Here is a 57,671-nt window from a genome sequence, read left to right on the forward strand (position 1 = left end):
TTAATATGACGCTAAACGTAACTCTCAGCGCCGGAATAACATGCTTTTTAAATTCTAGACACGCTCTTCAAGGCCAAACTTCTTAAAAAAGTCTGATAAATCGAGTGTCGCCAAGTCTTTGAATTCACCCGCATCGTAGAAGCGACCTTTACATGTTGGGCAACTCTCGAACCAGATATGAGGTTGTTGAGGATCGACTAAACGCAGTAACTTGTTATTTGGACAAACAGGACAGCTAATACGATCTACTGCATTAAATGCCTTACCTACCTCTTCGTCACCATCATCGATAACATCTGCTAAAGGTTTCATTGATTCAACTTCACATCGGTCAATCCATAAACCTTTGCAGTCTACGCATCTTTCGACATCACCAAATGGTGTCTGCAGTTGCTCAAAATCGGAGCTACATTTTGGACATTCCATCTTCTTACCTTGCATATCAAATTTTCCTTATGTTATTTCTTCGAGAACAATTCAGTATTTCACCACTGAATAACTCTCTCTGTTTCATATGGATAACACAATACCATCATATCTCGATTATTTTCAGTAACTTAAATCACCCATCTTTTGACTTGGTCACAAAATGTGGATTATTTAGGTAAGGAGATACTCTTAGGGATAGTCAGTTGAGCGGTATCTAGTTAAGAGTAAATAAAATGCAAAAAGCCCGCGATCCTTCTCAGGAGCGCGGGCTTAAGAATTGGTATCTATTGTAATGATCCGTGTTAAGCAGCTTCGAATGCGAGGGCCTTCTTCTCTACTTGGCGGAAAATCAGTGTTAGTAGTCCATTTACGCCTAGGTAGAATGCGCCTGCGATGCCAAACACAGTGAGTGTGTCGTAGGTTTGGCCGTTGATACGCTGTGCGTAGCCCATTAAGTCCATAATAGTAATGGTACTCGCGAGTGAGGTGCCCTTAAACACCAAAATCACTTCGTTTGAGTAAGCTGGAACCGCGCGGCGCAGTGCGTAAGGGAGTAAAACCTTAAGCGTTGCCACTTTGTCCATACCTAATGCTCTACAAGCTTCCCATTGCCCTGCTGGAATCGCGTTGAATGCGCCCTTAAATAGCAGTGTGCTGTATGCCGCAGTGTTCAGAGCGAGAGCCAACATTGCACAGAACCATGGCTGACTTAGCCAAGTCCACATAAAGCTTTCACGAATCCAATCAAACTGACCCGGGCCGTAATACACCAAGAAAATTTGAACTAAAAGTGGCGTACCAGTAAATAAGGTGATGATGCCACGAGTCAGCCAATGAAAAGCTGGCAGCCTTAACACCAAAGTAACGGTCATCAATAGCGATAAGATACAGCCAACAAGCAGCGATGCGCCTGTCAGTTGAATACTGGTCACTAGACCTTCAAGCATTTGGGAGAAGTACTGTTCATTCATGCCATCGCTCCTTTCGCGCCTAAACCTTGGATTGAGTATTTCGCATCAATCACTTTTACGGCTCTTTGCGTCACCAAGGTGATCACTAAGTAAATCGCTGCTGCGGTTGCGTACCATGTAAATGCTTCGTGTGTTGCCGCTGAAGTTAGCTGTGCTTGTTTCAATAGATCAGTCACACCGATTAGTGATACCAACGCCGTGTCTTTTAGAAGAACTAGCCACTGGTTAGTTAAACCCGGCAGTGCGTGTCTTACCGCTTGTGGGAGAACAATCTTGAAGAAAGCGTGCGATTGAGGAATACCCAGTGCGCTTGCGGCTTCTCTCTGCCCTTTGCTCACGGCTTTTAATGCACCACGCAAAGTCTGTGACGCGTAAGAAGCGAAAATAAGTGACAGTGCAACAACACCAGATAAAAACGGGCTCACTTCAACGAAATCGCCAGTGATCATAAACAGCACTTGAGTCGAGCCAAAGTAGATAAATAGCACTACTAAGATCTCTGGCAAACCACGAACCATGGTTACAAACGCCGTGGTTGGCCATTTAATTGCGATACGTCGAGACATCTCTCCACTCGCAAACAGTACTGCTAAAACTAATCCGACTAATAGGCTTACAAAGGCAAGCTGAATGGTCATCCAGCTTGCTTCGACGAGCCCTAGAGAGTAACCCGTTAATTCCATATTACTTACCGAAGTACTTGTTGAAGATCTCGTCGTATTCGCCGTTCGCTTTCACTGCTGCTAGCGCTACGTTTAGTTGGTCAACTAGCTCTTGGTTGCTCTTGTTTACTGCGATACCAAAGCCATTGCCGAAGTATTCTTGGTTAGTTACTTGGTCACCAACGTACGTTAGGTTGTCTTGCTTTTTGAACCATTCAGCCACAACCGCTGTGTCGCCAAATACTGAATCGATACGACCGTTCTTCATGTCGATGAACGCATCTTGGTAGCTTGAGTAAGGTACTGCAGTTACGCCAGTCATCTGCTCTAGTAGGTAGCTTTGGTGCGTTGAACCGTTTTGAACACCAACACGCTTGCCTTCTAGCGCTGCTTGGTCTGCGACTTTACCTTCGATAGAAATGAAGGCTGCAGAGTTGTCATAGTATGCGTTAGAGAAGTTCACCTGCTTTAGACGAGCATCAGTAATATCCATCGCCGAAATTGCCGCGTCGTAACGCTTGAATTTAAGCGCAGGGATCAGGCTATCAAATGCTTGGTTGTGGAAAGTACACTTCGCTTTCATCTCTTCACATAACGCATTCGCTAGGTCAACGTCGAAACCTTGGATTTGGTTATTTTCATCCATGAACTCGAATGGTGCGTAAGTCGCCTCCATTGCAAATTTGATCTCTTGTTGTGCTGCTGCGTTGAAAGAAGCAAGGCCGATAAGTGAAGCTAGTAGAATCTTTTTCATGTTGTTACTCCGAATACTGCGTAATTACGGCCTGTGGCCATTCTTATAATTGGATTGTTTTAATCTATGTTGTGTTTTAGCTAAATCTGGCTTTTGGGGTAGATTTAGTGAGTAAGATATTCAGCAAACTCAGGTGTCTGAGGATTGATAAACGCATCGCTCGTGCCGTGCTCTACGATGTACCCTTTTTCCAGGTAAAGAACATGGCTAGCAATCTTTTTCGCAAAGTCGACTTCATGAGTGACTACCACTTGAGTGATGCCGGTTCCGCTTAACTCTTTAATAATGCTGACAACTTGGTTGGTGATTTCAGGGTCGAGCGCTGCAGTTGGTTCATCAAACAGCAGCACGTCTGGCTTCATCATCAAGGCACGTGCAATCGCGACACGTTGTTGTTGACCACCTGAAAGTTTTAACGGCCATGCGTCGGCTTTGTCCGCTAGTTGCAGTGTTTCTAGTACTTTCTTCGCTTGAGCAATCGCCTCTTGCTTGTCCATTCCTGCAACTTTGAGTGGCGCTTCAATCAGGTTTTCAATCACCGTCATGTGTGGCCAAAGGTTGTATTGTTGGAAAACCATTCCAACTTTACGACGAAGTTGCAGCCCCTGTTTCTCTGGGATTGAGCTTGAAAAATCAAACGACTCACTAGCAATCTCTAGTTGGCCATCATCTGCAATTTCCAACAGGTTTAATACACGAAGCAACGAGCTTTTACCCGCGCCACTTGGGCCAAGTAAAACCAGTGTTTCACCGCTTTCGCAATTGAACGAAATATCGTGAAGAACTTGGGTGTCGCCGTACGATTTATTGATGCTCTTTACTTGAATACTCATGCCAAAATACTGCATTAATTGTCATTTGTTGGTTATTCTATTCACTAAGACTTTTTATGCAAGAAAAATGTATAAAAATTTACTTTGTTGAATTTTTGTAACAAACATTGCGCAAAATGTAGACTATTTATCTGGTCGTATAAATTTCGAATCTATCTCATTGAATTAAAAGTAAGGTGCTCAAATTAGCAAACGTTTGAACGCAGTTTTATAAAACAAGGCTTTGATAATGACGTTCTCTTTACGTTCAGAAAAATAGAGATATTCGATGAATAAGTATTGGAGGAATCAACTCGAAAAGAGTTATGAGTAACCACTTAATCAGGTGTGAGATGGTTTAAAATAAACGCGGTGAGTCATATAGTTATGAGAAGTAGTAATCCCCAAGATCAGCTTGTATCGCACATTACAACCAGCGATAACGTGCTTTAATGGGTTATCAATCAATACTAAGGTAGTCTAATGTCCGACCCTGCTTCTACGCTTGAAGAGCAAACCACACCGCCACCGGAACAAACAAAAAAGAGCTTAAAGATCTTGCTTGAGCTATTTCAGTTCATTAAGCCATACCGAGGAAAAGTGGCCATTGCGCTGATAGCTTTGATTTTTACCGCAAGTCTTACGCTTACTGTCGGTCATGGTGTGCGTATTCTTATCGACCAAGGCTTTACCCAACGTTCAACCGATGAGCTGGGGAACGCGATTCAATTTATGTTGGTGATCATTGGTTTGATCTCTGTCGGGACCTTCTTCCGCTTCTATCTGGTTTCATCGGTTGGTGAGCGTGTCAGTGCCGATATACGCTTAGCAGTGTTCAAGCATGTGGTCTCGCTGCACCCGAGCTATTTTGAAACCAACGGCAGTGGTGACATTATGTCGCGTATCACTACTGACACTACCCTGCTACAGAGCATTATTGGCTCATCGTTTTCAATGGCGATGCGCAGCGCGTTGATGTGTATTGGCGCAGTGATCATGCTGTTTGCGACCAATATCAAACTCACCCTAATCGTATTGGCCTCTGTTCCCTTTGTTCTGGTACCTATTTTGGTTTATGGACGACGCGTAAGAGCTCTTTCACGCCAGAGCCAAGATTCAATGGCCGACGTCGGCTCTTATGCTGGCGAGGCAATTGAGCACATCAAAACCGTCCAAAGCTATAGTCACGAGCAACAAGAGATAGCCTCATTTGGTAAGGAAGTAGAGAAAGCTTACGAAATTGGTCGTCAACGCGTTAAACAGCGTGCGATTCTAATCTCTGGCGTGATTTTGATTGTGTTCAGTGCTATCTCAGGAATGCTTTGGGTTGGTGGTAGTGATGTGATCAATGGCACTATGTCGGCAGGTGATTTGGGCGCATTTGTGTTTTACGCAATCATGGTCGCCTCATCGCTTGGCACCATCTCAGAGGTGATGGGTGAACTTCAACGTGCAGCAGGTGCAACTGAAAGGCTGATAGAGATTTTGCATGTTGAGAGTCATATTGTTGCGCCTGTTAGTCATCCTCAAACAACCAAAGGATTAGCGGCGGAAGTGGCTTTCAATGATGTCACCTTTAGCTACCCTTCTCGCCCAGATGATCCAGCTACGACGGCTCTCACGATGACAGCGGAAGAAGGAAAAGTATTGGCGCTCGTTGGACCTTCCGGTGCCGGTAAAACAACCTTGTTCGAACTACTACAACGATTCTACGACCCACAAGTTGGCAGCGTTACACTTGGTGGCGTGCCTCTTCATCAGTTTGACCCTAATGAGCTACGTTCACAAATGGCATTAGTACCACAACAACCTGCATTATTTAGCCACGATGTGTTCCACAATATTCGTTACGGGAATCCTAGTGCGACCGATGAAGAAGTTATTGCAGCCGCGAAGAAAGCCCATGCTCACGACTTTATTATGTCGCTACCTGAAGGCTACAACAGCTTTTTAGGTGAGCGCGGTGTCCGCTTATCTGGAGGACAACGCCAACGTATCGCGATAGCTCGTGCGATCCTAAAGGATCCGAATATTTTATTATTAGACGAGGCCACCAGCGCACTTGATAGTGAAAGTGAGCACCATGTTCAGCAAGCTCTTGAAGAACTTATGAAAGGTCGAACTACACTCATCATCGCCCACCGACTTTCTACCATCAAGCACACCGATCAAATTGCCGTGCTTGACCAAGGTAAGCTAGTCGATCTGGGCAATCACGACTCGCTCATGCAGAGCTGCGAACTTTATCAGAGACTGGTGGAGTTACAGTTTAAACACGTCCGCGGATAGCTCAGGGCTTGATGAGTATTTGCTCATCGGTCACAAGTCACAGCTCGCCATTTTCAATGTTGCAGCAATGTTAAAATGGCGATAGTGTTTTTATTCCAATAACTCATGATTTCTCAAAGATCATTCTAACCACAATAAGAGAGTCTGCATGGAAGCACTATTATCTGAATACCCTGTAATCACTGAAATCCCCGTGGCTTGGGGAGAGATGGACGCACTCAATCACGTGAACAACGCGGTCTACTTTCGCTATTTTGAAACCGCTCGCTTAGACTTTTTCAAGCACGTTGAACTGATGGAAGAGATGGCTGTAACCAAAGTTGGTCCAGTACTCGGTGATACTTACTGTAAGTATTTCCGCCCAGTCACCTACCCTGACACATTATTAGTCGGTTCAAAAGTGACAGAAGTTCAAGACGACCGTTTCACAATGGAATACGCTATCGTCAGTAAGGCGCAGCAGAAAGTCACCACCATCGGCACAGCCACTATCGTTATGTTTGACTTTGCATCCAATCAAAAAGCACTACTCTCTGTCCGACTGCTCAATGAAATTCAGAAGATGAGCACACTTAAAAGCCCATGCTTTAAGCAAGAAACAGTCGCTGAATAACTAGATACATTTCAAAGGATTAACAAAGGCTACTCGATTGAGTGGCCTTTGTTTTTATATGGAGTTCAGTTAGCTAACAAGGCTTTATGGACATCAAGCCAATGATTGATGTGCGCAGCAACTTGCTCAGGCTGCTCCATTGTTGATAGGTGTCCACAGTTAGGAATCACGTGCAGCGACACATTCTCGATATGTTTTGCCATCAGTAAATGATTATCAATAGGACACAACAGGTCATCTTTGCCGGTAATCACTAACGTCGGTATTTTGATGTCCCCTAGCAATGGTCTTGAATCTGGTCGTGTTGCTAAGGCGTGAGCATGTGCTTCAAATCGATTAATACCGACATCGATCGCCATTTGAGAGATTTGCTCCGTAAGTTGCTGGTTGTGCAATTGGCTTGGATGAATTAGCACAGGCATCAGTACATCAGGAGTGATTGATTCAAACTCACCAGCTTTTGCTTTGTCGACTAACGCATAACGCTTTTCCGACACCTCTGGCTTTTCGTCAGCGGAGTTAGTATCCATAAGGATTAACCCTTTCACCCTTGTTGGCGCTTGACGTAATACTTCAAATGCCAAGATACCACCCATTGATAAGCCGCCAAGCATAAAGGTGTCTGGGGCATCCTCTAACACTTTACTCGCTAAAGCCTGCATGGATGTTTCTGCCGCTAAGTCACTTGTAAAAGGAGCCACCCAATCGGGCAGCTCTCTATTGACCTCTCTAAACAAGGCTTCATCACATAACAAACCAGGCAACCATAATAGTGGTACTTCTGGTTTCATCATTAACTATCCTGCAATGTTTGCGGTTGGTCAGAGCCAAGAACCACATAGGTGAAACTAGTGCCGCGAAGGTTTTCAAGGCTATAAGATGACCCAACTGGCACACTGAATACATCACCCGTCGTCAGCACTAACTGAGCTTGTTCACCATCTTGAACTAAATTGAGTAAAGTATCCCCTTCAAAGTTAATCAGCACCTGTTTTTCATCACGCTGATGAACCGGAATACTCGCACCTTCCGTCAACTCATACGCCATAATACTCACGTCATCGACACTCTTCACTTGGAAGTCGTACTCTGCCTCTGGATGACCAGTCAGTGCGTATTGTTTAACGTTAGGGTTAGAAAAATCACCCGTGATCTCACGATAATCTTTCTTCAACGCAACAAAAGGCATCATCTGTTCTGCTGTATAGCTATCGAATTGAGACAACTCCTGCTCTGTGAGCAATGGCATCAGTTCGGATTCATTTGGCGCAGCGTCGCCATCAATGGTATCTACCAGCGTACCGTCTGCTTTTAGGTATAAACCGTAACCTTGGCTGTCTTTAATTACCCTAGGATGCCAAACCACACCACCGCCCGAGTTATCACCACCTAACACAGAGTACATAAAGCCGTAATCACGCCCTACAACCTCAAACCCACGGAACAGGTTAGTAGGAATCGAGATAACATCGCCGTGCGACAATATCGCTTCGTGTTCACCTTCGTTGCCCCAGTAGAATCTAAACTGACCTTTGAAGACCACGAATAGCTCAGCAGTGTGATGAGAATGCAGAGAGTTCTTAATGCCTGGAGGCTGACCCGCAGCACCAATGTTAAAGCCTGCTGTTTCACGGATATGAACATGTTGACGGCTGCTTTCAGCCACACCAGCACCGATGATACAGAAGTTGTCTTTTAGGTCGCTTCCCGGAGTACGTGCATCAATGAAAGCACTCGTGCCTGGGATAAGCTCCATGTAACGAACGAGATTGTTATTTATTGTATTTTGTAGGGTCATTCTAAATTCCTTCTTACCTAACCTAGCGGTCTTCCACCATCGACTGCGATGGTGTTACCGGTTGAAAATGTCAGTAGCTCTGCAGCTGCATAAACGGCGTTGGCAACTTCTTCGTCACTCGCTAATCGTTTAAGCGGTGTTGACTGCTCTTGTGCATTGCGCCATTCATCATCTAGCCCTTTAACAAATTCGGTATCCACTAAGCCAGGAGCAACAGCGAGTACTCGGATATCTGGAGATAAAGCACGGCCTAATGAACGAGTCATGTTTTCAACCGCTGATTTACTCGCACAATACGCCACGTTACTACCCATTGCCGTTTGTGCTGCGATCGAAGTGATGTTCACTACGCAACCCTTAGCGCTGCGAAGTAAAGGTTCAAACGCTCTAACCATCGCAAATGGAGCTCGAACATTGACGCGGAAGATCTTGTCTATCAGTTCATCATTCAAAGACGCTAAATCATTGTGCGCGACAAACTTTGTCATACCAGCACAGTTCACCAGCAAATCTAATGAATCCGACGACTCTTTAACTTGGTCTGCTAATGCGCCAATCGCAGAGCTGTCTTCAACATTCAGTTGATACATGGCATGACCTGAACCTTGTAAGCCGTCCAAGATCTGTTGTGCGGCAACCTCATTACTGTTGTAGGTAAAGACAACGCGATAGCCAGATTGCGCTAATTTGTGACATATGGCGGCACCGATGCCGCCACTGCCGCCTGTAACTAAGGCGAGTTTTGTCATGTTATGCCTCTACCGATTTTTCTTTGTAACGGCGTACACGAATGTCTGCTTGCTCTTTGTGGCCAGCGAAACCTTCTAGTGCACATAGACGTGAACAGTACTCACCTACTTTTAGCGAAGCCGCTTCAGTTACGCGCTGGTAAGTACATGTTTTAATGAATTTACCAACCCACAGACCACCGGTGTAGCGTGCTGCTTTGTTTGTTGGCAGTGTATGGTTAGTACCAATACACTTATCGCCGTAAGAAACGTTTGTCTCACGACCTAAGAACAATGCGCCGTAGTTAGTCATGTTGTCTAAGAAGTACTTAGGATCTTTTGTCATTACTTGTACGTGTTCAGAAGCAATGTCATCTGCTACTTCAACCATTTCTTCGTAGCTATCACACACAATAACCTGACCGTAATTTTCCCAAGCTTTACCAGCCACTTCAGCAGTAGGAAGAATCGTTAGCTGACGCTCAATCTCTTTTACTGTCTCTTCTGCAAAAGTCTCGCTATTGGTTAGCAGTACTGCTGGAGAGTTGTAACCGTGCTCAGCTTGACCAAGTAAGTCTGCAGCAGCTAATTCAGGGTCACATCCCTCTTCGTCTGCAATCACAAGCGTCTCTGTTGGGCCAGCGAACAAGTCGATACCAACACGACCAAACAGCTGACGTTTTGCCTCTGCAACAAATGCGTTACCAGGGCCAACGATCATATCTACTGGAGCAATCGTTTCTGTACCAAGTGCCATCGCCCCTACCGCTTGTACGCCACCAAAACAGTAAATCTCATCCGCACCCGCCATCGCCATTGCCGCAACAATCGCCACATTTGGTTGACCGTTAAAAGGAGGAGCACAAGCAATCACACGCTTCACGCCAGCCACTTTTGCAGTAAGAACACTCATGTGCGCTGATGCAACCAATGGATACTTACCACCTGGGATGTAACAACCAACACTGTTTACTGGCACGTTTTTGTGGCCCAGTACAACACCTGGCATGGTTTCAACTTCTACGTCGTGCATTGAATCACGTTGGATCTGAGCGAAGTTGCGAACCTGTGTTTGTGCAAATTCAATGTCGTGCTTGGTTGATTCGTCCAATGCATCTACACATGCCTGAATTTGGTCATCTGTTAAGCGAAACTGCTCCGGAGACCAGTTATCAAATTTTTCTGAAAGCTCACGTACTGCACTGTCACCTTTCTTTTCGATGTCAGAAAGAATGTTCTCAACCGTTTGACGTACTTGCGCGTTGTTTGATGCTGATGCTTCTTCAGTGATGCCGTGTTTTAGAATGCGAGCCATGCTTAATTCTCCTTGTGGCGTATGCCTAGTGTTTGCTTATGTGTAGTTTTAACAGAGTTTACTTTTTGTTTTTGCATGCTTTTGGATACGAATGCAAAACAAACATAAACATTTTTTTAACACTTGGCAAATTCATTTCTAAAGTCGAAAAATCAAATACAACTTATTGTTTTAAAGCTGAAAATTATTTTAATACGGCCAGATACGGTACCTATCAGATTAAAACACAATCAAAATATGTTGCATTGGTCACATTGTTTTTACTCTTTTTTTACAACAACACATGTTAAGTTTTGCATACCTTTGCAAAAGCGAACAAAAAGTAATGGAGAATAAAAGTAATGGATAACTTTAAGAACACACTAAACAACACTGAGCTACTTGGGACCTTCGTTAAAACGCCACACCCACACATCATCGAGGTGCTTGCGTTGGCAGAACTCCCTTTCATTGTGCTAGATGCGGAACACGCCCCTTTTGATCGTTCGACACTGGATAGCTGCATTCTTGCTGCGCGCGCTAATCAACTCCCTTGCGTGGTTCGAGTTCAAGATAGCCAGCCATCGACCATTTTGAATGCGTTAGATTGCGGAGCGACAGGAATCCAGGTCCCACACGTATGCAGCGCCGAGCAAGCAGAAAAATTAGTGAAGATGTCCCATTACGGTGAAGGTGGTCGAGGCTACGCAGGCTCAAGCCGCGCAGCAAAATACGCAACCAAACCGATGGCCAACCACCTTAAAGATAGCCAGAACAACACAGTTGTCATTGCACAAATTGAAGACCCAGAAGGTGTGGTAAACGCTGAATCGATAGCAAAAGTGGAAGGCATTGATGCCCTGTTTATTGGACAAGTCGATTTGGCCGTGTCTTACGGAGCTGAAAGTGTGAATGATGCATGCGTGCGAGAAGCGAGCATCAAAATAATCAAAGCAGCTCAGCAAGTTAATAAGCCTGTTGGTATGTTTGTCGCAAATGCCCAAGCGGCTCGTCACTGGAAAGAGCTTGGCGTTAACTTCTTTTGCGTCGGATCTGAACACAAAATGATCATTGATGGCTTTCGAAATGAGCAAGCCGTCATGAAATCATAATTTTTGTTTGTGATTTCAAATGTTACACGTATTGTAATTATCAAACCTTGCTCATTAGGGCCTGTTGACCCATACAAGGTGGCGCTTGGATTTATCGCGATATAAGGAGATTCACCATAAAAGCGAAAGTTACCTCTATTGATGTTGCCAAAATGCTTGGCGTTTCTCAGTCTACCGTGTCTCGGGCATTTAGCCCTACAGCGAGCATTAGTGAGAAGAAACGTAAAATGGTTATGGATGCCGCGACCAAGCTTGGCTACACGCCCAATGCGATCGCTCGCAGCCTTATTTCCAATCGTTCAGGGTTAGTCGCTATCGCGCTTGATAGTGAATCAAACCCAATGTACGACTTACAATCTCGTGCGCTCGCAATGGAAATTCAAAAGCGTGGTGGGCAAGTTGTGCTTTGCCCCATCGACAAAGACGACTTAGACCTTGCCATTTCACGTGCAATTGAATATCAGGTTGATGGCTTGATCATTGCCACCAGCCGTCTCACCTCTCGTGCGTTTGCACAATGTGAAAAATTTGGTGTTCACCTAAGCCTAATTAACCGCTATACGGAAGGCATTAACGCCAACAGCGCTGGTCTAGATAACCAAAAAGCCGGCATGCAAGCTGCGAATTATTTGCTTGATAAAGGCTACAAACAGCTGGCTTACATCAGTGGCGATGCAGGCTCAATGACCAGTGACAAACGTTGGTTAGGCTTCTCTGAAACCGCAAAAACGCGTGAAGCCGCTTCACCTATCTTCATCAATGCGAAATACAGTTTTGAAGCGGGATTAGAGGCAGCCAAAGAGTTAATGGAGCATACCTCTAAGCCAGATGCTGTGTTCTGTGCCAATGATATCCTAGCTATGGGTGTTATGGATGGTTTGAGAAAGCTCGGATGTCATATCCCTCAAGACTTTGCAGTCATGGGCGTGGATGATATCCCTATGGCAGCTTGGCCAAGCTATGATCTTACCACCATCGCCCAGCCTATCGATAAAATTGTGAAAAGTGCCGTCGAAGATTTAATGCAACGAATTAACGACAACGAAGACGCGAAAGGCGAGTACCTACTTGAACCCGGCATCATCATTGAGCGCGGTAGTACTTCACTTAGTTCATAGACTCTTTCTCGTTCACACGAGATCATCTTACAAACCTGTACAATTTAACTGCCAAATTTAGACTAAAAGCCCTAATCTCAAGTTAGGGCTTTTTCAATCCAACCATTCCCAAACTTATCGTTGCATGCGAATCCATTTTTCATTAAACAAATCCAAACAAAAAATTAACAACCTAAGTAAAGTTCCATCGTATAAGAATCATTACTCTAAATTTTCTCTCGTCATGGCTTCGATATGACAGATCGCCACAGCACGTTCTCTGATTCTATAACTATTTCTCCATCACATTAATTATCATTTAAATACAATGACTTAAAGATATTTTTGCTTTATTAAAAGCCAATCATGTGGTTTATATACACTCGATAAATAGTGAATCACCACTCAATCACCTCAAAGATAACCGTATTTGTGGATTTGTTAAAAAACAGATCTAACCCACAATAAAGAAACATATGCAAAACACCTCATTGACACAATGGCAACAAAAGGCAATATTGGATACGTAACCAAAACTAATTCAATAACGAAACTTTTGACGCATCGGGAGGCGATTAATGGCTATGGTTGGCTTTGATTCTAAATGGCAAGATTTTCCAGACTACATATTAGGTATCACTAAAGAAATTTGGGAAGGTCGAGGCCTGAGTACCCTTCATGAGTATTACTCTCCTGACATTATCGTCCGTACACCACTCTCCATCACCAAGGGAAATGAACAGGTTATTAGCGCGACCATGGGGACACTTTCAGAGTTCCCAAACCGTACCCTGCTAGGTGAAGATGTTATTTGGTCAGGTACACCTGAACAAGGCATGCTTTCATCACATCGAATCATTTCAACAGCCACTCATACGAATGATGGCGTATTTGGTAAAGCTACCAACAAAGCTCTTAAGTTTCGAATTATCGCAGACTGCCATGCCATCAATAACCAAATCGATGACGAATGGATGATCCGAGACATCGCTGCGATTGCAAACCAACTGGGTATGACGTCAGAAGAGTACGCCCGTCAACAAATTGAAATGGAAGGTGGCGTTGATAAAAGCCCGTACCCTTTCACTCCTAAAGTCGACATTCAAGGCCCTTACCTTGGCGTGGGTAACGACGATGAGTACGGTCAGCGTTATGAAGACATACTGCGCCGTGTAATGAGTGCTGAGTTCTCAGTCATACCAAAAGAATACGACCGAGCTTGTATCGGTGAATACACAGGTGGACAAACTGCGCTTTCTCATAATGAAATCGACCAATTTTGGATGTCACTCCGCTCTTCCTTTCCGAACGCTGAGTTCAAGATTCATCACCGTATTGGTCGCAATGACGAAATGATGTCACCACGCGCTGCGATTCGCTGGTCGCTACAAGGCAAGCATGAAGGCTACGGTATGTTTGGAAAGCCTACAGGAAAAGACGTTTATATCATGGGCATCAGCCATGCAGAGTTTGGGCCTTGGGGTCTACGCAGAGAATTTACACTACTTGATGAAAGTGCAGTCTGGAAACAGATTCTAATCCAAATCGGTTAACTATATAAGGAAGTAACATGTTTAACAGCTTGATTGAAAATTTCTACAACACGTATTTTAACGCTCACTCCTCAGAGCGTACTCAAGTCGCTCACGAGATGCTAAACGCAGACGTTAAATGGTGCGTCGCTCACCCAATTAATGACGTATCTGGTGTCGATGCGACCGAGCAAGCATTCTTATTGCCTCTAGTAACCTCGTTGCCTGATGTTGAACGACGTCCATCAATTGTTATGCAAGGTGAATACGAGGGCCGTACTTGGATTAACTCTACCGGTTATTTTGTCGGTACATTTGCCCAGCCGTTATTTGGCATTCCAGCAACAGGAAAAACGCTCTACTTGCGCTACACCGAAATGGTTTGTATCCAAGAAGGTCAAATTGTCGAATCCTACCTAATACCAGATTTTATTGATGCCATGAACCAAGTGGGTGTTAATCCGTTACGAGCGAGCCTAGGCCATGCTGGATTAGTCCCTGCCCCAGCGACTCAAGATGGCATCTATACAGGTAGCGTCGACACAGAAGAGAGTGAGAAGAGCCAGAAGTTAGTGCTAGATATGTTGGCTTGCTTGGGCCGATTTGACGGAAAGCGTCTTGATTCAATGGATCTAGAAAACTACTGGCATGACGATTTTATGTGGTACGGGCCTGCTGCAATTGGTACGACACGTGGAATCCAAGGTTTCCGAGACCACCATCAAGGACCGTTTGTATTTGCGTTCCCTGATCGAAGTGTCGATATCGAGCTCAATATTTTGTCCAAAAATGACTACGTATCCACAGGCGGTTGGCCTCACATGCACGGTACACACACTGGCAGTAGTGGCTGGCTGGGGTTAGCGCCTACAGGCAAACACATAGAGCTCCGCGTTATGGATATCTGGCGTCGAGAAGGTGAATTGCTCAAAGAGAACTGGGTCGCTATCGATATCGCACACATGTTAAAACAGCTCGGTTACGATCTGTTTGCACAAATGGATGAACAATTAAAAGGACGTGCGCATGTATGAGTTTGGAGCTTTAAACTGGACTATTCTGGGCACTTATATCGTCCTAACTTTAGTTATGGGTGCGATCATTGGTAAGCGTGTCGCTTCCGCCAACCAATTCGCACTCGGCGATAGAAACATCCCTTGGTGGGCGATCGGTATTTCCGTGGTGTGTACCTACGTCAGTGCTATGTCCTTCTTGGGTGGGCCTGCTTGGTCTTATAAAGAAGGCTTGTCGGTGATCGCTATCCACTTGAACTACCCTCTGGTGATCTTCTTTATCGTTGCTGTGTTTATGCCGTTTTTCTACAACAACGGTCTCACTTCGATTTATGAGTACCAAGAGCGACGCTTTGGTAAAGCCTCACGCATCACTCTGTCTTTGATATTCTTAGTCAAACAGGCGATAAGCTCAGCTGCGGTATTGTATGCTACTTCTCTAATCCTTGAGTTCATTACTGGTATCGACGTGACTTACTGCATCGTCATTGTTACTGCAATTGCACTGATTTATACCGTAATGGGGGGAATTGCCGCCGTTATTTGGACTGACGTAATCCAAGCAGTCATTTTGTTTCTTGGAGCATTTATCATCATCGAAGCGGTTTGGAATGGCATGCCAGAACCAATGACCGAAGTGATGCAAGATCTCAAGTCACAAGGCATGACCAATGCACTACAAACTAGTTTAGATTTGAGTCAAGTTACCACTGTATGGGCTGGCGTTATCGCAATGACAATGTTCCATACGACTGTGTATGGCGGTAACCAGATGATGGTTCAGCGCTGTATGGCGGCTAAAAATATGGGTGACGCGAAAAAAGCGATGCTAATGATGGGTTACGTTGCTTTCTTCATCTACTTTGTATTCATTCTATTGGGCGTGTTATTTAACGCTTATTACGATGGTAAAGAGTTTGAGAACGGCAATACTATTATCCTTCACTATGCCAGTGAATACGGTATGCCAGGGCTGATGGGAATCATCGCGGCAGCCATTCTTGCAGCAAGCATGTCGAGCCTAGATTCAGCTTTTAACTCTATGGCTACCGTCTCTGTTACTGACTTCTATAAACGCTTCTACAAGAAAAACGAGTCAGAAGAACATTACCTCAAAGCGTCGCGTTTCTTCACGGTTATGTGGGCGTTATGTATCATCATTCCAGCCTTCATGTTTGCAACCAGTACTGGCTCAGTTTTAGAAATCCTGAGTAAAGCGGGTTCCTATTTTGTAGGTGCAAACTTCTGTATGTTCGTGCTTGGTTTCTATTCCAAACATATTACTGAAAAAGGTCTGTTAATTGGTGTCGCTGCAAGCTTCTTGGCGATTTGGTATGTTGCTGTTGCGACAGATATTGCTTGGCCTTGGTACTGTGTTATCGGTGTCTTAGTCAATACTGTTGTCGCTTACGCTGCCAGCTTATTGCTAACCGGAAAACAGACGAAAATGCACCTCTACACCGTAAAAGGTCAACAAGCAGAATATGCGCGTTTGAACAAGCCGATCAAAGAAGATGGTTGGTATGTGGTGCCGGGTAAAATCGATGCACCTTGTTGGGGACTGCTCGTGATGTTTGTATTCTCGCTCGTTCTACTTTGGGGGATTAACGAGTTCATCGAGAATGCACCGATGTTGATTAACTTTATCCGAATCTGCTCTGTTATTGTTGCGGCAAGTGTGATCGGTTACATGATTTACTCATACAAGCGCTCTAAGCCATCAAATGAAGTAGAACAAATCAGCTAAGGTTCTGTTTAAACTCAACCGGCTCCAATGCAAATAGTACTAATGCAAAAGGGCTTAATGCAAAAAGGCTCACTATCACAGTGAGCCTTTTGGTTTCTGGCAAACGCTAACGATGTTTTAAGCGTTATTCTTTACAACCCTTGAACGTACTGGTTGTTGGTTCTGATCTGCACTAAGTGGTTTAAGTTGTCTGTTGCAGCTTGGTCACCTGTTACTAGCGCTTCAAATTGCTTAATCAGCTCTACCTTGTCCGCTTTCTCTTTTGACCCCGAACCGATGTCAGTTAAGTCGATAAAGAACTCGTCAAACAGGTTTGAGAGATCCGCAACCGCATCTTGGTTTAAAAACTGCTCATGGTTGTAAATGCTTGGGTAGCCGCCCTTCTGTTTATCTACCGCAAACGAAGTGCCTTTCACATTGGTAATCGTGGTTGCTTTCTCACAACGCAACATACAACCGTCTTCAATAGCAGGCTTGTTACAACCAACAGTTCTTTGGAAGAAACACTGGCGACTGGTCATCATCAGAATTGGATGATAGATGCTGTAGTAAAGCTTAAAGCCTTCAGGACGACGAACATGGCGCAGTTGGCCTTTGTTCAGCTCGTTTGAAAGGAAAGCACCCGTACAGTTCAATTGCTCTTTCAATGTGTACAGAGCGTGCGAGTTGGTCGTGTTCATGAATGGACCCGCCACCCACTCAATGCCCATCTCATAAGCCTTGTAAGCGATACCTGTGTTGTTGGTAACAATTCGTTTCGGCTTAACGGTTTCAAGAATACGTATTGCTTCAATGTAATCTTTGCCAATCAGTACAGCTGGGAACCAGGGGATCAAGCGTGGGTTCTCAGACAAGATATCAATGTACTTGTTGTTGCGCTTTTTGTAGCTCTCAGGCAGCTTGAAGTAGATGTCCGCATCCGTCACATCACAAAGGTGCAGATCGGCAGTGTCAGCAATCAACATAGACAGGGTCGGCGTCTCGTTTACTTTGCCAAACTTAGGTAAAGCAGGAACATCAACATTCTTAACAACGTCTACAGAACCATTCAGGATAAAGTCAATCTCTTCTTTTAGCTGGGTTAGCTCTTTCAAAGAGACAAATAGACCTTCATTGAACTGCTCAAAATCATAACCTTCAAGTGAGTGAATACCGCTGCGAAGTGATTTGAAGCGTTTCTCTAAAATTTCCTTGGTAAGTGTTTTCTCACCATCTGCAATCAATACAGATTTAGACTTCACTTCAAAGTTCTCTTTGTCAGAAATAACTGAAACCACTAGAGGCTCACCTTCACAGGCACTGAACGAAAGTTTGATTGGTGTTTTGCGGATATCCAGATACTGAATTTTGCTGCGCATCTCATCACCCAACACATCTTTCGCTGCGTGAAGGTCTTTGCTGACATCTTCGATTTGAACAACTGATATCGCATCGTCAGCATTAGGATCAAACTGTTGAACCTGTTTCGCAGCCTGCTCTACCGCGTAGTTTTTACTGTTATCACGCGGGTTATCGATGAACATGTCTTTCGTTAAGTTGCCCTTCAAGAAAGAGTTGGTGAAATCACGGTTAAATACCTTGTGAAGGTTTGAATCGTCACCTATCAGATCGCCACTCTCGATAAAGCTGTCGATCTGCTTACGCCATGTATCGATTACTGTATAAACATAGTGAGCACCCTTGATACGGCCTTCAACTTTCAACGAGTCAACCTGAGCATCGACGAGTTCTGGTAAGTCAAAGTAAGCAGAGTTGTCTTTCAGATTAAGTGGGTAGCGGTTACCTGCATCAGTAATCTCGTATTCATCACGACACGCCTGTGAGCAGCGACCACGGTTACCTGAATTACCGACACTCACTGAGCTTGAGTAACATTGACCAGAAAACGCGATACACAGAGCGCCATGAACAAAGACTTCTGTTAGAACATCGTGGTCATGCGCAACTTGAGTCAACTCTTTAATCTCAGGCAGGTTTAACTCACGTGATAAGTTCACGCGTGACGCACCAATCTTAGCCAAGAACTTGATTTGGCCTTCGTTGTGCGTCGTTAGCTGGGTAGAAGCGTGAACATCGATTGTTGGAAAGTATTTCTTCACCAGATCAAACAGACCCAAGTCTTGGACAATGATGCCATCAACCTTGGTGTTCACAAGCTGGTTTAATAGCTTACTAATGTTCTTAATTTCGCTCTCAAGTAACACGACATTCAGGGTCAGAAAGATCTGACAACCGTACTCATGAGCAAGACGAATAATGCCGTTCAGCTCGTCTAAAGATAAATTCGAGGCGCGGTTACGGGCGTTGAATGTACCCAATCCACAGTAGACCGCATTAGCTCCTGCTACGATAGCTGCTTTAATCGCCTCTACATCGCCACCTGGGGCTAATAACTCAATTTTTCTGCTCATTTTTGAAGTCGCTCACTTACTTATAATTTTTAAGCCGCGTATTCTACCCACATCACCAACCCTTTACCACCGCACAGCAACTTTTAAACCTAATGACAACAAAGACTCTTCATGACTTGCCTATCCTTTACTCACTGCGTCGCTGCCCTTATGCAATGCGTGCTAGGCTAGGAATTCTCCTTGCAAATCAACAAGTCTTAATCCGTGAAATTGTCACTAAGGATAAGCCAGAAGAACTGCTGGAATGCTCACCAAAAGGTACCGTTCCTGTCTTAGTCTTACCCAATGGAAAAGTTATTGAGCAGAGTTGGGATGTGATGATGTGGGCGCTTCAACAAAACGATCCTCAAGATCTTCTTCGTTCGAGTAACCCTTCACTCAGTGAACAAATCCACCAGCTCATTCAACACAATGACAATGAGTTTATTGGTCATTTAGAAAAGTATCGCGCCTCTGTTCGCTATCGAAATGACGACATCGAGCAGCGTAGAAACTTGTGTGAAGTCTTTATCACTGAGCTTGAAGGTAAACTCGCCCAGCACGACTATTTGTTTGGAGATTCACCTAGCTTAGCCGACTTTGCCGTGATGCCTTTCGTTAGCCAGTTTGTAAGAGTAGAAAAGAAATGGTTTGTGCAGTCTGAATACCAGAACGTCGGACGTTGGTTACGAACTCACCTCGAAAGTAAATTCTATACCCAAGTAATGAAACAGTACCCATTGTGGAATGACACCAAACAAGATTGTCTTTTTATATAAGACCAAATTGCAAAAGTGCCGCTCACACCGAGCGGCTCTTTTATTTCATTAAGTTTTACACGATATATCGCTGCTCAAAGATTATTGAATCGCAATTGAAATCTCGACTTCAGTTTCACCTTTGTACAGCTCAAAGTCGGTTGTGTACGTTCGTGTATGTGGGCAATCAGGCTCGTTAAAATACGCCCATACTTCTCCCCACAGATCGATCACCGCTTGTGGCAACTCGCCTTTTGCAGAGAAAGTAAGATATTTCCCAGCCTCAATCTTTGTTTCGACAAGTTGGTCAATGGTGTTATCAGTGAGCGCATTAGTACACGCAATCACATCAAAATCACCTGTAAAATCCGACTCATAATTGGTGTACACACCGTATACTTTTGCTTCTGGGGTCAGCTTAGGAAAAGCTTGGTCGTAAAAGCCTTGCCACAACTCACCAATTTTCGCCTTAGCTGGGTCAACTTCATCGGTATTATTCGTTCTTACCGCAAAGCCATACGCTTTTACTGCCTCTAATGTTTGTTCTTTCACTCTTCTATTCCCTAAGCCATACTAACGTATCAATTGTTAAGCCGAGTCAATTTTAGTCTTGGATCTCTTTATGTCCGCACTTTTCACAAACAACATGGCGAGAAAATTCATCCATCGCAGCGATAAAACCGCCAAGAAACCAGCCTTTGACCAGACCGGAAATAAACTCAAGCCACTTTTGATTTGGTTTACCCGCGAATTCACTCTCCTTTCTCACCAAAACAACAACATGTTGCGTACGCTCACGACAAGATGTGCAGTAGCAATGCTCAATCGAAGTATTCATATGTCACCCCTACAAGGTTTTGAAAAATTTTTGCTTAAAATGGGGGTTATCGACACACACTTCTAATTCAGCAATCCCTGTCAATACAACAAGTTGTTCTTGTCCAGCGATACTTAACTTAATGCATTCATCTTTGTCTTGGTTACGTTGGGTATCTAAAGCAACACCCTCGATCTGTTCTCCAGAGTGTAAAGTGAGCTTAACTGGGTACCTGTGCATACACACAATTTCAATATAATCGTAATCACTGCAACTAATCATAATGCCTCCCAATCTTTCACCACGTTAATGCGGCATACCGTTCTATGCAAACTGTTTATTAACCATCGTTTACTCAAGTCACATTGAAACAGCACATACTTAAAGTACTCGTTGTTTTAATCATAGACCCACCTTTAAACACCGAACTTACTTAATAACGTTCGTTTTATTGCGCTATCTATTCGTTTGATTACACTGAAGTTATTGGACAGTGAATAATATGGAACGTTATGAACTTAAAACCCCTAGCCGCAAGTGCTCTCGTGCTCGTCTCTACAACAGCAAGTGCGGTGAGTTTTATAGACCAAATCGATGGTCACTTAGACATGGGTGAATACCTAGCTGAAAATGCCTATGGCTTTTTACCCGTCCCGATTCTGATTACAGAGCCAGCGGTTGGCTACGGTGGTGGTTTCACCGGTATCTTCCTTCATGAATCAGAAGAGCAGAAAAACACACGCAAAGCACTGGCGGAGAAGTCCCTTGATGGAGGCGCACAACTCTTAACACCTGCGATCACCGCAGTCGGTGGCTTCGCGACAGAGAATGGCACTTGGATGGCATTTATCGGTCACAAGCGAAGCTGGAAAGAGGATTCGATACGCTACCTTGGTGGTTTGGGTTATGGTGATATCAATATGACTTTCTACCGACAAAGCTCATCAGATGCTCTTTCCCCCCTAGCCCCAAATGAAGGTATGGAGCTTGGCTTAAAAGGCATGGGAGGGATACAAAAGCTTCAATTTAGAATCCACGACTCTCCGTGGTTAGTCGGCCTATCTCAACAGTTTTTTGCACCTAAATTGTCACTCAATAACCACCCCAAAGCACAAGAGATCCTAAACAATATTGGGAATACCTCACCGACTTCATCAGGCTTAGGCTTAATCGCTGAGTACGACAGTAAAAACAGCTTTCTAAATCCAACTCAAGGCTATAACTATGTCGCCGAGTATCTATGGTTTGGTGATGGACTTGGCAGTGATTACAACTACCAAACGTTCAATCTAGAAGGACTGAATTATTGGGAACTCAACAAAGAATGGAATCTTGCGTTGCGCGGACAATACAAATCCTTATCAACTGATGAACGCTTTCTATCACCTCAATACTATCCAGACATTCAGCTAAGAGGTATTGCAAGAAACCGTTATCAAGGAGAGCATACCTTTGCGGCAGAGGTGCAAGTAAGCAAACAATGGACGCCGCGTTGGTCAACAGGTGTGTTTACTGGGATTGGTTATGCTGGCGACAGTGACAGCGATATGTTCGACCAAAGCTCACACTCAGCGTATGGCGTTGGTTTCCGATACCTTATCGCAAGACGTTATGGCCTAATATCAGGGATTGATATTGCGTTTAGCGAAGAAGATACCGCACTCTACTTTCAAGTCGGAGCCGGTATCTAGCTATATCACGATTCAATAGACCGGGTGGAAGGAATTAAGCAAAGGTCTTCCAATACTGGTACAAGCCATCGATATCAGAAGAGCACATCAAGGACATTGCACCTTTGATTTGCTCTTCATTCCATTCCCACCACTTCATTTCTAGCAACTGTGCAATTTCAGTTTCACTAAAACGATAGCGGATATGACGAGCTGGGTTAGAGCCGACAATTGAGTATGGCTCAACGTCTTTGGTTACGACAGCACGACTGGCGATAATGGCACCGTCGCCAACCTTTACGCCACTCATGATCATCGCCTCTGTGCCTATCCAGACATCATTACCAATCACGGTGTCTCCAGAACGTTCAAAGCCGTCGAGCGCTCCTTCGAATTTTTCATCATCTTGGTAGAAAAATGGAAATGTACTCACCCACTGATTTTGATGACCTTGGTTGCCCGCCATCATAAAAACGGCACCAGAGCCAATCGAGCAGTAGCTGCCAATGATTAATTTATCGACGTCGTCTCTATCGGGCGTAAGGTAACGGGCACAATCGTCGAAACTGTGATTGTGGTAATAACCAGAATAGTAGCTGTGTTCACCAACAATGATGTTCGGATTAGTCACTTGGTCTTTAAGAGACTTGCCCGCAAAGGGACTTTCAAAATAGTTATTCAAAGGTAGCTTCTACTTAACGGAAGAATAAATTCAAAATCAGCGTTACGAATCATCGCCACAACTGTCACAAGCTTGATAGGTTCTGTCGCCTTCATTGATGACGATAAAAGAGGATACACACTGTTCGCACAACACACGCTTAGGATAGGCGTCTTTTTGTTTCTTGGCGTTAATATCGCCTTCAACAACGTAGATTTTTCTCATGGTAATTCTCGGCAAGATACAAATATTGCCCTTGATTGTTTCAACAGGGTTTCGTATCTAGTTATAGATTCGCACTTAAACTAATAGTCAAATGCTGCGTTGCCTGAATTGTATGCCGAAAATCGAGACAACGCATTGAAAATCAAAATAGAAAGAAAAGATTACTTAGGTTGCCGCTGTTACCCAGTCGATCGCATCGTCATATTCCGTGAACTGTTTGACTTCACCCGCGATAAATAAGCTACCAACTTTGGAAGCGAGCTCTTGCCAGCCCTTATCACCGTATATTGCAACTCTGCCTAGATTGGTTCTAAGCTTGATACCCAGTTTTAAGTCGTCCCATGCGGCGCGGATATCCCAGCCGTTTAGCTCTTTGATATCAGCAACCATTTTAATGTTTTCAGAACCAACGGTTTTCAGTGCCGACTCTAGTTTGGGGGTTAAGGCGAGATAATCTTGGTGGGTCAGATGGCCTGTTGCTTTGAACATCAGGACATATTCGTGGTCGATTCGCTCTACTCCAACGGATATTCCATGGCGATCATTATTCATAATGCATTCCTCTCTCGTTAGTCTTCAAAATCTACCTAATAGCTTACGATATCAGTTGAGTACTTATTGAGAGCCAGTGGCAAAAAAACAGTAATCGGTCGGTTTTTGTTCTCAAATTTACAAGATATTTAAGCGCTTGTATAAGCCAATGTAATTCTTAACTCATTGATATTCAGGCAACGCTGAGTGAACTATCAGGGTAATAGAAAGTTCTTCCTTTAGAACAAATAGATATGAGCATTTTGTTTAATATGAGATCCGCTCGAAGGAATTTTATTGGTGAAATTCTATGCTATTTATAGACCCTAGATAAGAGAGGTGAGCTATGGAATACAAACACATACTCGTCGCGATTGAGCTGTCACAAGACACAAATATCTTAATTGATAGAGCGACATTTTTTGCCAACAAACTCGATGCCGATCTTTCTTTCGTTTATATCGATGGAACACATGGTGAGATATACCCTGAGCTGGTGGATATCAAGCAGCACACTGGCGAACTCCCATTTAATGAAGATGCTGTTAAACAATTAAGAGATTTCGAAGCGTACTCTGAGCACAACATCAAGCACCTGTTTATGGGTACTGGTGATTTGACGGATAAACTGAAAGAGACCGTCGCTGCTAACCAAGTCGACTTTTTGATTTGTGGTCACCACCATGACTTTTGGAGCAAAATCATCTCACACTCCAAACAGCTTATTGATAAGTCACCGGTCGATATTTTAGTGGTGCCAATCGAGTAGTGGTTACGTGATTTAACTTCAAACCCTACCGAGCATCGCGCTTCTGCTTCAATCAAAGTCCCGCTCGGTAGGCTTCCTTCCCCTTTGATTTTTCTAGCTCTTTTAACATGCTTACCTGATCGATCCCCTTTAGCAAACCGTAATTATCGCTAGTTATCTATTCACGAGATCCCAATCAAGAGAACCACAGTGATGAGAAAAATTGGCCTTTACTGTTTTACTAATGACTTACGTTTTACGCACAACGAGCTTTTATCACTGGCGTGTGATCAAGTTGATGAACTCATCGGCGTCGTTATGCCTATCCAAATCTCTCCTTTCGTTCAACATCACTCTGGTGAAGACCAAATTGGGGAACAGAGGCTATTGTTCTGGCAACAATCTATTGAGGATCTCGCAAAACGATTCGAAGCCCAAAATCAAAGCTTATTTAGAATGCACTCCAGCGAAGCAGACGACTTAATTCAGTTGATAGAAACCTGCCAAGTGAACAACATTTATTGTAATCAACATCCCGGCAGTGATGAATCCGAACTAGTACGAGAGGTGCAGGAGTCATTACCCAACACAAAGGCTATCTCTACCAACAACAGCACACTGCTAGACAAAGCTGATCTACCTTTCGATCTAAACAAGCTTCCCAAATCATTTACTCGCTTTCGTAAATTGGTTGAGGCAGATAACAAGCTGTTAAACATCACAGAGCATAGTCCCACACCTGTGCTCCCTAAATTGCCAAATGTGTTGAGAGATAACTTAAACATCGCGCCTAATATCTCTGCCATAAACACCTCAGACACGAATCAGATTACGCACGCATCGAGTCAAACACGCGTGGGACTTTTTGACGGTGGCGAAAATGCCGGGATCGCCCACATAACAGATTACTTCCGACACTCTTATGCTAGCCACTATAAACAGACTCGAAACGCGCTCGATGGTATGAGTCACTCAACCAAGTTCTCACCTTGGTTGGCATTGGGCTGTTTATCACCAAAGACGATTGTCAGCACACTACGCCAATATGAACAACAGTACGGATCAAACGAGTCAACGTACTGGATTCAGTTTGAGCTTCTGTGGCGTGAATATTTCTACTGGCGTGCTAGAGCTGCAGGCAATGCACTATTTACTAACTCACAAGACAGTCACGCTTTAAGTACCAAAGCCCACGATATAAGTACCAAGGACAAAACAGCTTTCAATCGATGGAAAATGGGTAACACCAACTACCCTATTGTCGATGCTTGCATGCGAGAGCTGAATGCCACGGGGTATATATCTAACCGGGGCAGACAACTAGCGGCGAGTTGCCTTATCTACGAGTTGGGTTGTGATTGGCTTTGGGGCGCAGCCTATTTTGAAACTCAACTCGTCGATTACGATGTTGCGTCTAATTGGGGAAATTGGTCTTACATTGCAGGTATGAATGGGCAACAGACTCGCCACTTTGATCTTGAAAAGCAGACGCAAATGTACGACCCGCAACACGAATTTATCCAACGTTGGGCGACCACTAACGAACTGTACCAGATTGCCAAATAGGATTAGAGAATGAAATTCAACACTGTACGCCTAATACTGGGTGATCAACTTAATATTCAGCACTCTTGGTTCTCTAATCGTGACTCCAATGTCTTATACATCATCGCGGAGCTCCATCAGGAAACAGGTTACGTCAATCATCACAGGCAAAAAGTCGCTGCGTTTTTTAGTGCAATGGCGGTTTTCGCTTCAGAGCTCAAAGATGAAGGGCATGAGGTGCTGCACCTGACATTGGATGATACCAAACAGTTTCCATCTCTAAATGAGTTGATAGAGCACTACACAACAGAGTTTGACGCCGAGAAATTCGAGTATCAACGACCTGATGAGTACCGGCTGCTAAGCCAGTTAGCTCAACTCAAACTACCGAAAGCGGTAAAGCACTGTACCTGCACCGAACACTTCTTGCTGCCGTTTGACGAGATTGAGCCGCAGTTTCCAGCAGGTAAGCACATCATGATGGAACATTTCTATCGCCGAATGCGCAAGCGCTTCTCTGTGTTAATGGACGACGGTAAACCTGTGGGTGGCAAGTGGAACTACGATGGCAACAACAGAAACAAACTCAAACCAAAAGATATCGAAGCACTGCCCTCACCTTTGATGTTTGCTAATGACGTGAGCGACATTGTGGAGCGAATGGACAGACACAATGTACAAACCATCGGCGAAATCGATCAAACAAGACTGTTATGGCCGATTAATCGTGCCCAAAGTTTGTCTCTGCTCGCGCACTTTTGCCATACCTGTCTACCGCTGTTCGGTCGCTTTCAAGACGCAATGACCAAAGATCATACTTCTCGTTGGAGCTTGTACCACAGTCGTCTGTCTTTCAGCTTAAACAGCAAACTGATTACGCCCCAAGAAACCATTGATGCGGCACTTGCTGCTTACCACAGTAACGCAAACATCGATATTTCTCAGGTGGAAGGATTCGTGCGTCAAATTCTCGGTTGGCGGGAGTACATTCGCGCGGTTTACTGGGCCAACATGCCGCGCTACAAAACCATCAATCACTTCCAAGCGAATCGTAATCTGCCTCACTATTTTTGGGACAGTGACACCAAAATGCAGTGCATGAAGCAAGCGATCAAGCAGTCACACGAGTTTGCTTATGCTCATCACATTCAAAGACTTATGGTGACCGGTAACTTCAGTCTGATCACTGAACTTAATCCAGACCAAGTGGACGAGTGGTACCTCGGCATATACATCGACGCTATCGAATGGGTAGAAATGCCAAATACACGCGGTATGGCTCTGTTTGCTGATGGTGGAATTGTTGGAACTAAGCCCTATGCGGCGAGTGGCGCTTACATTAATAAGATGAGTGATTACTGTAAGGGTTGTCACTACAACGTGAAGTCGAGAAGTGATGAAGATGCCTGCCCGTTCAACAGTTTGTATTGGCGTTTCATGACTAAGCACCGAGAGCAACTCACTCGCAATCCGCGAATGGGGATGATCTTCCGCTCTTGGGACAACATGGACGAACAAGAGCAAGATAAGACGCTACAACGTGCAGAAAATTACCTCGAACATTTGGAGGATTTGTAATGGAAAACGCTATCAAAACCGTGTTAGTGATTGGAGGTTCTGGCGGTATAGGCAAAGCCGTAGTGAAACAGTTGCAAACAATCGCGCCTACAGCCAACATCCATACGACTTTCTGCAATGGCAAGCCAGACTTCTCTCTCGATAATGTCACATGGCATAAGGTCGACATAACTCAAGAATCAGACGTTCAACAGCTCGCATCTCACTTCAGTTCTTTAGATTGGGTGATCAATTGTGTTGGCATACTTCATACAGCAACTCATAGACCAGAGAAGAGCTTAAGCACCATCGACCCAGAGTTTTTCGTAGAGAACATGAAGACTAATGCGCTTCCGACTCTGCTAATTGCAAAGCATTTTACCTCTCTATTGAAACGCTCACCTGCAGGTAAGCTCGCAACCATTTCAGCTAAGGTTGGCAGCATCAGTGATAACCGTTTGGGTGGTTGGTACAGCTATCGCTCCTCTAAGGCGGCACTCAATATGCTAATTAAGTCCATCTCCATCGAGTGGAGCCGTATTGCCAAGAGAGCAACGATCCTCTCTCTACATCCGGGAACGACCGATACCCCGCTCTCCAAACCATTTCAGACCAACGTTCCTGAAGGCAAACTGTTCGATGCTGATGACGTAGCGCGTCAATTATTGGGTATTATTGATAGATCAACGCCAGAAGAGAGTGGTCGCTTCTTCGCATACAACAGAGAAGAGCTGCCTTGGTAATTTACAGCTTGTGGATGCTGCCTTTGTTTCGGCGGCAACGTTCTGAGCAATATTGCACTTCGTCCCAACATTTTTCCCACTTCTTGCGCCACGCAAATGGACGCAAACACACTGGACAGAGTTTAGTGGGAAGATCGCGTTTCTTTCGCATCGAATTTCTCTAACTTGAGGTTGTTAGAAGCTATACGTTCAACAGTCGCTAAGGGTTTGAAATATTGTTGAAATAACAAAGAAAACAACTGAAAAGAGGCAGATTCACTGCCCCTTTGTACTTGCAAGCTGTTAATTACGAGTTACTAACTGTCACTAGCTACGCGACCTTAAACTCTTTAATCATCTCACTAACACCCAAGCCCGAATGCTTAGTGATTTTAAGCTGGACGGGTACTCGCTCTTTTAGCGCCTCGACGTGACTGATCACACCGATCATCTTGCCAGACGCATTCAAGTTATCGAGCGCATTGAGAGCAATATCTAACGTGTCACTGTCCAGAGTACCAAAGCCTTCATCAAGGAACAGCGAATCAATACTGGTTTTATGGCTCACCAAATCAGACAGCGCTAATGCCAAAGCAAGACTCACCAAGAAGCTTTCACCACCTGAGAGCGTTTTGGTATCACGAACCACATCGCCCTGCCACGTATCCAGCACTTGCAGCTCTAGTCCATCTTCCGCTTTACGTTTTAACTCATAACGACCGTGCAGACGCTGCAACTGCTTATTGGCAAGGTAAACAAGGTTCTCGAGAGTTAACCCCTGTGCGAACTTTCTAAACTTGTCGCCGTTCTTTGAACCAATCAATGAGTTCAATTGCGAGATATCATCAAACGCTTGCTGTTTCTGATCAATCTCTTTGAATAAGTGTTGTTGATTCTCGCGATTCTTCTTATCCATCTCTAGATTTGCGTTAGTCGCACCGATTTGACTGGCCGTCGATTGTTGCTGTTGCTGGCAATCGGAGACTTGTTGCTCCACTTGTTCAATTTCAACCTCTTGCCATTTAGCTGCGTTAGCGTGTTCGAGCAGTTCTTCAACGCTTTGCTTAGCGGCTTTGAGTTTGGCTGAGCTACTGACGATCGCGTTATCCAGCTTCTGTTTAAGAGCAACAAGATCTGCTCGAAGTTGTTCGTCCAATAATGCTTGTTCAAACTCGGTTTCAGACTCAAAAGGACTGGCTGATAGTGCTTGGGTCCATGATTCATTGACCACAGTGAAATCACTCTGTTTCGCAGTAAGCTCTTTCGAGAATGCAGCTTGCTTAGTTTGCCATTCACGCAGAGTTAGCTCGCAACGGTTGAATGCCGCTTTCAGAGTCTCAAGCTCTTTGGTGGCCTCTTCCAATCGATCGTTCATCAATTGCTCTTGCTGTTGAATCTGCTTGTCGCCAAACAGTGCATGACGTCCCTGCTGGACCTTAGTAAGATCATCTGAGGTCTTCATAAGATCTTTCTCGAGCTGTGCTAACTTATTGGTTTGTTCACCTAAGGAAGCTGCCAGAGACTGATGTTTCTCTTGTTGAGCGACCAGCGTTTTATCCAGTTCAGCTTTCTGTTGGTAGTTTGATTGCCACTCTTGCGACGCCGCACTTTTTACTTCAAGCCATTGTTCAATGTTCTCTAGTTCGGGCGCGCTGTTTCCAGTTTCAGTAATACTTTGTTGTAAGCCCTGCCATTGAGATGACTGAGTTTTTTTCAATTGCGCATTTTGCTCTTCGGCATCGACACGTTGCTTCTGCAAATCCGCAACACGAACTGATAACGCTTCAACTTTGTTAAGCGCATCTTTCAACGCTAGCTCCATATTGATGCGCTGTTTCTCTGCCGTTTGGTAATCTGCCTTGGCTTGCATTTGTTGCTGTTGAAGTTGAGTGACTTTATTCAGCTCATGCTCACAACGATCAACAAACATGGCGACGGCATCTTTATCTGCAATCTGCTCTTGCGTAACAACCCACTCCATCAATGGTGCGCTGTTAGCTAATTGTGCATTCGCGTATGAACTACTTGCACCCGTTTGAGTGAACTTCTCTACCAACACAGCCCAAGACTGCTTAGCTTGCTCCGCATCCGAAGTCAGGTTTTTAATTTCACCTTCAAGGTGATTCAAAATTGGTCCCAGAGAATCCAGTTTCTGACGAAGATCCTGTCCCTCTTTTTTAACCAGCGCCAACGCCTCTGATTCTTGGGTTTGCTGCTCAAGCAACGCGCTCACGTCTTGAGATTGTTCAACCGAGTGATCCGTTGAACCACACAATGGACATTCAGAACCTGGCTCTAACATTGCGCGATACTTAGCGAGTTCACCCTCTTGAGCAATCAAGGTCTTCAAACGTTCAAGCGACTGCTCTTTCTCTTTGTAGCGCTCAACCAAGACTTCACGTTGCTTTGTAAGCTCTGAGTTTTCAGATGTCTTGCGTTCCAACTCGATACGCTTAACTTGTGCTTGTTCGGTCGCCGATAAGTAACGACGTTGAACATCAGTTAATGCATGAGTTTGACGGTTCCACGCTTCTAACACGTGTTTCAAGCCATTTAACTGCTCTTCACTGTGTACCTGCTGAGATTGCTCCCATAATACTTTGGCAGCTTGCTCTGCCGTCGCTAACGCAGACAACTCTTGAGTATTCTTTTGTTGGTCTTGAGTCAGTTGCTTAGCTTGCTGATCTTGGGTACTGATTTCATGAGCAAGACGCTCTACTCGCTTTTGCTGTTCCGTTTGCTGTTGTTCAAGTGTTCGGATCTGAGCAACGTTGGTTTGCCACTGGCCTAAATAGCGGTCGAGAGATTTGCTGCTTTCGTTCGTCGATAAGTACTCTGTCAGCGTTTTCTCTCGGACTTTCAACTCTTCAAGTGACTTTTCCGCGTTTAGAATCAAAGACTGTTTCGTCGCTTGTTCCGCTTTAAGCAGTGATTTAGATTGCTTCTGCGTTGCCAACTTTTCGTTGAGCAAAGCAACTTGCTGATCAAGTGGGCGCACTTTTTCGATAGTCGCCACAAGCTCAGTTTGTTCTTTGCGAAGTTGATTTGTGGCTTCTGTTTGCGCATTCAGTGCTGTTTCTGTTTGACGCTTCTCTTGATTGCCAACTTCAAGCTGTTTATTGGCATCTTCCAGTTGAGTACTTAACGACGCTACCTCATGCTGCACGCGATGAAGATCTTTATGCACCGGACGCAGCTTTTCAGCAGGCTCACTTTTCGCTAACTGCTCTAGCTGCTGGCTATTGGTTTCCAACTCCCCTTGAGCCGTTTTCAGTTCGCTTTCACTATTCTCTAGAGATAGTTTGGCTTTGTTGAGTTCTCGCCACCAAGCCAAATGTTCTGACCAACCTTTAAGCTCTTGGTCGAACTGTTTTAATGCGATTTCTAAACTCGCTTTGTTTTGAGAGAGTTCTTCAACTTGTTCAGCGGTTAACAGGTTTACACCTTCGGCTTTCGCTTTAAGCTGGTTTAGCCCTTCTTCACTGGATTTGTAATGCTCATAGATACGCTCTGAGATCAGGCTGTAGATTTCAGTACCCGTCAGCTCTTCTAACAGTTCAGCACGATCATTCGCATTGGCATTTAAGAACGCCGCAAACTCGCCTTGGGAAAGCAGAATAGACTTAGTGAAACGAGAAAAATCGAGACCTGTCGTTGACTCAACCAGTTTGATCTTCTTACTGAGCTGAGTTTCTAACACCTTATTGCTGTCCGCGTCAGCAAACTCGCAAGTGGGTGTTTGGAGTGCGCCATCATGTTTATTGCGAGCTCGTTTCTGATGGAAGTTGGAACGGTAAGTTTTACCCTTCACTTCAAACTCAATCTCGGCAAAACACTCGCCCGTACCACGCGTCATGATCTCGTTATTGCCTTTCGCGATACTCTTTAGACGAGGCGTTCGATGGAACAAGGCCAAACAGATCGCATCCAAAATGGTGGTTTTACCCGCGCCCGTTGGCCCGGTAATAGCGAACAATCCGTTTTCAGCAAAAGGAGATTGTGTGAAATCCAGCTTCCAACGACCTTTGAGTGAGTTTAGGTTCTCAAATTCTAACGATAAGATTTTCATAGCGGTTTACTCACTCTCTCCGTCATTCACTTCTGTCATCACTTGTTTGAACGTCACGGTCATGCGCTCTAAACGTGCTTTTTCTGATTCAGTTTCGAAGTTTTCCAGTGCTATGCGTTTTTCAAACACTTCCATTGGGCTCAGCTCTGACAGCGTTTCTGCCGATTCTTGATTCAAAGTTTGACTACGCTTCTCTCGCGCTCGTCGTAATTGCAGTACCTCTACATTGAGCTCTTGCGTCAGACGTGAAATACGTTCTTGAAGATCAGACAGGTAATCCTGCGTTTGTACTTCTATCGACAGCCATACACTCTGCTCGTCATCGAGACCAATATATTGGTTTAACTGTGTCTCAATGCTTTCAAGATCGCCTTTAATCTCGGCAAGTGGCTGAAAGGTTGGAACATTCAATTGGGAAATCGCGCGTTTCCCTTGTTCAAACTCGACAATACATACCTGTTTGGTTGATTTGAGTTCATCAAAGCTAAGTGGAATTGGAGAGCCGCAGTAACGGATATGATCTTGCTTCGCCACGATTTGTGGTCGATGAATATGACCCAGTGCGATGTAATCGGCTGGTGGAAAGCCATCTGCGGCAAAACCATCTAAATTACCTACATAAATGTCACGAACTGAATCAGACTGTTGCACACCCATAGCGGTTAAGTGCCCCGTTGCGACAATAGGAATTTCGCTCGCATTCTCGTATTTTTCACGCTCCGCAACCGCCGCTTGGTAAACACTTGCGTAGTGCTGCTTAATGGCATCACCCAGCTGTTTCTGTCTCTCGACACCAGAAACACCAGCTTGGCTAGTCAGTACGTCACGTGGGCGAATAAATGGAATTGCGCAAACCAAAGCTTCAACCTCTCCAGATTTACCTTTCAATGGAAGCACTTGTGTTGGGTAGTCGTCATTGGTGTTGGGAATCACATCGGTTCCCATGTACTTGAGCAGTTGCTGTGTCTCTTTAAGTACTGACACAGAGTCATGGTTCCCGCCAAGCAGCACCAGTTGGCAATTTAACTTGCTGCAATCTACGACGAACTTGTTGTACATCTCGCGCGCATAGCTTGGTGGTGTGCTGGTATCGAAAATATCGCCCGCAACGATAATGGCATCAATGCTCTGCTCAACAACTTGTTGAAGTAGCCAATCTAAAAACTGTTGGTGTTCGTTTTTACGACTCTTGTTATAGAAGTTTTGGCCAAGATGCCAATCTGACGTGTGAAGAATTTTCATGGTGTCTCGCTACGGGGATCGAATGTTCTTAATCTATCAAAATCGCTCCGGCATATCTCTTTAATAAGCTTATGAAAAGGCAACTAATCATCGATATCTGACTGTTCGTCCGCAATTTGACCAAAGTACCCCGTCAGTGACGAAATTCGACTCACATTGAGTCACAAAATCAAAATCAGATATTTGAGTTAAAATAATACAAATGTAATTATTAGGTTTTTCCATAATAAGAATAACCAGTATGATGAAATTAAAACCAATCACCGCCGCGGTCATAACCGTACTACTCGCTGGCTGCGGTGGGGGCTCTTCCTCTTCATCTCCGAGTGAGCCCGCCGACCCAAACCACCCAACCGATCCCACTGAAACCATCGCACCCTACAGCATTGCTAAATACCAGAGCATCTTAGATAACTCAGATCTGCAAGTCTCTGATCCGAAAGGTAGTGAAGGTAATAAGACTTCTGAGGTCAAAAATGGAGCATTCGACAACTATCAAAGTGACTACTTCTACGCCGAGGAAGACACCGAATATCTTGTATTCAAAATGTCGAACTACAAGATGCGTTCAGAGGTACGCGAGCTTGAGAACTTTGATGTTAGTGAAAGCGGTGTTAAGCGCACTTTCTACGCAGAAGTTAAGCTACCCGAAATTGACCTCGCTATGGCCCACTCACCCGCTGATCATGATGAAGTCACTTTTCTGCAAATACACAATAAGGGCACCAGTTCTGATGGAACAGGTTACATCCCTCACCCCTTGGTTCGTATTGTTTGGGAGCAAGAGCGAAACGGCTTAACGGGCCACTACTGGGCAGTTCTTAAAAACAACGCGTTAGACTGCAGTTCAGATCCAAATGCCGAAGGATGCAGCGATTCCTATACTCGATATGACTTAGGTGAAGCCGACTTAGATGACTTTACCCGTTTTGAAATTTCAATATTCGAAAACACCTTGTCTATCGAAGTGAACGACGAATCCAAAGCCAATATCGACATCTCTTACTGGTCGCATCTTCTCAGTTACTTTAAAGCTGGTATTTACAACCAGTTTGAAAATGGTGAAGGTGAAGCGAAGTTTAACCAGTTAACCTACGAGAAAGAGAATATTGACACCTCGGCCAAGTGGAATATTGATGACTGGAAGATCACTATCCCGCCAAGTAAAGATGATTGGTACGGCAGTGGCGGTACGAGTGCAGCAGAACTAGAGCCTGAACGCTGTAACTCAAGCAAAGATGTACTATCGAACAGCAGCAACATTTATGACGGCAACATCGATATCTCCTACTTCAACGTGGCTGATGGTCAGATGCACTTTCGGGCTGATATGGGATACGGCACATCGACAGCAAACTCTAATTACATTCGTTCTGAGCTGAGGGAACTTTACGTTAGCACAGATAACCCAGACTGCAGCACCAGTGACGAAGACACCAGTTGGTACCTCAACGATCTTCGTACCAATGCAAAAAACCATACCCTCGAGGCTCAACTTCAAATCAATGAGTATCCAAATCTCGACTTCAGTGAGCAGCGCCCTAAGGTTGTATTGGGACAAATTCATGGCTGGAAGATCAGCCAAGCATTGGTTAAGTTGCTTTGGGAAGGTGAAGATAGACCGATCCGAGTCATCCTCAACGACAGTTTTGAGCGTAATAACCAAGACTGCGCGAGCTGTGAACCGTTTAGCGTAACCTTAGGCCAATACGCTGCTAATGAAGAGTGGCGCTACATTATCCGTGCAACACAAGATGGGCTGTTCCTCGCAACCACAGACACCGATGGCAGTAACCTTGTTTCCCACCAAATTGACTGGGGAGCTAACTACACTGACATGAATGGTGACACCGTCACACTAAGTAGTGATTGGGCGAGCGATGACATCGCGTTTTATTTTAAAGCCGGTATCTACCCTCAATTTAAACCTGATGATAAATACCAAGGCGAGATCTTCGATGTCAGCTTTAGTGAAGTATCAACTGAACATGTGCAGTAACTCTCTATAATCGGTGTGGAGCTTAATAGATTAGCTCCCCACTCTATCGTAAATAAAGCCATAGACTCCGTTAAAGATTCTATGGCTTTTTTATGCGCATACAAAAAAGCCAGCAACAAAGGTTACTGGCTTGATAGCTTCTATCGTTCTTTTTACTAGAGAGCGCTAGTTGGATTAACCTTGGAACTCACCGTATGTTGCGTCTAACTCGTAGAATGTCGCTTGTACGTAATCATCTGGCTCACCGTACATGTTCTGGTTGTAAACACCGGCTTTGAAGTACATGTAGCGACCACCTTCGTCGTAGCCACTGTCACTCATGTCTACCACTTGAACAGCATCTTCTTTGCCTTCACGCATCAGAGTCACTGTCATGATGTTACCCTTCACGTCAATCTCGTAGCTGAACATTTCACCAAGTGCGATACCGTCTTCACCGATTTCACCCGTCATGTCACCGACTAGATTGTAGTAATCTTCTGTGCCCGTCTTAGTTTTTTCGTGAGCAAAGTAAACAGTACCCGTTGCTTGGTTTGGAAGCTTACGGTAGTAAAGGCGGATTGGCTCGTCATCTTTGTCGTGGATTTGACCGATGATGAAACGACCCACTTCGTGAGATTGACCTGTTGTTGTTGCATGGTCGATCTTCAGTGTTGCTTTAAGAGTCCCGTCTACACCACCAGCAGCTTGCTGATCTTCAATTGGAGCAGAGCTGAATACCCAGTTATTCGGGTTCACACCTTTAGTTTTGTGTGACTTCTCACCTGCACGCAGCATCGAACGGAACTCAGTACGAGCGTATTTGGTGTTCTTAGAAGTGCGTGAGCCTTTCACGTAAGTCTTAAACACCATACCGCCATCTTCTGCAGTGTAGAAAATGTCTTCGTTCTGGAAGCCATGTGCTAGATCCCACTCATCAACGTCATCTGCACGGCCATCACCATCGTGGTCATAAGGTGTTGTCAGCTTCCAACGTGTTAGGTCGAAGTTCTCACCAGGTGCATTAGTTGCCAGCAACGTTGCAGGCAGCGTTGGTGTCGGCATTGGCTGAGAAAGGTCACACTCTACCGTTGTCTCACAAGGGCGCACGAGTGGCGCACCGAAATCACCTTTACGGTTCTTTTTCAGCAGCTCTTTTTGTGTTTTCTGGTCAGCCTTCATTTGCGCGATCATATCTGCTTCTGCAGCTACGACAGCATCTGAAATAAGGTGACTTGAAGGACATGCGTTAATACCACAGTTTACAGCCGCAAGCTCTGTTACTGAGTTCCATTGGTTTTTAGTATTACCGTAACCCACGTAACGAACATAACGCGCTTTTACCGCTGGCTCGAACTGGAAGCGTTCTAAACCAATCGCACGTCCTGAGCTTTTCTGATCTTTAAGTACAGTAGTCCAATTCTCACCGTCTTCACTCATTTGAATGTCAAACGACGTCACGCGTTCGTTACCTTTACTGAACGACGCTTGAACCGCATCAAACTCGTGAACTGAACCGTAATCCAACGTTGCGTGCTCACCGTTACCGTTTGCAGCCCAGCGAGTCATAATGTTGCCATCAATAAGTTGACTAGGTGTATTACCATCGTGGCTACTTGCCGTCACAGCAACTGGCGTTAGAAGTGGCTCACCCGTTTCTTTGTTGTTTGGAAACTGCTCTACTACAGGTGCTGAAGTACTCGCGCAACCAACGGCTAGAACAATCGAAGATGCAAGCAAGCTTTTTAGATAGATACTTTTCATTAGACCTTTCACCTTTAATGCTTAAGTTTGAATTATTTGTATTATAAGACGAGGACAAGATACCTTATTGATATGAAACCCAAGCTCTAAGCCACGTTCCATGTACCGTATTAGCTATGTCCTTCACGCTAATGACACAAGTATAAACATACTAAAGTAATACAAATAGCCCTAAAAAGTCATAAATGAGATCGCGCTCTTATACATCACCATCGAATCATAGATAAATGAGATCGGAGTCTTATTGAAGCAAATTAACCGGCCAAACCTTCTTGTTTTGTGCTCTGTTTTTGCTCTTAAGATAGGCATAAGCTAGGTTATTTGGGCGGGTAAAAAACAAAAAAAGAGGCCTAAATGGCCTCTTTAAAACTCAATAAACGGTGATTTAGAATAATTCAGAATCTAAGTCGTCGAAGTAACTGTATGTGCCACTGCTCGAGTTATCACCTACATAAGCTGCAAACATAATTGGTGCACCTTCATCAGCTTCAGCAACGAGAGGATAAGTCGTGCCATCTTCTTCATACGACGTGTACTCAGTACCATCGACCGTAATCGTCACATCATAACCAGAGCTGTCTGAATTTGGCTCCCATGCCATTGTGACGTCCACCCAAGCATCTTGAGCATAAGACGCTAGGTCTTTTTGGCTGCCACTTTCGTTACGGAATTTGAGCGCAGAGCTACCAAATGCCACTTCTGTAAATCGCTTGCTCGAAGATGCAGTATCTGACGAACCTAAGAACAAGTATGTTGATTTCACATAACCATCAGATGGAATGTACACAGACATCGACACCGAACCTGATTCAGCACCACCATCTTTAAAGGTACGAGATACAACAGGTTTTCCTAGTGTTGAGTTGTCATGCAACAATAGTGAGTTGTCACCTGAATTAGCTTGTTCAGTACTTACTTCTGCAACAATTGTTGTCTCATCATCACCGTCTTTATCACCCTTGATAGCGTAAGCGCTGTTTGCGGCATCAATGCGAGTGCCTGCCGTGTAGCTATCGAAGTCATCTGTTACTTCACCTGGTTCTGGCTCAGGATCTGTTGGATCCGTTGGGTCTTCTCCTTCAGTAACCACTGTCGCTTCCGCACTGTTATTATTGTAAGGGTCTGAACCACCTAGAGCAGCACCGTTTGCGTAGCTATCAAAATTGTCTTCGAAAACCACTTGATTATCAGTCTCATCGTTCGAGTAAACCATGAAGTTATCGGCGATAAGTTCATAGTGGGTCGTATTCGATGTATCACCCAACTTCAATGAAATAACCGTGACTGCTGACTTATCGAATGACTCAAAGCCATTTCCACTATTGTCGTATACAGTGTCATTGATAGTGAATGTGTAGTAGCCATTTGCCCAGCTCACTTCAACCGCTAAGTCTTCCCCTAGCTCATAAGTACCTACTGGCTCTTCAGAAATTTGCGGTTTACCACCACTAACAACCGTTGAACGGTAGAAAATTTCACCCGCATTGAAAATAACTTCACCGTGTAAGTTAGTGTTTGAAGTACCTGCGCCGTACAAAGAGATGTAAGCGTTGTTACCACTATCATTCGCTTCTTCATTTGTGTCTGCATCGACTTGGTAGATTAGGTCTACTGATAATTTACCTGAAGCAATGCTAGATACTGTCGCAGACTCAGACAGTTTTAGACGCAGCTCACCGACGTCATTTTTAGCGCCGCCAAAGTTTGTATCTAAGATTTGAACGACATTATTAATCCCGCTATCTTCATTGGCATCAACAACCGCATCTTTAACTGAGTCATTATCAACTTCATCTGAACCCGATAGGTCAACACCGTTATCTTCATCAACAAATGTCATTGATGCAGGTGTGTCTCCCGAAGCTTCTGTTAGCGTGAACTCACCAGATACTTCCATTGTTGTGCCACTATCGTAAAGCATAAATGAAATAGTACCGGCGTCTTCATCGTAGTCATTGGTTGATGCTGATGCATCTTTGATCACGTATGTACCAGGCGTTGCGTCATCGTCGTAATATTTGTGATTGCCGTCTTCGCTAAATACGTAAACATTGGGAAGATCTGTGCTGCTGGTTGAAAAGCTCGTCGCTGATGCAGCTGTACCCAGTTGCCAATAACCGCTGGTAATTTTTAAATCCGGTGCCGGAACTACAGGATCTGTCGGTACAGGTAAGCCATCGCTATTACAGCCAAAAAGTAAGCCAGTAGACAGTGCGACTGCTGTTGCCACTTTAGAAATCTGCATAATAAACTCTCTTGTTCGTTATAACTTTTATATATTCTTAGACAAAAGGTTTTCTCATCCGTATTGAGGATATGACAGAGAAACATAGCTCCACTGTGCGCAGAGCTAACCTTAAACTATTGCCTCGTTACGCATTAGAATGAGTAAGCAATACCCACGCGGTACTTCGCTTCACGGTCACTTGAGCGAGAGCTAATATCTGATGACCAAAGTTCGCCAAATGGTTTCCAAGAACCGAACTTGTAGCTCACCTTGATACCCGCATCCCATTCCCAATCATCGTTGTCGTATAGAAGTACGTTATCTAGAGATTTCACATAGTTAGCTTCGTAAGACAGGCCCAACTTAGGTAAAGATTCAACCTTGTATGAGCCCGTTAGAGTGATCTTTGATTTCTGAGCAGATTCTAGCTTCTCACCAGTTTCGTTGTCCGTGTCACCAAAACGAGTGTGGTTACGGAAATCTGAGTACTCGTGACGGTAACGAATAGCGGTGGTTAGACCCATATCCGCTTTGTAGCCAACACGGAACTGAGGTTTGAAAGTGACTTTTTTCATTTTCCAGTCACCGTCGTTGTAGTTTGGCTCATCCCAATCCCATGCGATTGGCATACCCATTTGTAGATACCAATTGCTGTTCACTTTGTAAGTAGCAGTGTTATCTAACTCCATGTTGTAGATATACCAGTTACCGTTGTAGAAACTTTTGCTGTTGGCATTCTTAACGCTACCCGAGTCAGCATCGTAATAAGAGTCGTCTGTATGGAATTTGATTTCTAGGCTTGATGAGTGCTTCCACTTGTCGTCTAGCTTAAAGCTGTCACCCAATTTCACACGATGTTGATGGCGCGCATCGACATGGCGAGTTTCGCTCGTTCCATCTTTTTCGTAGGTGTAATCGGTAGCAGCACGATATTCGTAACGGTAATCAATTGACGCGGCCGATGCCATGCCGGCAAATAGTGTTGTAACCACTGCAATAGCCACTTTAGAATTTTTCATATTCCCTTCTCTTCTTTTGTTACGTAATTGGATTAAGTCTTATTGTTAGACAAATAAAACTAAGCTTCAAATAGTGCTTACCGATAGAATGACCTCTCTCACAATAACCACGATGATTAAGTCGAAACTAAAACATAAGTCACAGAAGCGAGGGGAACATTACGCCAAACCTAAACATTTATTCATACAAATAAATAAAGATCATTGAACAAAAACAGAGAAAAATTCACGAAGACTCCCTATTTAAAAGGACGGAAGATAAAATCAATAAAGATAAAGAAAAGCTAAAAAATGTGAATTAGACAGGATAAAACATACAAATATAAGCTCCAGTAATGATTTAATCTAACAAAATAAGCCCATTCCAAACCCAATGCGATATCTTCGGGTTGAATTGAATGAACCTCACCAGCACTACCAATCAAGGATAAGATATGACATATGTGGAATATAAAATGATACAAATTGATTACTTGATATCAGGAAGTCGAATGATGGTTTAGAGGTGGCGTCCGCCTTAAGTGGGACGCTACTCAGCTAGTACGTTCAAAAACGGTGAGGTAGATAAAAAGAGAAGTAGAAACCAACCGTGAATATGCGATTGGTTAGATTAATACTGGACGCGTCTAGGACGAGAAGTCGTGTTTGAAGAACGAGGGATATCGTAATGAATAAATACTATGTGGGATGTTTACTGCTTCGAATCTGCCATTAATGTGGATTGACTAAATCTAGCAATACACTGTCGTGCTCAAGAGACTTTGCGCCCTTTTCAAGATGTCGATGAGCCATAAATGCATCCCCCGCATTTAGGATTTGCTTATTGCCATCCACTTCAACCTCGAAACTCCCTTTTACCACGTATCCAATCTGCTCTTGTACCGTGTGATCGTAGACAGCACCGACCGCCCCTTTATCAAAACAGAGGTGAACGGCCATCAAATCTTTAGTTAATGAAACCACCTTGCGCTTCAATCCATTACCTAAGTATTCCCACGGGTGATTGTCGGCTTCATAAAAGAGATTCATTGTTCATTCCTTGTCGCTAAATCTGATGAGCTGATGGCTAATTAAGCGAACTTTAGTCTATGCAAACAACTTGTCATACAAATAATCGATAATTATGTGAATAGCGTCACCCTCTTTCTTTTTATGCAATCGATTTGTTTTGACGCTTTACATAAGTCGATCAAAAAAGCCAGCTAGGTGCTGGCTCTTCTGAGATTTTTTACATTAAGAGTCGAGATAAACTATGGCGCCATTTGACCTCCATTCACATCGAGAATTTGCCCAGTGATATAACCTGCGCACGCATGAGATGAGAAGAACGCGAAACTCGGAGAAACCTCATCCACACGTCCAAACCGCCCCATAGGTATTGAGCTAGCTATATTGGATTTAACGTCATCCGATTTAGCGTCATGAAAAGCGGTATCAATCGTTCCTGGAGAAACGATATTGAAACGAATACGATCCTTGGTGAACTCTTTAACCCAGTTTCGATGGATATCATGAAGCCAAGCTTTTGATGCTGCGTATAAACCTGCCCCTACACCTCCTCCTTCGCGCGCTGCGATTGAACCAGTGCTAATAACACACGATGTTTCACCTGACTCTAAAGCTGAGGCTCTTAGATGTGGAATCGCATATTTGGTGACCATCAATGCAGAACGTGCGTTAAGGTCAATTACACGATCGAAAAATGCATCATCAATATCTTCTAGGTTCTCTCTTCCTCCTAACCCACCAGCATTGTTAATCAACACGTCTAGCCCACCAAAGTGATCTGTAAAGTCAGCAACAAGGTTTTCACAGCCTGATGATTGCATTAGGTCCGCTTGAAAGAATTCAGCCTCTCCCCCCAGCGCTTTCAATTCGTTTAAGATCGCTTCAATTTCCGGAGTCCTCGAGCTGCGACCATTCAAGCCTACACGTGCTCCACATTGAGCAAAGTACTTTGCCGTTGCTAGTCCCATACCCGACGTTGAGCCAGTGATTAACACTCGCTTGCCTTTTAAATCATCAAACATCAATGGTTACCTTTTGCTGCTTTATTTAATTAATAATACAATACCACCATAAGTGCAACAATAGCCTAAGTTAAACAACGAGATCTATAACTCAAGACAACACGGATTTTATCAACTACTTTGCTTATAGTTAGTGATTAAGGCAACAGTCAGACTGAATCATGATTCTAGTTTTAGAATCCAAAAATCCACGCTATAATCATACAAATATATCTTAATGAGCATCAGTTATGTCAGATACCCTTTTACCCAACATATTGCAGTTTATCGATAAAATTGACCCATTTGATAAGGTGCCTAAAGACGCCTTAAGAGAGCTCGCCTCTCAGATACAGATAAGCTATGTCGGAAAGGGAGAAGTCATTGACCTTTGCTCAAACAAAGGCGAAAAAGCGCTCTACATTGTTCGCACCGGCGCTTTAGAGCAACGTAAGTCAGACGGTGTTTTGCGAGCGAAATTAGGGCAAGAAGACCTCTTTGGCTTTACATTCCTCGGCCAACAACAAGACAGCAGTGAAATCTATCAAGCGATCGCAATTGAAAACTCACTCATCTACTCAGTGCCCCACTCGGCACTCAAAACGCTATTTACCAAACATCCAGAATCGGCTGAACATTTCGCGTCACAGGCACAAGTCCGCCTAAAATCGGCGTTAGATGTAGTTTGGTCAAACAAAGAGAAAGGTCTGTTTATACGCCGAGTTGGTGATGTCGCTAGCGGACGCGTAGCTGTTGTTACTGCGGAGCAACCAATTAAAGACGTTGCTAAAGAGATGCTTATTCAGCGCTCTCCTTGTGCCGTGGTCTATGAAGAAAATGAAATTGTTGGTTTGATTACAGACAGAGACATGACCAAGCGCGTAATCGCTAAAGATGTCAGCACATGTCGCCCTATATCGGAAGTCATGACACTGTCACCGTTAACGATTTCTCCAGACGACCTTGTACTACAAGCGGCATCGATGATGATGCAGTTCAACATTCGTAACTTACCCGTCGTACAAGACAATAAGGTGGTCGGGCTTTTGACGACCACTCACCTAGTTCAAAACCACCGTGTTCAAGCCATCTTCCTTATTGAGAAGATCAAATACGCAGGTAGCGTGTCGTCATTGGCCAAGTTTACTCCAGAACGTCAGGCGATTTTTGAAGCCTTGGTTGAAGGCAAAGTGAGCCCAGAAGTTGTCGGTAAGGTGATGACAATGATCATGGATGCCTATACTCGCCGTCTGATTCAGATTGCCATTGATAAATTAGGTCCTCCACCTTGTGATTTCGCGTGGATTGTTGCCGGTTCTCATGCTCGTAACGAAGTACACATGCTTTCAGATCAAGACAGTGCAATTGTACTGTCTGACGACGCGACCGATAACGACCGTATTTACTTCAAACACTTAGCTATGATTGTCACTAAAGGTTTAGAGAGCTGTCACTACCCACTTTGCCCAGGCAAATACATGGCAGCTACGCCGAAGTGGTGTCAGCCTTTGTCCGTCTGGAAGCAGTACTATAAGAAATGGGTTGATAACCCAGAATACGAACGCTTACTTAACATCAGCGTTTTCCTCGAAATTCGTTCGGTTTATGGCAACAGCGAGTTTGAGAAGATTCTAAGGGACGAACTTCATCAAAATATTCAAAGCAATCGAAGTTTCCTTACTATGCTGGTTAACGATGCAGTGAATACCAACCCTCCTTTAGGCATCTTCAATAGCTTGGTTCTTGAAAAAACCGGTGAAAACAAGAAGACGCTCAATATTAAGAAGTACGCGATTAACCTGATCATCGATCTCGCACGTATCTATGGGCTGGCCGTATCTTGTGACCTTTCCGCGACAGATGAGCGATTTAGAACTGCATTCGAGAAAGGTTCACTCAGCGAAGATTCGTACAAGAACATTATAAATGCGTATCGCTTCATTCTTTCTTTCCGATTCAGTCATCAACTCGTAGCGCTCAAACATGGTGGTGAGCCTAACAACCACATCAATCCAAACAGTTTTGGTAGCTTTGAGCGTAAACACTTAAAAGATGCCTTTAGAATCATCGCGGAATTGCAGGATGCCGCAAAAGTGAAATTCGGAGGCTAGTCAATGCTGTTTAAACGCTTTCACCCGTTAATGCGGCTGAATAGAAGACGAGAACTGTTTATTGAGCAGCGCCATCAAGCCCCTGAACTCAAAGCATTAGTATCTGAGCCAGAGTGTTCGCTCGATACAACAGCCGATGAGCTTAGCTATATTGTTTTAGATCTTGAAACTACAGGGCTACAAGCAGAGAGCGATCTTATATTATCTATGGGTTGGGTTGAGATAAACAACGACAAAATCAATCTAAATTCGGCGTCACATCTTTACATCAATGAAGAGTCGTCCGTCGTACCTGAAACCGCAGTAATTAACCACATCACCCCGCAAATGCTCAGAGATGGTATCTCTTTATCTAATGCTATGACTCAATTTTTCGAAGCTGCCGCAGGTAAAATAGTCATTGCTCATGCTTGTGGCGTAGAAAAAGCATTCATCGACCGCTACTTGGATACCTACTATCAAGTGGTGAATTTGCCTATCTTGTGGATTGATACGTTAGCGATTGAAAAGAACATGGCAAAAGCGCGAAACGCACATGACTTAGACTACTCTTTGTCTTCGACTCGCGAGCGTTATGGGCTGCCAGAATATAACAATCACAACGCGCTTATCGATGCAGTCTCTACAGCAGAGCTTTTCTTAGCACAAAAAAAACGTCTCTCTCCAACGACATCAGTATCAATCGCCAAGCTCTATAGTTTGAGTCACAAGTAAAGATCACTAATACAAAAAATCTTACCCCACAAAAAATAACCCCGATATGGATGACATATCGGGGTTTTATTTATCGAAAAACAACAAGTTACTTCTTGAGTCGAAAGCTATACGATAAAAACGACAGAAGCGGCTGAACTATCAGCCGCTTTAAAGTTATTTATTTAAAATTAAGGATGTATCAACCATCATGAGGTTTGTTCTGATACTGTGCCTTTCTCTTCAACCGTGTCATCCACCGCTTTCACAAGCAGCATACCAACACCACCTACAATCGCACCACACAGGATGAACACCATACGTCCCCACATTGGGTTAGACAGAAGAGCCATAAGCATCACACCCACACCCGCTACTGCGATAAGTTTACCAAGCATTTGACGCTGTTTGTTATCCAGTTTCTTTTGTTCAGTCGACTCAGCAACCAACGGCGTCTCTAAGTTGTTGAAGAACTTATCTACATCCGCTTGACGCTCTTCACGTAGTGGTTTGTAGAACAGAGTAGAAGCTACGAAGAAACCACCTGTTAGTGTAATGTGACCGATTAGACCGATTGCAACCTTAACATCAGACCACTCACGCTTAGTTAGCTCTTCTAGACCGAATACTGCTGAAACCATTTCTGCATTGATAACGAAACCAACGATGTAAGAAACGATACCACCTACGATTAGCGTACCCCAACCTGCCCAGTCTGGAGTCTTCTTAATGAAGAAACCAAGGAATGCTGGAATTGTCATTGGGAAGCCGATTAACGCACCAACGTACATCATAGTATCGAACAAGCTCAAACCTTTTAGAGAGTTAATGAACTGCGCGATAAGGATGATAGCGATACCAAATGCCGTAGAAGTAATCTTAGATACGGTTACGAGTTCTTTCTCAGATGCCTGACCTTTACGAACAACTGGTTCGTAGAAGTTCTTAACAAAGATACCTGAGTTACGGTTTAGACCTGAGTCCATAGAAGACATCGTTGCTGCAAACATTGCTGCTACAAGAAGACCAACCATACCTGCTGGCATGTACTCTTGTACGAAGTATAAGTAAGCAAAGTCACCCGCTTTAGAACCAGCCTCAGGGTACGCAGCAGATAGGTCTACACCTTGACCTGCAATGAACCAAGAAGGCATGAACCAGATGAACACGCCACCAAGCATAAGTACACATGCAAGAAGTGCTGCTTTCTTAGCGTTCTTAGAGTCTTTCGCCGCTAGGTAACGGTATGAGTTAAGCATGTTGTTAGTAATAGAGAACTGCTTAACAAAGATGAAGAATGCCCAAATGCTGAAGATGCTTAAGTAGTTAAGGTTGTTACCAGCTACGAAAGAACCCGTATCGCCCACAGGGAAGTTATTGACGATTTCACCAACACCACCACCTTGAACAACAGCAACGACAGCACAAGTAACCGTTACTGCCATGATGATAACCATCTGCATAAAGTCAGATGCAATTACCGCCCATGAGCCACCCGTTACCGACATAGCAAGTACAACCAGACCAGTGATCCAGATTGTCATCGTCATATCGAAGCCGAAGATACCAGAAGCAATGATTGCGAGTGCATTCAACCAAACACCTGCTGATACAACAGAGTTAGGCATTGAAGACCAAGTAAATACTTGCTCGTTCGCAGCACCAAAACGCATACGGATAGCTTCAATTACGGTAACAACGCGAAGTTGGCGGAACTTAGGAGCAAAGTATGCAAAGTTCATGAAGTAACCAAAAGCGTTTGCTAAGAAGATGATTGCAACCGCAAAACCATCGTTGTATGCCTTACCCGCTGCCCCCGTAAATGTCCAAGCGGAGAATTGCGTCATAAATGCCGTAGCACCTACCATCCACCAGAGCATGTTACCGCCCCCACGGAAGTAATCACTGGTGGTACTAGTAAACGTTCTGAACATCCATCCTATAGCGATAAGAAATAAGAAATAGATGCCTACAATAGCTGTATTGAGTTCCATTCTAATAGACCTTTTGTTTTTCTATAATTAGTTTCGACCTGTACATCATAGCTATAAACCCACCCTATTGTACTACAATAAGTCAAAAGTGTGATTAATGGCAGATTAATATTATTTTTGTGAATTCGTCGATCCTAGTGAGTTTCTAGTGTCATTTGAGGCGCTTAACCCTTTTAGAGAAAGGGATTAGCCCGTTTTATAAATCAACTGTGTGGTCTTTTTATCTACCTTTTTCCCACCACAGATAAAAACCAGAGCCTTGTCATACATATAAAAAAGCCCACGTCCGAGAACAAGACGTGGGCAAAACGGATAAACCGCCTGAACAAAAGCAGAAAGAGAACGTTCAGAAAGACAAACGATACCCCCACGGAATTCTACGTTCGCCTCATAATTACTGGCGTTACTCAATTTTCTAACCAAATTCGGCTAACTACTGTGTTCAGTAAAATGGGAACATAACTCATTTGTAACTTCGATGAACCAAACATAAGCCAGTTCAAAAGCAACAAATGATTGAGGTGTTTAACAACAACATATATGGCCTCCAAACACCTCAATCAGCATTATTGTATTACTAATAATCTAAAATGGTTAGTTTTTGATTGCGAAATAGAGAGCTAAGTCAATAAATGAGCAATGACTCATTCGGTCGATGTATTGCTACTTGTGGCATAACAAGAGGGGATCTGAAGGGAAATCGTGATAGTTGTAAATTCTAGTTAAGTCACATAGTTGGTGATTATTTGATTTTACAGATAGATTTTTCTCACAGATTGCATAACCTAAAAATAATACAATAACATTACACAAGATTGGTTATGAAGAGCCGTTTTAGAACGACACAATCAATGTCTAAACTCACTTGTCTATTCGCGTGAAAAATTATGAAAAATAAAAAAACGTTATTTCCACTAGGTTTTAAAGGCAAACTCATCCTGATGGTGGCCGCTGTCACCACTGTTTCGCTAATCGCTTCAAACTGGTTCTCGTTCAATCTTGCCAAAGAGCAGGTTGAAGAGACCATTTACAAAGAGATCGACCGCTCTCTCTCTGTAGAAATCAATGAAATTGAGCAAGATGTACAGCGCACCATCTCTGTCGTGAACTCGACGGCAGCAGAGCTCAAAGCCGCAAACTTTGAGGTCGAGAATCAGGCGTTGATGCACTACGCTGCTAAACTGGGCGGTATCGATAAGATGGTGATTGGCTTCGATGATGGCCGTTCTTTTACTTCACGCCCTTCCGAATCCTTCCCAAACGGTATCGGTATTCCTGAAAAGTACAACCCAACGACTCGTCCTTGGTATAAACAAGCAAAAACCCGCTCTGGGCTCTCTTTTAGCGACCTGTTCTTTACTAAAAGTACGCAAACACCAATGGTTGGAGTGATGTATTCCTTTAAAGATAGCGTGCTTATGGCCGACCTTCGCTTTGATGATTTGGAAGATAAACTCGGTGAACTCGAAAAAATCTACCAAGCACGAGGCTTAATCGTTGACGACAACGGCATGATCATCGCTTCGACCATTGAGAGCATTGCACCTCAAAGCATGATCAGTTCCTTACCAGCCATCACTCAATTAGCGGCAGCAACACGTCAATCAGAAGTATTTATTCGCGGCAATATCGACCAGAAAGAGATGATGTTGATGGCTAAAGTCGTCAATATTGGTGATTCAAATCAATGGCATATGATCTCTGTTATCGATCCTAAAATTGCAATGCAAACCCTTGATAATGTGGTCTTTAATGCTCAGATGTTAATAGTCGCAGCTGTCGTCTGTTCAATTGCGGTGATGACCTTGCTACTTAATATGCTGTACCACCCAATCATCTCGCTACGTAACATTGTTCATGACCTATCCCAAGGTAACGGTGACTTAACTCAGCGTCTAGAAGAGAAAACCAATGATGACCTTGGCAAGATCGCCCGAGACATCAATATCTTCATCAGTGGTCTACAGAGCATGATCACCGAAGTAAAACAGAAGAACGTGGTGCTTGAAGGGAAAGTTGGAAGCATCGAAGGTTGTTGCCAAGAAACCAACAGCGTGTTGCAAGTTCATACCAACGAGACTAGCCAAGTGGTCACGGCGATTGATAGCTTGTCTCACGCCTCTATTGAGGTCGAGAAAAATTCTCAGTCTGCAGCTGAGGCCGCTCATAACGCAGCCACCTTTAGTGATGAGACTAAGCAGATCAATGTACTGACGGAGTCCTACATTAATGCTCTAGAAGAGCAAGTCGATACAACATCTCACGACATCATTGCGATGGCAAACGAATCACAGAGTATTCAATCTATCGTGACCGTCATCGGTGGTATTGCAGAACAAACCAACCTACTCGCACTCAACGCATCGATTGAGGCTGCACGTGCAGGTGAACATGGTCGCGGCTTTGCAGTGGTCGCCGATGAAGTAAGAGCGTTGGCGAATCGCACTCAAGAGAGTACCTCTGAAATTGAGGAAGCGCTCTCTAACCTCCAAGGCCAATCTGAAGGCTTGGTGAAGTCGATTGAACTCACTAAATCCAATTGTGAGAAAACACGCAATCAAGTGATTCAAGCTGTTGAAATGCTCTCTAAATTGAGTGAGAAGATGGAAGTTGTCAGCCACTTCAACAGTGATATCTCAAGTGCTTCAGCAGAGCAAAACGCCGTCACACAGAGCATCACTAAGAGTGTCCATGAGATTGACCAAATTGTGCTTGAGCTCAATAAGCTCAGCGTGAATCAAGTGAATGAGTCCGTCGAGATTAAACAGCTCAACCACAGCATCAGCACCTTGATGAGTCGTTTTAAGGTTTAACCTCTAAGCTAAAATATAACCGACAAAAGCCAGAAAGCCGCTCCCAACAGAGCGGCTTTCTCATTGTTATCGATTAGTCGAGTTAGAAACTACTCTTTCCTACTTAATCTTATTAAATAAACCGCATGACAAGTACAGTGCTCGCTTATCATCAACTTGCTGACTCTCAGGTACGTAACGAACTTCACCTATCTCAAAATCGAACGGTTCATCTGAATAGAGAAGCAAGGGAGTATTCAAATCAGAAAAATCTAAGCCATTCTCAGCCAAGCAACTCAAAGGCACTTTAACGGTTAACCAAGGTTCGTTATTGTTCTCCAGCGCTTGTGAGAGCTCTTTCTCAATTGACGCGATTGCACCACATGGGTAAACGCAGTGACTCGCAAGTTTTAAAGACTTAGGCACTGAGCCGTAAACCGCAATGTCGAACTCCAAGTCTGCGCCTGCAAATAAGTAATCCGTCAGATCAACACCTTTTTTATCCGGTGTTTGCAGATAGAACTGCATCGGTAGCGACTGCCCTAGGCTGACAGAAAGCGCGTCCTGTTGGTGTTTATAGTTGATTGGTGTGGTGTGCGCGGTACCAATTTCCGTCACTTTTGAGCGAGAGACAAATGTACCCTTCCACTGCGTCACCTGACCGCTCACTTTAGGCACAAACTGATCACTGGCCAATCGTCCGAAGACCTCCAAATTATGGGTCGCTTTGGTTTTTTGGATCTCTTTACCACAGCCAAGTCTTTCTTTATCTAACTCTATTTCGCTCAAATGCAGAGCTTTTTGGTAACTCAAGCCATAGCCATATTCGAACAACGGTGAACTCTCCTCTGGAGAAAGCTCGTTTTCTGGTATCACATAGTCTGGAATCCGGGATTCAAAACGGCTTACATTACTCACACACTTATAACGTGGCCAACTAAACGATAATCGTCCAGTAAAATCTTTGCCGTTCACACCAAACAACACATCGGTGATGCCCATCGCTTCGGTTCCTGGTAACCAAGCTGCTACGAAAGCATCAGACAAATTGAGCTCCGGCGTTGTATACAGAGGTCTGCCTGAGAAAAACAGGGTAACAACCTCAAAACCTTGCCTCTTGAGTTGTTCGAGTAAACGTAAATCGCGTTTATAACTGGCTTTAAGCTCTGAATAAGCAATGCTTTGGTGTTCCTTGATATCACCAAACATCTCCGCATAAGGATCTTCACCCATTACGACAACCGCAATGGCATCCATCGGCGCGGTCTCTGGGTCGGTAAACACCCTTTTCTCGCCAACTTGCTCAACGAAAGCCTCAAGTACAGTTTCACCGTTTCTATAGTCAGAGCGTCTATTCTCATTACCCTGCCAAGTTAACGTCCAGCCCCCGCTCTGCTTCTGCAGATCATTTGAAGCACCGCCGACGACAAGATAAGTTTGGTTATTTGAGTTGAGCGGTAAAATTTGATTGTTGTTTTTGAGCAATACCAAGGATTCGCTGACCGCTTGCCTTGCCACCAGCCGATGTTTGTCTGCACCAAGTAAAGATTCATCACCCGCATAGAGTCGATAGGAAGGTCTCGGTTTGAACCATAGCCCTGCTCTCATTTTCACTCGCAGTATTCGAGTCACTGCATCATCGATTCGAGACATCGGAATTTCGCCACTTCGCACCTGCTTTATGACGTTGCGATAAAAACCTTTCCAATCTTTATTATCTGTCACCATAAACAGGTCATTACCTGCCAGGACTGCTTGCGGGCAGTTGGCATTGGTACACCCTTTTACCTCACCATGCCCATTCCAATCGGTCACCACAATACCGTCAAAGCCTAGTTTACCTTTAAGTACATCCGTGACAAGGTAACGACTGCCATGTAGTTTGCCACTATGGTTTGAGTTTGCATCAGAGTCGCTATTTCCATTTTCGTCAACTTGCTGCCAAGAGTTAAATGACGTCATAACAACTTGCGCACCAGCCTCTATAGCGGAGAAATAGCCTGGTGCATGGAGGTTACGCAATTGATCTTCTGTTGAGTGGTTGACTCCCCGATCTACACCATTGTTAGTCCCACCATCGCCGAGCCAATGCTTAACGGTGGCGATCACTTTAGATTCGGTTTGCAGCTGTTGCTGATTACCTTGTAGCCCTTCCACGATCGCAGGCGCGTAGTGATAAGTAATGTCTGGAGACTCTGAGTAGCCTTCGTAGACTCTTCCCCAACGGTAATCTCTTGGCACAGCCACCGTAGGAGCAAAAGTTAAGTCAATGCCGGTCGCTGCGACCTCTATTGCCGTTACTTCACCAATCTGTCGAAGTAAGTCGGGATTGTTCGCCGCACCTAGGCCAATATTGTGGGGAAACAGTGTCGCTCCATAGACATTGTTGTGCCCATGAACAGCATCGGTTGCCCACATAAATGGAATTCGGAACCCTCGTCCGGCATAGGCTTCATCCAACGCAAGCCAATAGCTGTCTGCTTGTTTCGCCCACTCTTGTGCCGTTGCGTATTTATCTTCATTCGGCCAGCCACCACCACCGTTAAGTACTGAACCGATCTTATATTGCTTGGCTTCTGCCGGCGTCACTTGTCGATATTCAGGCATGATCATTTGCCCGACTTTCTCACCCAATGTCATCCGACTTAAGATATCTGCGATACGAGCTTCAATCTGAGGATCTTTTACAATCGCACTCTCTAATGATGGCCATTCTGAATAATAGGGAGTAGTAACCCTCTGTTCTTCGTTTACTACATTTACTTCAATCGGAAGGTCCGCAATCGCGCATGGAGCAGTAACTAAGCTTACAGCAACGCCTCCTAACAAAGCCTTATAATTGTGTAATATCACTTTGTAATTCCCAGCTAATTGACGATATTCAATAGCTTAAGTGTAGAACAAAAAACAAAAGCATAGACATCAATAGGCATATCAATATTAGCAACCTAGTGAGTATTCAAATAATCGAAGAAGTTCGGTGTGTTGATACAAAAAACCCACTGATCATAAGATTCAGTGGGCTCTGTGGTTTAGCGTTTAAGGATTGTTAGATAATTAAGCTGATTGCAATAGTTGCCATCATAACACCAACTATAAACTCTAGTATTTTCCATGACTTAGGGCGGCTGAATAGTGGAGATAGAAATCTCGCCCCAAACCCCAATGAAAAGAAGAACACGAATGAAGCAGTGATCGCTCCAATGGCAAATTGCATCTCATTCGGTTGGTACTGGGTGGAGATAGACCCAAGCAATACGACGGTGTCTAAATACACATGTGGGTTTAACCAAGTAAATGCCAAACATACCGACACCACTTTAAGCAGAGAGCCTTTGGTTTGAACATGGGTTTCTAGTGCGTGGTTTTCGGTAAACGCAGAACGAAAACTCAATATTGAATACACCGCTAAAAACAGCGCACCACCAAATCGAGCGATCTGTTCTATTTGTGGAAACTTCTCAACAATTGCACCAAAACCTGCCACACCAAAACTGATCAACAGTGCGTCTGACACAGCGCAGGCTAAACAGACAATGAAGACATTTTGATTTTTCAAACCTTGCTTCAGTACAAAAGCATTTTGGGAGCCAATCGCTAAAATCAGAGACAAGCCAAGGGAGAAGCCTGATAAATACGTGGTCATGCTGATTAAATGTCTATCGTCATAAAGTGACTGTGAGGATCGAGCTTGTAGTCCGCAAAGGGTTCACAATAACGAAAGCCAAACTTCTCGTAGAGGTTACGAGCTGGTTTAAAGTACTCTTCAGAACCAGTCTCTAAACTCAGTGTTTGATATTGACGAGAAGAGGAAACCTCGAGTACATGCTGCAGCAATTTGCTGGCAACCCCGCCCTTTCGTGCATGACGAGATGTCCGCATCGATTTAAGCTCTGCGTGCTGTGGCTCAAGCTCTTTGATTGCTACACAACCAAGTAAAACATCAGCCTTCCATGCACTGAAAAACGTAATGTCTGAGGATTTTAGTGCACCGACATCAAGAGCGTGAACGCTTTCAGGTGGTGAAGTCGCGTACATGTCGGCTAAGTGTTCTTCGAGTAGCGCTATGACATCGCCGCCCGACAAATCATCCTTTCTGATTTCCATTGAATCCATTCCTTTGTATTGCTGAGTTTCTAATGCAGCCTTTATATTAACTGTCTTCTTATTGATGAACAGAAAACTAGCCTCAGAGCATAACTGAACCCTTATTTATAGTTCAAGCTCGAAGATAAACCTTTCAGAGCAGCGACTTACCAATCAATAGCAAAACCATTTACTCGTCTCGATAAATCCTTTTTGTTTCTCTTTCTCAAGTACGTTCCTTACGATGCGCCACTTCTCCAACATTATCCACATCATTACGGGTCAACATGCGTACTAATGCTCTCTACACCGATCTTTCTGGTTACTACGATTTAATGTGTCTCGATATCGACTATCAATCACAAAGTAACTGTGTGCGTAGATTACATCAAATCTTCGGCAATACCGGTCGTACTCACCTTGATCTCGCTTGTGGTACCGGCCCACACGTACGTCATTTTATTGATTACGGTTACACCAGCAGTGGGCTTGATTTGAACCAACCTATGTTAGATATCGCAATGACTCGTTGTCCTGAAGCTCAGTTTTCACAACAAAACATGAGCCACTTTACAGTAGATGAGCCCGTTGATTTGATTACTTGTTTCCTTTACTCGATTCATTACAACGATGGGATTGATAAACTGAAAGCTTGTGTAGAGAGCGTGCACGCTGCTTTAAAGCCTGATGGTATCTTCTGCTTCAATGTTGTCGATAAAGCGAAGATCAACAACAATCTGTTTGTACGTCACACTAGTAATCTAGAGCGAGACGCATTCACCTTCCGTTCTGGGTGGTACTACGCTGGTGACGGCGATCGACAAGCACTCAAGCTGAGTATTGAGAAAACAACCGATGGTCAGACGCAAATCTGGCATGATGAGCATCCGATGGTTGCATTCACGTTCGCAGAGATCGTTCAAATCCTCGAACCGTATTTCGATGTTCACTTATTTGAGCACGACTATGAAAAGCTGACGCCTTGGGATCAGAACTCAGGTAACGCTATCATCACTTGTGTCAAAAAAGCCGCCCACTAAAGCCAAAAACATTTTCTTATGAGACGAAAAAACGCAGGCCATTTTGACCTGCGTTTTTATTGGAAGGTAACTTTAGATCTTAGAAGTCTGCCGTCATGCCAACGTAGTAAGTACGCGGTTCTTCAACATAACCCATATTCTCAAGTTCTTGAGAAACTGCTTCATCAGTTAAGTTAGTGATACCAGCTCGAATGCGAACCGAGTCATTCACGTTGTATACAGTACCGATATTCAGTGTGGTGTAAGCGTCTTGAGTCAAATCCGTTTCAATCTGGCGTTCACCACGATATCTCGCACTGACAAACGCCGTTAGGTCGTAAGTTGGGGTCCAGTTCAGTTTTACCAAGCTCGAATGCTTGTAACGTTCAAGTAACTCTTCGCCCGTTGATTTGTCTTCTGTGTCTAGGTATGTGTAGTTACCTGATACATCCCATTGTTCTGAAATTTGGAATCCACCAGCCAGTTCAACACCTTGGATAACAGCTTCTGATACGTTGACATAGGTGCGGGTCCCGTTACTTACGAAATTACCACCATTATCAACACAACCTACACCGTTACCACCCCATGTTCCGCCAGATAGACACTCTGTGTCACCACGGTCGATCAAGTCTTGGATTTCATTTCGGAACAATACACCTTCGATGTTCCAACGAGGCTGACTATAAAGCGCTGCTAGTTCATAGTTCCAGCTCGTCTCTGGGTTTAAATCTTCATTGCCGACAATGTCACACCAACCTTTACAACTCGCAACAGTATAACCAGCGTGGTTCTGAGTCAGCGTTGGCGCTTTGAATGCTTTACCTACACCACCCTTAATCACTAAGTCATCTGTTGTTTGATGAACTAAATAGACTCGGGGGCTGAATTCTTCACCGTATTTTTCGTGCTTGTCTAAACGGCCACCCAAGGTAGCAGTTAGTTGTTCAGTAACGTTCCATTGATCTTGAATGAACAAAGCACCTTGATACGCTTCCGCTGGAGCACCCGTGACATTTTCTTCGTTTGTTAGCTCACTCAATTGGTAGTCAACACCTACCGTTAGAATATGGTTGTCACCAAGATAGCTTGTAGCCGACGCTTCAAAGATCTGTGTTAGCTCTTCTACATCACGTGTTGAACTACCAATATCCGCAGCATTTTTATCAATCACATTCTCACGAGAGTAGCGAACTTTAGTATCACCCCAACTCCAGTAGCCACTGTGTGTAATTGCTTGGTTGTTACGTTTCACATTGGAGTTTGAAACATTCAGGCCGGTCGCATGTTCTGCCGCGGTGTCACGTTCATCGTCGCTGTAACCAAGATCTAAATCGATGGTCTGGTTGTCCGTTGCATGCCATGTCAATGTAGCCAGCAAACTCAGGGTATCGCGGCCTTCTAGAGCAGTTACATCCTCACGATCGTGTCCTGCACTGTGAGTTCCAGAATAAGGCTGCCACGCATCACGGCTAGTTTGGTTTACAGAGAAACGAGCAAACAACTCATCTTCAATCAATGCACCTGACGTGGTTAGTCCGACGGAGTGCTCTTGTCCACCATTACCATCCATTGGCGATGATGTATCCATGCTCAACGTCGAGCTCCAATCATTCGCTGGCGCTTTGGTGATGATGTTAATCGTACCGCCCATACCATCAGAACCGTACAACGCCGACATAGGACCTCGAATGATCTCAACACGTTCAATCGAGTCAGCTGGAATGGTTGAAAGGTCGAAGTCGTTACCACGAATGATTGCACTTGCAGAACTTAGACGTCGACCATTTACCATGATCAAAGTGTAATCCGAATCCATACCACGAATAGAGATCATCTGACGACCTGCTCGCGTGCTGTCAAAGTCTGACTCAACACTGGTAGAGTCAGCCACAATGTCCGCTAGTGTGATACCAGGGTTATTCTCAATATCCTCTGCCGTGATTACCGACATAGAAGCAGGCGCTTGTTTTAGAGAGGTTTCTGTACGAGTTGCGGTGACAACCATCTGTTCATCAGTTTCTGTAGAAGCTTCGTTGGCAAAGGAAACCGTTGAAACAGAAGAACAGATAAATGCTACGGCTATAGCTAAAGGCTTTGGAGAAAAAAGAGAACGATCCGTCATAGTATGATGTCTTTAGTTGCAAGTGATAATGGTTTGCATTAGACATTCGGTTACCATTTACATCAATG

At 44.2% G+C, this 57,671-nt stretch carries 48 protein-coding genes; 18 read left to right on the top strand and 30 right to left on the bottom strand.

What is annotated here, in order from left to right:
- Positions 1 to 54: 54 nt before the first annotated feature.
- The 5 genes from AC6R05_RS13645 to artP form a co-directional block, all read right to left on the bottom strand.
- The gene (locus AC6R05_RS13645; RefSeq protein WP_306416905.1) at positions 55 to 426 is read right to left on the bottom strand and encodes a zf-TFIIB domain-containing protein; all 372 of its coding nucleotides are present in this window, start codon (positions 424 to 426) and stop codon (positions 55 to 57) included.
- A gap of 305 nt (positions 427 to 731) precedes the next feature.
- Positions 732 to 1,400 carry an arginine ABC transporter permease ArtM gene (gene artM / locus AC6R05_RS13650; protein ID WP_500647684.1) on the bottom strand — a complete coding sequence of 223 codons (669 nt, stop codon included), beginning with the start codon at positions 1,398 to 1,400 and terminating at the stop codon, positions 732 to 734.
- Entirely contained in the window at positions 1,397 to 2,083 is a 687-nt protein-coding gene (gene artQ / locus AC6R05_RS13655; protein WP_032548972.1) for an arginine ABC transporter permease ArtQ, read from the bottom strand. Before artQ ends, artM begins: the two co-directional genes overlap by 4 nt.
- Position 2,084: 1 nt before the next feature.
- Positions 2,085 to 2,816 carry a lysine/arginine/ornithine ABC transporter substrate-binding protein gene (locus tag AC6R05_RS13660; protein ID WP_150872528.1) on the bottom strand — a complete coding sequence of 244 codons (732 nt, stop codon included), beginning with the start codon at positions 2,814 to 2,816 and terminating at the stop codon, positions 2,085 to 2,087.
- Positions 2,817 to 2,920: 104 nt separating this feature from the next.
- Complete coding sequence (gene artP / locus AC6R05_RS13665; protein WP_500647685.1) at positions 2,921 to 3,649, bottom strand: arginine ABC transporter ATP-binding protein ArtP; 729 nt, start codon at positions 3,647 to 3,649, stop codon at positions 2,921 to 2,923.
- Between the two features lie 462 nt (positions 3,650 to 4,111).
- Between artP and AC6R05_RS13670 the strand changes: the two genes are divergently transcribed.
- A complete protein-coding gene (locus AC6R05_RS13670; protein WP_500647686.1) occupies positions 4,112 to 5,917 on the top strand; it encodes an ABC transporter ATP-binding protein/permease in 1,806 nt (601 codons plus the stop codon).
- Positions 5,918 to 6,065: 148 nt separating this feature from the next.
- Positions 6,066 to 6,530, top strand: a complete 465-nt coding sequence (locus AC6R05_RS13675) for an acyl-CoA thioesterase (RefSeq protein WP_150872559.1) — start codon at positions 6,066 to 6,068, stop codon at positions 6,528 to 6,530.
- Between the two features lie 65 nt (positions 6,531 to 6,595).
- On the opposite strand, the gene AC6R05_RS13680 is transcribed toward AC6R05_RS13675, so the two are convergent.
- Genes AC6R05_RS13680 through hisD form a run of 4 tightly spaced genes read right to left on the bottom strand, consistent with a single transcriptional unit; the run spans position 6,596 to position 10,371 of the window.
- Positions 6,596 to 7,321 carry an alpha/beta fold hydrolase gene (locus AC6R05_RS13680; protein ID WP_500647940.1) on the bottom strand — a complete coding sequence of 242 codons (726 nt, stop codon included), beginning with the start codon at positions 7,319 to 7,321 and terminating at the stop codon, positions 6,596 to 6,598.
- 2 nt (positions 7,322 to 7,323) lie between these two features.
- Entirely contained in the window at positions 7,324 to 8,328 is a 1,005-nt protein-coding gene (locus AC6R05_RS13685) for a cupin domain-containing protein (RefSeq protein ID WP_500647687.1), read from the bottom strand.
- Between the two features lie 17 nt (positions 8,329 to 8,345).
- Positions 8,346 to 9,077, bottom strand: coding sequence for an SDR family NAD(P)-dependent oxidoreductase (locus AC6R05_RS13690; protein ID WP_500647688.1), 732 nt, complete (start codon positions 9,075 to 9,077; stop codon positions 8,346 to 8,348).
- A gap of 1 nt (position 9,078) precedes the next feature.
- Positions 9,079 to 10,371, bottom strand: coding sequence for a histidinol dehydrogenase (gene hisD / locus AC6R05_RS13695; RefSeq protein WP_061031088.1), 1,293 nt, complete (start codon positions 10,369 to 10,371; stop codon positions 9,079 to 9,081).
- 341 nt (positions 10,372 to 10,712) lie between these two features.
- Here hisD and AC6R05_RS13700 point away from each other — a divergent pair, with 341 nt between their 5' ends.
- The 5 genes from AC6R05_RS13700 (at position 10,713) to AC6R05_RS13720 (ending at position 16,851) form a co-directional block, all read left to right on the top strand.
- On the top strand, positions 10,713 to 11,462 hold the full coding sequence (locus AC6R05_RS13700; RefSeq protein WP_500647689.1) for an HpcH/HpaI aldolase family protein: 750 nt from the start codon (positions 10,713 to 10,715) through the stop codon (positions 11,460 to 11,462).
- A 152-nt stretch (positions 11,463 to 11,614) separates the two neighbouring features.
- Positions 11,615 to 12,580, top strand: a complete 966-nt coding sequence (locus AC6R05_RS13705) for a LacI family DNA-binding transcriptional regulator (RefSeq protein ID WP_500647690.1) — start codon at positions 11,615 to 11,617, stop codon at positions 12,578 to 12,580.
- Positions 12,581 to 13,137: 557 nt separating this feature from the next.
- A complete protein-coding gene (locus AC6R05_RS13710; protein WP_500647691.1) occupies positions 13,138 to 14,112 on the top strand; it encodes a nuclear transport factor 2 family protein in 975 nt (324 codons plus the stop codon).
- A 17-nt stretch (positions 14,113 to 14,129) separates the two neighbouring features.
- Positions 14,130 to 15,125 (top strand): nuclear transport factor 2 family protein, encoded by a 996-nt coding sequence (locus tag AC6R05_RS13715; protein ID WP_500647692.1) that lies wholly within the window; start codon positions 14,130 to 14,132, stop codon positions 15,123 to 15,125.
- The gene (locus tag AC6R05_RS13720) at positions 15,118 to 16,851 is read left to right on the top strand and encodes a sodium:solute symporter family transporter (protein WP_500647693.1); all 1,734 of its coding nucleotides are present in this window, start codon (positions 15,118 to 15,120) and stop codon (positions 16,849 to 16,851) included. The genes AC6R05_RS13715 and AC6R05_RS13720 overlap by 8 nt, the downstream gene beginning before the upstream one ends.
- A gap of 131 nt (positions 16,852 to 16,982) precedes the next feature.
- Here the strand turns inward: AC6R05_RS13720 and AC6R05_RS13725 are convergent, their stop codons facing one another.
- Positions 16,983 to 19,262, bottom strand: a complete 2,280-nt coding sequence (locus AC6R05_RS13725) for a peptidase U32 family protein (RefSeq protein WP_500647694.1) — start codon at positions 19,260 to 19,262, stop codon at positions 16,983 to 16,985.
- 155 nt (positions 19,263 to 19,417) lie between these two features.
- Here AC6R05_RS13725 and AC6R05_RS13730 point away from each other — a divergent pair, with 155 nt between their 5' ends.
- Positions 19,418 to 20,020, top strand: coding sequence for a glutathione S-transferase (locus AC6R05_RS13730; RefSeq protein WP_500647941.1), 603 nt, complete (start codon positions 19,418 to 19,420; stop codon positions 20,018 to 20,020).
- A gap of 81 nt (positions 20,021 to 20,101) precedes the next feature.
- Here AC6R05_RS13730 and AC6R05_RS13735 read toward each other — a convergent pair whose 3' ends face one another.
- Genes AC6R05_RS13735 through AC6R05_RS13745 form a run of 3 tightly spaced genes read right to left on the bottom strand, consistent with a single transcriptional unit; the run spans position 20,102 to position 21,098 of the window.
- Positions 20,102 to 20,551 (bottom strand): GyrI-like domain-containing protein, encoded by a 450-nt coding sequence (locus tag AC6R05_RS13735; RefSeq protein WP_500647695.1) that lies wholly within the window; start codon positions 20,549 to 20,551, stop codon positions 20,102 to 20,104.
- Between the two features lie 52 nt (positions 20,552 to 20,603).
- Positions 20,604 to 20,837, bottom strand: coding sequence for a hypothetical protein (locus AC6R05_RS13740; RefSeq protein WP_500647696.1), 234 nt, complete (start codon positions 20,835 to 20,837; stop codon positions 20,604 to 20,606).
- 9 nt (positions 20,838 to 20,846) lie between these two features.
- Positions 20,847 to 21,098 (bottom strand): Rho-binding antiterminator, encoded by a 252-nt coding sequence (locus tag AC6R05_RS13745; protein WP_285400928.1) that lies wholly within the window; start codon positions 21,096 to 21,098, stop codon positions 20,847 to 20,849.
- A 230-nt stretch (positions 21,099 to 21,328) separates the two neighbouring features.
- Between AC6R05_RS13745 and AC6R05_RS13750 the strand changes: the two genes are divergently transcribed.
- The gene (locus AC6R05_RS13750) at positions 21,329 to 22,507 is read left to right on the top strand and encodes a BamA/TamA family outer membrane protein (protein WP_500647697.1); all 1,179 of its coding nucleotides are present in this window, start codon (positions 21,329 to 21,331) and stop codon (positions 22,505 to 22,507) included.
- Positions 22,508 to 22,541: 34 nt separating this feature from the next.
- On the opposite strand, the gene catB is transcribed toward AC6R05_RS13750, so the two are convergent.
- From catB to AC6R05_RS13765, 3 genes are all read right to left on the bottom strand, one after another.
- The gene (catB, locus tag AC6R05_RS13755) at positions 22,542 to 23,168 is read right to left on the bottom strand and encodes a type B chloramphenicol O-acetyltransferase (RefSeq protein ID WP_500647698.1); all 627 of its coding nucleotides are present in this window, start codon (positions 23,166 to 23,168) and stop codon (positions 22,542 to 22,544) included.
- 42 nt (positions 23,169 to 23,210) lie between these two features.
- The gene (locus tag AC6R05_RS13760; RefSeq protein ID WP_500647699.1) at positions 23,211 to 23,372 is read right to left on the bottom strand and encodes a hypothetical protein; all 162 of its coding nucleotides are present in this window, start codon (positions 23,370 to 23,372) and stop codon (positions 23,211 to 23,213) included.
- A gap of 165 nt (positions 23,373 to 23,537) precedes the next feature.
- Positions 23,538 to 23,924 carry a SpoIIAA family protein gene (locus AC6R05_RS13765; protein ID WP_032548940.1) on the bottom strand — a complete coding sequence of 129 codons (387 nt, stop codon included), beginning with the start codon at positions 23,922 to 23,924 and terminating at the stop codon, positions 23,538 to 23,540.
- Between the two features lie 325 nt (positions 23,925 to 24,249).
- Here AC6R05_RS13765 and AC6R05_RS13770 point away from each other — a divergent pair, with 325 nt between their 5' ends.
- From AC6R05_RS13770 to AC6R05_RS13785, 4 genes are all read left to right on the top strand, one after another.
- The gene (locus AC6R05_RS13770) at positions 24,250 to 24,672 is read left to right on the top strand and encodes a universal stress protein (RefSeq protein WP_032548939.1); all 423 of its coding nucleotides are present in this window, start codon (positions 24,250 to 24,252) and stop codon (positions 24,670 to 24,672) included.
- 192 nt (positions 24,673 to 24,864) lie between these two features.
- Positions 24,865 to 26,217 (top strand): DASH family cryptochrome, encoded by a 1,353-nt coding sequence (locus AC6R05_RS13775; protein ID WP_500647700.1) that lies wholly within the window; start codon positions 24,865 to 24,867, stop codon positions 26,215 to 26,217.
- A 9-nt stretch (positions 26,218 to 26,226) separates the two neighbouring features.
- Positions 26,227 to 27,774 carry a cryptochrome/photolyase family protein gene (locus AC6R05_RS13780; protein ID WP_500647701.1) on the top strand — a complete coding sequence of 516 codons (1,548 nt, stop codon included), beginning with the start codon at positions 26,227 to 26,229 and terminating at the stop codon, positions 27,772 to 27,774.
- Complete coding sequence (locus AC6R05_RS13785) at positions 27,774 to 28,496, top strand: SDR family oxidoreductase (protein ID WP_500647702.1); 723 nt, start codon at positions 27,774 to 27,776, stop codon at positions 28,494 to 28,496. Before AC6R05_RS13780 ends, AC6R05_RS13785 begins: the two co-directional genes overlap by 1 nt.
- A 1-nt stretch (position 28,497) precedes the next feature.
- Here AC6R05_RS13785 and AC6R05_RS13790 read toward each other — a convergent pair whose 3' ends face one another.
- The 3 genes from AC6R05_RS13790 to sbcD all read right to left on the bottom strand — a co-directional run bounded on the left by AC6R05_RS13790 (position 28,498) and on the right by sbcD (position 33,786).
- Positions 28,498 to 28,647 (bottom strand): DUF2256 domain-containing protein, encoded by a 150-nt coding sequence (locus AC6R05_RS13790; protein WP_500647703.1) that lies wholly within the window; start codon positions 28,645 to 28,647, stop codon positions 28,498 to 28,500.
- Positions 28,648 to 28,806: 159 nt separating this feature from the next.
- Positions 28,807 to 32,544 carry an AAA family ATPase gene (locus AC6R05_RS13795; RefSeq protein WP_500647704.1) on the bottom strand — a complete coding sequence of 1,246 codons (3,738 nt, stop codon included), beginning with the start codon at positions 32,542 to 32,544 and terminating at the stop codon, positions 28,807 to 28,809.
- 6 nt (positions 32,545 to 32,550) lie between these two features.
- Positions 32,551 to 33,786 (bottom strand): exonuclease subunit SbcD, encoded by a 1,236-nt coding sequence (gene sbcD / locus AC6R05_RS13800; protein WP_500647705.1) that lies wholly within the window; start codon positions 33,784 to 33,786, stop codon positions 32,551 to 32,553.
- 244 nt (positions 33,787 to 34,030) lie between these two features.
- Between sbcD and AC6R05_RS13805 the strand changes: the two genes are divergently transcribed.
- The gene (locus tag AC6R05_RS13805; protein WP_500647942.1) at positions 34,031 to 35,785 is read left to right on the top strand and encodes a polysaccharide lyase family 7 protein; all 1,755 of its coding nucleotides are present in this window, start codon (positions 34,031 to 34,033) and stop codon (positions 35,783 to 35,785) included.
- Between the two features lie 174 nt (positions 35,786 to 35,959).
- Here AC6R05_RS13805 and AC6R05_RS13810 read toward each other — a convergent pair whose 3' ends face one another.
- From AC6R05_RS13810 to AC6R05_RS13830, 5 genes are all read right to left on the bottom strand, one after another.
- The gene (locus tag AC6R05_RS13810; protein ID WP_500647706.1) at positions 35,960 to 37,528 is read right to left on the bottom strand and encodes a polysaccharide lyase family 7 protein; all 1,569 of its coding nucleotides are present in this window, start codon (positions 37,526 to 37,528) and stop codon (positions 35,960 to 35,962) included.
- Positions 37,529 to 37,913: 385 nt separating this feature from the next.
- Positions 37,914 to 39,773 carry a hypothetical protein gene (locus AC6R05_RS13815; protein WP_500647707.1) on the bottom strand — a complete coding sequence of 620 codons (1,860 nt, stop codon included), beginning with the start codon at positions 39,771 to 39,773 and terminating at the stop codon, positions 37,914 to 37,916.
- A 134-nt stretch (positions 39,774 to 39,907) separates the two neighbouring features.
- Positions 39,908 to 40,774, bottom strand: a complete 867-nt coding sequence (locus AC6R05_RS13820; protein ID WP_032548923.1) for an oligogalacturonate-specific porin KdgM family protein — start codon at positions 40,772 to 40,774, stop codon at positions 39,908 to 39,910.
- 711 nt (positions 40,775 to 41,485) lie between these two features.
- Positions 41,486 to 41,803 carry a cupin domain-containing protein gene (locus tag AC6R05_RS13825; protein ID WP_150872588.1) on the bottom strand — a complete coding sequence of 106 codons (318 nt, stop codon included), beginning with the start codon at positions 41,801 to 41,803 and terminating at the stop codon, positions 41,486 to 41,488.
- A 221-nt stretch (positions 41,804 to 42,024) separates the two neighbouring features.
- The gene (locus AC6R05_RS13830) at positions 42,025 to 42,804 is read right to left on the bottom strand and encodes an SDR family NAD(P)-dependent oxidoreductase (protein WP_500647708.1); all 780 of its coding nucleotides are present in this window, start codon (positions 42,802 to 42,804) and stop codon (positions 42,025 to 42,027) included.
- Between the two features lie 230 nt (positions 42,805 to 43,034).
- On the opposite strand from AC6R05_RS13830, the gene AC6R05_RS13835 reads away from it, so the two are divergent.
- On the top strand, positions 43,035 to 44,894 hold the full coding sequence (locus AC6R05_RS13835; protein WP_500647709.1) for a DUF294 nucleotidyltransferase-like domain-containing protein: 1,860 nt from the start codon (positions 43,035 to 43,037) through the stop codon (positions 44,892 to 44,894).
- A gap of 3 nt (positions 44,895 to 44,897) precedes the next feature.
- Entirely contained in the window at positions 44,898 to 45,608 is a 711-nt protein-coding gene (locus AC6R05_RS13840; protein WP_500647710.1) for a 3'-5' exonuclease, read from the top strand.
- 188 nt (positions 45,609 to 45,796) lie between these two features.
- Here AC6R05_RS13840 and AC6R05_RS13845 read toward each other — a convergent pair whose 3' ends face one another.
- A complete protein-coding gene (locus AC6R05_RS13845) occupies positions 45,797 to 47,581 on the bottom strand; it encodes a sodium:solute symporter family transporter (RefSeq protein WP_500647711.1) in 1,785 nt (594 codons plus the stop codon).
- Positions 47,582 to 47,767: 186 nt separating this feature from the next.
- Entirely contained in the window at positions 47,768 to 47,992 is a 225-nt protein-coding gene (locus tag AC6R05_RS13850) for a hypothetical protein (protein ID WP_500647712.1), read from the bottom strand.
- A 530-nt stretch (positions 47,993 to 48,522) separates the two neighbouring features.
- On the opposite strand from AC6R05_RS13850, the gene AC6R05_RS13855 reads away from it, so the two are divergent.
- Positions 48,523 to 50,394 (top strand): methyl-accepting chemotaxis protein, encoded by a 1,872-nt coding sequence (locus AC6R05_RS13855; RefSeq protein WP_500647943.1) that lies wholly within the window; start codon positions 48,523 to 48,525, stop codon positions 50,392 to 50,394.
- 99 nt (positions 50,395 to 50,493) lie between these two features.
- On the opposite strand, the gene AC6R05_RS13860 is transcribed toward AC6R05_RS13855, so the two are convergent.
- From AC6R05_RS13860 to AC6R05_RS13870, 3 genes are all read right to left on the bottom strand, one after another.
- Positions 50,494 to 53,226, bottom strand: coding sequence for a glycoside hydrolase family 3 protein (locus AC6R05_RS13860; protein WP_500647713.1), 2,733 nt, complete (start codon positions 53,224 to 53,226; stop codon positions 50,494 to 50,496).
- Between the two features lie 196 nt (positions 53,227 to 53,422).
- Positions 53,423 to 54,019 carry a LysE/ArgO family amino acid transporter gene (locus AC6R05_RS13865; RefSeq protein WP_500647714.1) on the bottom strand — a complete coding sequence of 199 codons (597 nt, stop codon included), beginning with the start codon at positions 54,017 to 54,019 and terminating at the stop codon, positions 53,423 to 53,425.
- Positions 54,020 to 54,024: 5 nt separating this feature from the next.
- Positions 54,025 to 54,480 carry a GNAT family N-acetyltransferase gene (locus tag AC6R05_RS13870; protein WP_500647715.1) on the bottom strand — a complete coding sequence of 152 codons (456 nt, stop codon included), beginning with the start codon at positions 54,478 to 54,480 and terminating at the stop codon, positions 54,025 to 54,027.
- Between the two features lie 266 nt (positions 54,481 to 54,746).
- On the opposite strand from AC6R05_RS13870, the gene AC6R05_RS13875 reads away from it, so the two are divergent.
- Entirely contained in the window at positions 54,747 to 55,499 is a 753-nt protein-coding gene (locus AC6R05_RS13875; RefSeq protein WP_500647716.1) for a class I SAM-dependent DNA methyltransferase, read from the top strand.
- A 79-nt stretch (positions 55,500 to 55,578) separates the two neighbouring features.
- Here AC6R05_RS13875 and AC6R05_RS13880 read toward each other — a convergent pair whose 3' ends face one another.
- Complete coding sequence (locus AC6R05_RS13880) at positions 55,579 to 57,603, bottom strand: TonB-dependent receptor domain-containing protein (protein ID WP_500647717.1); 2,025 nt, start codon at positions 57,601 to 57,603, stop codon at positions 55,579 to 55,581.
- Positions 57,604 to 57,671 lie beyond the last annotated feature (68 nt).

It is taken from the genome of Vibrio sp. R11-SG3-ISO9, from assembly GCF_059834255.1.

What these genes read in the sequence shown, in the direction of transcription:
- AC6R05_RS13645 (WP_306416905.1), bottom strand. Translation starts at nt 426, where the DNA reads ATGGAATGTCCAAAATGTAGCTCCGATTTTGAGCAACTGCAGACACCA.
- artM (WP_500647684.1), bottom strand. Translation starts at nt 1,400, where the DNA reads ATGAATGAACAGTACTTCTCCCAAATGCTTGAAGGTCTAGTGACCAGT.
- artQ (WP_032548972.1), bottom strand. Translation starts at nt 2,083, where the DNA reads ATGGAATTAACGGGTTACTCTCTAGGGCTCGTCGAAGCAAGCTGGATG.
- AC6R05_RS13660 (WP_150872528.1), bottom strand. Translation starts at nt 2,816, where the DNA reads ATGAAAAAGATTCTACTAGCTTCACTTATCGGCCTTGCTTCTTTCAAC.
- artP (WP_500647685.1), bottom strand. Translation starts at nt 3,649, where the DNA reads ATGAGTATTCAAGTAAAGAGCATCAATAAATCGTACGGCGACACCCAA.
- AC6R05_RS13670 (WP_500647686.1), top strand. Translation starts at nt 4,112, where the DNA reads ATGTCCGACCCTGCTTCTACGCTTGAAGAGCAAACCACACCGCCACCG.
- AC6R05_RS13675 (WP_150872559.1), top strand. Translation starts at nt 6,066, where the DNA reads ATGGAAGCACTATTATCTGAATACCCTGTAATCACTGAAATCCCCGTG.
- AC6R05_RS13680 (WP_500647940.1), bottom strand. Translation starts at nt 7,321, where the DNA reads ATGAAACCAGAAGTACCACTATTATGGTTGCCTGGTTTGTTATGTGAT.
- AC6R05_RS13685 (WP_500647687.1), bottom strand. Translation starts at nt 8,328, where the DNA reads ATGACCCTACAAAATACAATAAATAACAATCTCGTTCGTTACATGGAG.
- AC6R05_RS13690 (WP_500647688.1), bottom strand. Translation starts at nt 9,077, where the DNA reads ATGACAAAACTCGCCTTAGTTACAGGCGGCAGTGGCGGCATCGGTGCC.
- hisD (WP_061031088.1), bottom strand. Translation starts at nt 10,371, where the DNA reads ATGGCTCGCATTCTAAAACACGGCATCACTGAAGAAGCATCAGCATCA.
- AC6R05_RS13700 (WP_500647689.1), top strand. Translation starts at nt 10,713, where the DNA reads ATGGATAACTTTAAGAACACACTAAACAACACTGAGCTACTTGGGACC.
- AC6R05_RS13705 (WP_500647690.1), top strand. Translation starts at nt 11,615, where the DNA reads ATGCTTGGCGTTTCTCAGTCTACCGTGTCTCGGGCATTTAGCCCTACA.
- AC6R05_RS13710 (WP_500647691.1), top strand. Translation starts at nt 13,138, where the DNA reads ATGGCTATGGTTGGCTTTGATTCTAAATGGCAAGATTTTCCAGACTAC.
- AC6R05_RS13715 (WP_500647692.1), top strand. Translation starts at nt 14,130, where the DNA reads ATGTTTAACAGCTTGATTGAAAATTTCTACAACACGTATTTTAACGCT.
- AC6R05_RS13720 (WP_500647693.1), top strand. Translation starts at nt 15,118, where the DNA reads ATGTATGAGTTTGGAGCTTTAAACTGGACTATTCTGGGCACTTATATC.
- AC6R05_RS13725 (WP_500647694.1), bottom strand. Translation starts at nt 19,262, where the DNA reads ATGAGCAGAAAAATTGAGTTATTAGCCCCAGGTGGCGATGTAGAGGCG.
- AC6R05_RS13730 (WP_500647941.1), top strand. Translation starts at nt 19,418, where the DNA reads ATGCGTGCTAGGCTAGGAATTCTCCTTGCAAATCAACAAGTCTTAATC.
- AC6R05_RS13740 (WP_500647696.1), bottom strand. Translation starts at nt 20,837, where the DNA reads ATGAATACTTCGATTGAGCATTGCTACTGCACATCTTGTCGTGAGCGT.
- AC6R05_RS13745 (WP_285400928.1), bottom strand. Translation starts at nt 21,098, where the DNA reads ATGATTAGTTGCAGTGATTACGATTATATTGAAATTGTGTGTATGCAC.
- AC6R05_RS13750 (WP_500647697.1), top strand. Translation starts at nt 21,329, where the DNA reads ATGAACTTAAAACCCCTAGCCGCAAGTGCTCTCGTGCTCGTCTCTACA.
- AC6R05_RS13760 (WP_500647699.1), bottom strand. Translation starts at nt 23,372, where the DNA reads ATGAGAAAAATCTACGTTGTTGAAGGCGATATTAACGCCAAGAAACAA.
- AC6R05_RS13765 (WP_032548940.1), bottom strand. Translation starts at nt 23,924, where the DNA reads ATGAATAATGATCGCCATGGAATATCCGTTGGAGTAGAGCGAATCGAC.
- AC6R05_RS13770 (WP_032548939.1), top strand. Translation starts at nt 24,250, where the DNA reads ATGGAATACAAACACATACTCGTCGCGATTGAGCTGTCACAAGACACA.
- AC6R05_RS13775 (WP_500647700.1), top strand. Translation starts at nt 24,865, where the DNA reads ATGAGAAAAATTGGCCTTTACTGTTTTACTAATGACTTACGTTTTACG.
- AC6R05_RS13780 (WP_500647701.1), top strand. Translation starts at nt 26,227, where the DNA reads ATGAAATTCAACACTGTACGCCTAATACTGGGTGATCAACTTAATATT.
- AC6R05_RS13785 (WP_500647702.1), top strand. Translation starts at nt 27,774, where the DNA reads ATGGAAAACGCTATCAAAACCGTGTTAGTGATTGGAGGTTCTGGCGGT.
- AC6R05_RS13790 (WP_500647703.1), bottom strand. Translation starts at nt 28,647, where the DNA reads ATGCGAAAGAAACGCGATCTTCCCACTAAACTCTGTCCAGTGTGTTTG.
- AC6R05_RS13795 (WP_500647704.1), bottom strand. Translation starts at nt 32,544, where the DNA reads ATGAAAATCTTATCGTTAGAATTTGAGAACCTAAACTCACTCAAAGGT.
- sbcD (WP_500647705.1), bottom strand. Translation starts at nt 33,786, where the DNA reads ATGAAAATTCTTCACACGTCAGATTGGCATCTTGGCCAAAACTTCTAT.
- AC6R05_RS13805 (WP_500647942.1), top strand. Translation starts at nt 34,031, where the DNA reads ATGAAATTAAAACCAATCACCGCCGCGGTCATAACCGTACTACTCGCT.
- AC6R05_RS13810 (WP_500647706.1), bottom strand. Translation starts at nt 37,528, where the DNA reads ATGAAAAGTATCTATCTAAAAAGCTTGCTTGCATCTTCGATTGTTCTA.
- AC6R05_RS13815 (WP_500647707.1), bottom strand. Translation starts at nt 39,773, where the DNA reads ATGCAGATTTCTAAAGTGGCAACAGCAGTCGCACTGTCTACTGGCTTA.
- AC6R05_RS13820 (WP_032548923.1), bottom strand. Translation starts at nt 40,774, where the DNA reads ATGAAAAATTCTAAAGTGGCTATTGCAGTGGTTACAACACTATTTGCC.
- AC6R05_RS13825 (WP_150872588.1), bottom strand. Translation starts at nt 41,803, where the DNA reads ATGAATCTCTTTTATGAAGCCGACAATCACCCGTGGGAATACTTAGGT.
- AC6R05_RS13830 (WP_500647708.1), bottom strand. Translation starts at nt 42,804, where the DNA reads ATGTTTGATGATTTAAAAGGCAAGCGAGTGTTAATCACTGGCTCAACG.
- AC6R05_RS13835 (WP_500647709.1), top strand. Translation starts at nt 43,035, where the DNA reads ATGTCAGATACCCTTTTACCCAACATATTGCAGTTTATCGATAAAATT.
- AC6R05_RS13840 (WP_500647710.1), top strand. Translation starts at nt 44,898, where the DNA reads ATGCTGTTTAAACGCTTTCACCCGTTAATGCGGCTGAATAGAAGACGA.
- AC6R05_RS13845 (WP_500647711.1), bottom strand. Translation starts at nt 47,581, where the DNA reads ATGGAACTCAATACAGCTATTGTAGGCATCTATTTCTTATTTCTTATC.
- AC6R05_RS13855 (WP_500647943.1), top strand. Translation starts at nt 48,523, where the DNA reads ATGGTGGCCGCTGTCACCACTGTTTCGCTAATCGCTTCAAACTGGTTC.
- AC6R05_RS13865 (WP_500647714.1), bottom strand. Translation starts at nt 54,019, where the DNA reads ATGACCACGTATTTATCAGGCTTCTCCCTTGGCTTGTCTCTGATTTTA.
- AC6R05_RS13870 (WP_500647715.1), bottom strand. Translation starts at nt 54,480, where the DNA reads ATGGAAATCAGAAAGGATGATTTGTCGGGCGGCGATGTCATAGCGCTA.
- AC6R05_RS13875 (WP_500647716.1), top strand. Translation starts at nt 54,747, where the DNA reads ATGCGTACTAATGCTCTCTACACCGATCTTTCTGGTTACTACGATTTA.
- AC6R05_RS13880 (WP_500647717.1), bottom strand. Translation starts at nt 57,603, where the DNA reads ATGACGGATCGTTCTCTTTTTTCTCCAAAGCCTTTAGCTATAGCCGTA.